We start from the raw sequence: 57671 nt of genomic DNA on the forward strand, positions 1-57671 counted from the left end.
ACCGACATGTGGCACAGCGTTGTCGCTGAAGAGCCGTCCTGAGGTCGCCACGACCGTAGCTTCAGTAGGCCCATAGTTGTTGATTAGCTTCAGAGGCGACAGAGGCCCAGGCACACGCTGAAGACGATCCCCGCCAACAAGCAAGTACTCCAATCTGGAATTGATGAGCTTATCGTCCAGCGCGAGTGTAGCCAGTGGCGTGCTCAAGAAGGCAACGTCCAGCGATTGATCTCGCCACCATTGCAGCAGATGTAAGGAATCTGCAGCTGCCGCTCTGGGCGGCAGCTGCAATGTGCTGCGGTTACATAACGCAGACCATAGCTCCCAAGTGCTGGCATCGAATGCCACTCCAGCCGCGAGTGCGCAGCAGGCCTCTGGTTGCGGACAAAACGTTTGCACATGCCATGTGACAAGATTGACCAATCCCCGATGCTCGACCATGACGCCCTTTGGTGTGCCGGTTGAGCCGGAGGTGTAGATGACATAGGCGAGATGGCGTGAGGTGAGGCCGAGCGCGCGCGGGTCCGGATCGGTGGCCGGCAGCTCCGCCCAGGCCGGCGTCGCCGTCTCCAGATCCAGCACCGTCACGCCGGTGAGCCCGTCGCCGCCCAGCGCGGCGCGTCCGGCCGCATCGGCCAGCAGCAGCGGCGGCGCCGCATCCTCGAGCACCTGGCGCAGCCGCGCGCTGGGATAGGCCGGGTCCAGCGGCAGATAGGCCCCTCCCGCCTTGAGGATCGCCAAGACCCCCACCACCATCGCCGGGCTGCGCTCCAGGCAGATCGCCACCGGCAGGTCCGGCTTGACCCCGAAGGCGATCAGATGATGCGCCAGGCGGTTGGCCCGCGCATTGAGCTCGCCATAGCTCAACCGCTCGTCCGCGCAGACCACCGCCACCGCCTCCGGCGCCTTTTGCACCTGCTGCTCGAACAGTTCGTGGATGCACCGCTGCGACGGATAGGCCGCCGCCGTCCGGTTCAGCTCCTCCAGCAGATAGCTGCGTTCAGCCGCCGGCAGAATGTCGATGCGGCCGACCGGCCGCCCCGCATCGGCCATCACGCCATGCAACAAAGTTTGCAAATGCTGCGTCATGCGGTCGATCTGCTTCGGCGCTAATCGACTGGCATCAAAATGCCAGCGGAAGCTCCCATCCAAAGCGCAAACCTCAAAGGTCAGCAAATCGCCGCATAGGCCAGCTCCGTGGCTCGTCATCAGATCGCCAGCGCCGGAACAGCTCTGTGTCATGATTCTGATGCCAACCGGCCAGGGCTGGTGCGACCGTAGAGCCTCCACACCTCGCAATGTCGGGCAGCGCGCGACAATATCCCGGGCAAAGCTAGCGTGCGCCCTCAGCTGGGCGCATTCGGCCGCTACGGTTTTGCGCACGTCTTCAAAGTCATGTGCAAGATCAATGGTCACTTCCATCGGAACGACAGAGGCGATCAACACCTCGATCGCTTTCGAGCCGGTTCGCCATCCATCCGGTTCACGCATCCATCCCAGTTGAAGCTCTGTTTCCCCGGTGATGCGGGCGAAATAGATAAGCCAAGCCGTTACCAAGGATTCCGAGCGATCGAGTGGGGACAGTTTAGCCAAAGCACTTGGACTGAACCACGAACTCGACTGCCATTGGTGCGGCGCCGTAGCTAGGAACGACGACACGAAAGGAGGATGCAATACTCTAAACTGCCCGAGCCGCTGTCGCCAAAAATCCTCCCAAGGCGCCAGCAACTCATGGGTGGCAGTTATGCTCCGTGCCTCCTCATCGCTCAAGATCGGAAGGCGACCACCTTCTTCCAGATTGGAGTGCCTAGCGAGGGCGCGCGCGTCCAACACCTGACCATCGGAGTTGCCAAAGCAAACATCAACATCCTGCGTACCCGTGGCCACACGCCAATGGCTGGAGTGGACTTCAAGCAGAGAACCTGCCGGAACGCCCGATTGTTGAGGCAACACCTCCACGCGCCTGACTGTGACAGCCTCATCGCCTACGAGCGCCTTGGGCAGACACAATGGATTGGGATGATATGGCCCAAAGCCTAGGGCCCGCGTCATCGCCGACAACTCTTGCGCGGATTGATCCCATCGCAGACAGCCTGCCGCATCTGGGCGTCGACGTCTCGGAAAGTAGCTCCGGCCCACCAGCGCCTGCGGGTAGGCAGTAAGCTTCCCGTTTTCGAGGCCAGTTAAGAGCTCGCGGAAGCCCTCAATCGCGGCTTCATAGCATTTAAGGTTCAGGGTCAGTGCCGTATCGGTGGGCGCAATCAGCACTTGGCGCTGAACCACGACGTCGCCGGTATCAACACCATCATCGATCCGATGCCACGTGATGGCATATTCGGTCTCTTGCGCCAGCAGCGCCCAAGACGTCGCGTGCGTTCCCGCGTATCGTGGCAATGGTCCGTCGTGGTAATTGAAAGCACCTCGATGCACTCGCCCAAACACGTCCGGTGGCAGTATGAACGGATTGGCAACGGAGAAAATCCAATCCATCGGCTCAGCCTTCAAAAAAGAAGAGAGCTCTTCAACGCTTGCTACAGACGGGATGTTCGAGCGAACGGCCCAATCGCGGAATACGCCGCCGGCACACAACGCCGCACCAATGACGTGGCCCATCTCAATTGCCAGCTGCGCGCATCTGATAGCGAGCGTACCACTGCCGACAATGACGGTAGGGGAGATCGATCGCGCTTCAGGTGGCCTGTTCTGATCGCCTGGTTGGCAGGCGCTCCCGCGCGCCGGAGATGCCCGATATGTCATCTTCACCGCTCCTGCAGTCCATCCATCAGCTGGGCATTCCCACCAGTCGCGCCACGTAGTGACTCAAACCAGCCACATTGGTTCGAATTTGCTCGGGATAACCGCGCCCACAGTCGCTTGCGCAGTATGGGGGAGGTATTGGCGGTGCCGAAATTCTTGCCCGCCGCGCAGATCTTCCACGTCGCGGGCAGACCCCGCGCCTTCAGATATCGTCTCCGGCAGAATCGCAGCTCCCACCTTAACCTGGTCTGAGTTTCCGGTGAGCGAGATCATCGGACGACTTCTCCTCAGTCAATGCGCCTTTATAGAGGAGACTGGGCATGTATCGTGCCAAAGGAGAAATCGTTCTCTGTCAGTATGCTAGCCCTAGCTGTTTAGTCCCACGCTTTGATGGTGCATTTTTGTCGCACGATTCGAAGGATGCGCTATGGATAAGTTTTACACGGCTGCGCCAGTACGACGGAGGCAGTCCGTCGAGCAATACAAATAGTCAAGAGAACCTGAGAGGTCTCGCCAAGCGCTACGGGATCAATCAGAAGACTGTCGCGAAGTGGAAGCAGCGCGAGACCGTCGCCGATCGTTCGACAGGCCCCAAGGAAGTCAAGTCGACTGTCCTTTCCATCGAGGAAGAGGCGATCGCCGAAATCGTCAATCGCGGCGCGAAGCCAGTTATTCCAAACAAATCCAACAGGGTAACCCTCCACAGCTTCAGCAAACGCGTCTACAAAGGGCGCAACGTTATCGAGCGCTGTTTCTGTCGGGTCAAGGATTTCAGGCGTGTCGCAACTCGCTACGACAAACTTGCAAGAAATTTCTTGGCTGCCGTCCACCTTGCCGCCATGTCGCTTATTGGATCAATTGAGTCTGACCCCTAACACTGCTATGTCACTTATCCGACCTCGCCGGATATCGTACACAATCGGCACAAGGCTTCTGAAAGCTCGCCTGATGTGTTCCGGGCAAAGAAAAGCGGAGCCTGGAACGTCAAAGTGATTTTTCCGGCCCGGCCCCACCGCCTTGTCGGGTGCGACTCTCCTGAAAGAGCTATGCGGGTCGCCGTTGCGCCCGCTCTCGGCAACCGCAACTGCATGGCGACATGAGAGGCCCGACCGGCTCCATTGGATTGGTCTCCAGTGGGACAGCGACAAGGCACTGCCAGAGCCGCGGTCCGAGCTGAGGTTGAACCGCCCCGGGATTGCCGGAGGCCATTTGGTTTAAGTTATGCCGCCATGGCGGGTTGTTCCAGCATAGCGTAGTAGCGTTGTTCGGCTTCGGCCGGCGGGACGTTGCCGATGGGCTCCAGGAGCCTTCGGTTGTTGAACCAATCGACCCATTCCAGGGTTGCGAACTCGACGGCCTCGAAGCTTCGCCACGGTCCGCGCCGATGGATCACCTCGGCCTTGTAGAGACCGTTGATGGTTTCGGCGAGAGCATTGTCGTAGGAATCTCCGACACTGCCGACAGAAGGCTCAATGCCAGCTTCAGCCAGGCGCTCGGTGTACTTGATAGAGACGTACTGGCTACCCCTGTCAAGGGCGGCGGAAAAGCTGGCCACGTGGTCGGCGCAAAAGTAGGCCAGATGCACCGCGCGCATGGGAGCGCCTGGAGAAGCTATGGGGGGCGGCGAGGCTGAGGCACTATCGGCGCTGGACCACCAAAGATGGATGTAGATCATGCCCGCAGTCGATGATTTGAGTCGTTCCCTCACCGCGCTGAATCAACATAGCACGTTGATGACGGTTATCGAAATGAGCAAGTCAAGTTGGCTCGTCGCCGGGATGGTGCCTGGTATTGAGCGGCATCCCATGAAGAAGCTCGATCCCGATCCGGTGGCGTTACTCAACCTGGTCAGTCGCTGGCGCTGCGAAGCGGAGAGGAAACAGCGGCGGATCGACCGGGTCGCGGTCGCCTTCGAGGCAGGCCGCGACGGCTTCTGGCTAGCGCGATGGCTGCAAGAGCGCGGCATCGAGGCGTATGTGATCCATTCGACGAGCGTTGCGGTCACGCGCGAGCACCGGCGGGCGAAGACCGACCGGCTGGATACGGCGATGCTGATGCGAGTCTTTCTCGGTTTGTCATTCGGCCCTTTAATTGCGGTTTGTTGTCAAGCTTACATTTCTGAACTCGCCTCTCGGTGGTAGCGCTCGCGCCGTCGCAGCTGGTCAGGGTTGCGGAGACGGCGCGAGCGCGGCTGATAAGTACTTTGCCGGCCAGTATTTGATCGCCCGGACTGATGTCTTCGCTGGGGTCATGGTCCTTTCCGAGGTCGCGCAGCGCCTCATGATGATGTCCGGGTCGGACGCCTCAACGTTTGCAGCGGAGTACGGTCGAGCCGTCACCAGCCGAATGAACGAGGTCGCCTCAACACCGTCCCAGCGGGACATCGCCAGTCCGGCAGACCGGACCAGGAACTTGCGAGCAAATATCAGACTGGCTGCGGCTGCCCCCAGTCGAAGGAAGTGCCATCGACCCAGATGCAGTGAAGGATGACTGCGATCTTTCGGGCGATAGCGACCTTTGCTTTCCTCATGCCGATCCGCTTGGCGAGCTTCATGCCCCAGGCCTTGAGGGACGACCATTTCTTAGTCCGATAAAGAAGTACGGTAGCGGCCTCAAACAAGTAGGTTCGGAGGAGCCGGTCGCCCCATCGAGATATCTTGCCATTGATGTCAGTTTCGCCGGATTGGTTGCGCCGAGGTGTAAGGCCGAGGTAGGCACCGACTGTCAACGCCGATCGGAAGCGCGAGGGGTCATCGATCGTGTGGCGGAACGTTAGGGCCGTCACGACGCCGACACCTGGGACCGTCATCAGGCGACGCGTCGTCTCGTCCAGCTTTGCCAACCGGCGGACCTCGTTGTCGAACTTACCCTGTTGTTGACAGACATTCTCATGGATCGAGAGCAGCGGCGATATCACGCCGAAGAGTGGATGATTATTGCCCAATAGCTCGCTGACCTGGTTGCGGAACGGCTGGCCGATTGCGCGTGGGAACAGCAAGCCATATTCTTTGATCATACTCCGGACCTGGTTCTCGATGTCTCGGCGCATCGACACGAGCCGGGATCTCGCGACGAGTATCGCGCGGATCTTTTGACTTTCCTCGCTCTTGACCTTGACCTCCCGATACCAGCCAACCCGCACCAGTTCAGCAAGCCCCCGCGCATCATTCTGATCGCTCTTGTTCATGCGTACGGATAAAGCCGCGTGGGCATGCCGCGCGTCGATGCAAACCACCGGCAGATTGACCCTACGAAGTTCGTGCCATAGCCAGCTCGCCATCGCCCCAGTCTCAAATCCGATGCGCTCCGCTTGTGGCGCCCGCTTACGAAGCAATGCTGCGAGTGCCCCTGGATCGGACTTTGCCTTTCCTTCGAACAAGACCTGCCCCACTTCGTCGACCACACATACTGAAGTTTCCTTTTGCGAGACATCCAGCCCAACATATTGCTTCATGGCCCCTCCGATTCGTGAGATTGCGGGAAGGCCTGAAGATAGCGGACCTTCTTGAGCCGCGGGCGCCGACCGCAATTACGTCATCGTCTGCAATATTGACCCCCTAAGCCGGGGGATCGGCGTCCAAAATTGACGAGGCGTATTGCCGCATCTGCGAACGTTACCCTGATGGCGCCATTGCCGATGACGATCCGATGTCGATTGATCGGCCGCGCCAGGTGACTTTCCCGGCTTGCTCGACGAGCGGGGCTGTGGGCGGGTCGGGCCCTAAATAGCCCGAGCCGTCCACAACCCCGGGCAATGGGGCAGCGGTCGTGGCGTCGCCGAACGGACCCTGGGCGACCAACTGTTCGGCAGCCCTCCGTCTGAGCGCCCTCAGCAGACGCTGCACAATCGAATGCTGTCTCTTCCCGAACTCCTCGGGGTATTTCTCGCTCAGCCGGCCGACAATTGCGAGCGCCGTCAGCTGCGGCTGCTCTGCGAGCCAACCTTCGATCGCAGCAATATGCGGGTCGAGCTTGGACGGCATGCGAACTCTGGTCTTATAGGGCCGACGAGTTCGCCGGTGCGTGGCACGCGGCTTGCCGACCGTCACCGTCTTGCCGAGCGTCTTCGCGAACGTCGCCGCGGTCACTGGCAGGGTGCTAGTGTGAGCGGGTTGCAGGCCGCGCGCCTGTCCGGCACGACGATCGACGCGATTGCCGAGTTCCTCTTGGGTTACGCGAATCTCCGCCAACAGCGCGACCGGATCGAGCGAGCGATACTGATCGCGTAGCCGTTTCTTCACGGCCGCGGTCACCTTGGGATGCGCCAATGCACGCTCATAGGGCGTCGACGGGGGATGATAGCGCTTGATCACTTTAGCCCCTTCGCGACGCTTCTCCTTCAGCTTGAACGACGGCTGGAAGAAGTTGACGTAGAGCCGTGCCGCCGCATAGAGGCGGCCCATCACACGCACCGTCTCGACGCCATCGAAGCGGCCATAGCCCATGAGGCGGCGGACGACGGCACCATTCTTCTGTTCGACGAACGCCTGATCGTTCTTCTTGTAGGCGCGCGAGCGAGTGACTTCGAGCTTCTGTTCGCGACACCATGGCACGACGACATCGTTCATGAAGGCGCTGTCGTTGTCGAAGTCCACGCCGCGCAACAGCCAGGGGAACAGGCTCTGTGCGCTGTTGATCGCCTCGACGACCAGCGAACCTTCCCGCGTCAGCAACGGCAGGCACTCCGTCCAGCCGGTGGCGACATCGACCATCGTCAGGGTTTGGATGAACGAGCCAGCCACCGACGTGCCGCCATGGGCGACCATGTCGACCTCGCAGAAGCCGGGCACCGGGCTGTTCCAGTCATTGAACGTGCGGATCGGGACCTCGCGCCGGATTGCCGAATAGAATCCGGCACGGCGCCGCCTGCCGCCGCTCGCCACGAGCTTCAGATCGACGAGCAGGCGGTCAATGGTAGCGGCACTGATCGCCAGAACACGATCACGGTCCGCCTGCCCAAGCTGCAATCGGCCATGTTGCTCGAGAGCTGGCAGCAAGGTCGGGATCATCACCTTGAGCCGCTTGCCGCACACCCGATCCGACGCCTCCCACAGCGCCGTCATCGCGTCCTTGACCGTCGCGCCATATCTACGCTTGCGCTCTCGCGGCGCCTCGACCTTGCGCGGCCCAACCGTCGCGCGTGGCCGAAGTGCACGCACCGCATGCTTGCGATGCCAGCCTGTCGTCGCGCATAGCGCGTCGAGGATGCGTCCCTTCTCCGCCCGTCCGGCCGATCGGTAACGCTCCATCACCGCCGACACCACTTCGCGCCGCGCGCCCATGCTGATCTTTCCCGCCATAGAGGCCACCGAACCGATTCGGTGGCGCCGACCCAGTCATCGGCGAGAAGTTGTCCAGTAACATTCTGGATGAGGCAATGCGCGAGGGGTCAAATTTGCAGGCCGATTGACATGCTGGTGTCGCAAGACGCCAGAAGGCGCTGCACTTGGTCAGAGTTTGCCGCCGTTTTGCGCGCGTTGCGCCTATCTTGAACCACTCGTGATCTTTGTCCGGCTTTTCGATCGCAAGGACGATCAGGCGCTCCTCGCCGGGCAGCAGCGGTTTGCACTCTTCGACGGAGGGCAATGGCAAAGGATGCTCGTTGACGCCACCGGCGTGCAACATGTGATCGCCGCCGAAAGCCGGGTCGGGCCCTGGTGCGCGCGCGTCTCCCTTAACCGCACGCGCGGGCGGTGCGGCCGTGTTTGGCGACGCGGACGGAGTCCATGCGGACACCCGCAGCGGCTCCAAGGCCTTTGTCACCGAAGGAACGCCGGCCGTCACGTGATGGGGAACAACCCGTGGCCTCGCCGTCGGGATCGCAGCCGGAGCGGCTTCGAATGTCACGCTCGCAAGCTCGACCGCCGGCCAGGCGTCGCCACCCGTGTAATAGCCGTACGTCTTCAACACCGCTTCCAGCGGCTTGCCGCTGTCGAACAGGCCTTCGCTGGCGACGCGATCGATGGCCACCTCGATGCGAGAGCTTGGCATCATAAGCACACGTTCGACGAGAATGGCGGAATCTGCGCCTTCCTGGGCTGCAGCAATGCCGTCGCGCGCTAGGAGTTGCATGCGTAGCGGACGGCCGCTGTCTTTGGCCACAAGCGCGAGATCGTAGGTCATGTCGGCGCTGGTATTGGCGATCCGCCAAATCTCGCGCTCGCCCGACTTGACTGTGATGTGCGGGTAAACTTGGCCGTTTACGGTGAAGAGCCAGCCCTTGTCGTCGGCGAAGCAGGTGCCGCGCACCGTCGTTCCGGCGCCGCAAAGCCCGGCATCGTGGTCTCCGACCGGCAGGAAGCTGGCTTTGAGGGTCGCCGGATCGCCTCCCGAGACCGAACCGATCTGGTGATCCTTCAGCATCAGGAAGCGTTCGGTTGGCTGAGCGCCGCTTGTTACGCGCGCGCCACCGCTGGCGCTGCCGGTTGCGCCCTGGACGAAGATGAGCCCGGAGAGGCCAGCGCCGACCTGCGTGCGCGCATTCATGTGGACGTGCGGGTGATACCAAAACAGGCCTTCTGGATGATCCGACGGCAAAGCGATCCGGTAATTCATTTCTGAGGTTGTGTTGCCGTAGTAGGCGCCGTGAGCCGCGCAGTTCTTGGCGCTCGGCGAGGTCGTGCTCTCACCCTCCGGAATCGTGCAAACGTAAACGGTGTCGCCGACCGGCTCGAGGGCCTTTGCGCCCTTGGTGTCGAGGTCTGGCGTAACAAGAAGCCCGTGCGTGTGAAGGTTCGTGGAGCCTGTTTCGCCGGCGCTTAAGTGGTTGACCAGCTTGATCTCGAGCGTGCTGCCGGGGTTCACCCGCCAGACTTCGGGAGCGAGAGCATCATTGTAGAGCATCAAGCCATCGACCGAAATCCGGCGGGCTTCAGAGCCGGGAAAGGTGACGCCGTCGGGCAGATCGAAGCTGACAGAGCCGGCGTCACCAGGTGATTTGTTCAGATCGATCTGCTTTGCCGTCAGCGTGACTGCCAGTTTCTTGTGGTCGGCGGAAGCGCTGCAATTGCCGGAGGCGCCGACGCGATCACCCGCGATCGCCGAGCATGGCCGGGACGCGACCATGTCAATAAGTTCGGCGGCGCTTACGGGCCCCGGGTTGGCCATGAGACCAATCAAGATTGAAAGACTGCCGGTGCTAATAAGGAGTTTCGTGTTTGCCCGCATGTTTGACCTCCTTTCATTAGGTTGCGTTCTTTTTCGTGCTCCGCTTCCTGGGCTTTCGGCGCAACAGCCGAAAACGGGCTTGCTCATCGGCTTTCTCGGCTTCGGCTTTCGAGTTGACCTCGTCCAGGTACCGCTGGGCGTCTTCCCGCGTTTGGATGGACTGGACCTTCGCAAGGATCGCCTGCACCTCGGAGGGCGGCGAGAGCTCCTGATCGAGTCGCGCCGCCGCAAGGAGGACGCCTGGCAGATTGCCGCTGTTGACCGTATCGGTCGGCCGCGGCATGAGCTGCCGAACTCTGGGCGCCTCGAGGGGAACGGGTGTTGGCAATCGTTTCGGGCAGTCGCGCGGCTGTGTCAGCGACAGCAAAGGAAGCACCGTATTGGCTGCTGCGTCTCGTGCCGTCAGCGGCTTGATGCCGAATGCAGCCTCGACGGTCGCCGGGATCGTGGCGTGGTCATAAAGCCTTCCATCGACGACATTTGGCGGGATCAGCGGCGACACCACCACTGCTGGGACGCGAACGCCATACTGAGCGAAAGTGAAACCGAATTGATTGTATTTGGAGCCTGGCTGCGTATCGCCGGGCGGGACTGCCCGCGGCGGAATAACGTGGTCGTAGAATCCGCCGTGCTCGTCCCAGGTGATAATGAGGAGGGCGGTGGCCCAATGGGGCGAATTTCGAATTGCTTCGTAAGTTGACTTGATCAGCGCTTCGCCAGCAGTCACTCCGTCGAGAGGATGCTGGGAGTTGCCGCCTTTGTATGTGCCGCCAGGAACGTCGCCGTAATTTGGTTCGATCCAGGTATAGAGCCAAGGGTAATTTGCGTTGGCTACATCATTGGCGAACGAAGCGTAAGGCGTGACATTCGCATGGTGGATGTTCTTGAGCGCGGTCGCCATCGGCAGATTGTCGCCAGCATAGATGCGCCATCCCGAACCGAACTTCGCCCCGAGGGCATCGAAGATCGAGCCATGGGGCAGCTGAAACCCGGAGACGGTCTCCCACGTAAACAGTTCCCACGACGTCGGACTGTGGTCGAGTCCGCCGGACGAAGCGCCGCAGGCAAAGAATCGGTTTGGGAACGTAGGGCCTGGAATTGAGGCAAACCAGCTATCGCAAACAGCGAAGGTCGAGGCGAGTTTTGTCAAGACTGGCAGTTGATCCGGCGAGAAGCATTTCATGATGGCGCCCGCGTTGCTTCTAACATGCGCGGCGTAGTCGGCGACGAACCCGCTGTTGTTGATCGGCGGATAGCTGCCGCTTGGCGGGTAAGTTGCCGTCGGTCCACAGAGCTGCTCGACCGTATCCGTGAACTCGTGGCCGGGATCGGCAGCCATCGCCGAATCGGCTGGGTGGCTGACCGGGTAGGTTCGTCCTTGATATTGGTTGGCTTCCGACCCGGTAAGTCCGTTGACCGAACGTCGCCGGCCGGTGACAGCGTCCGTTCCGACAATGCCCGAGAAGCCGAGCATGTGATCGAACGAGCGATTTTCGAGCATGAGTACGAAAATGTGCAAAGAGGAGGACTCACTTCGGCTCTCCGTGGCGGCCTTAAAATCGTCTTTGCTCGCGTGCGCTCTGCAGCCTTCTCGCGATCAGCTTGCGTGCGTGCACAACTTTTGATGTTAATAATGGGTCTGCTCGCTCAACACGATCCGGCAAGTGGCGTTTGGTGTCAATGGGCGCGCCGAAACATTCGGGGCAAGGGACGCTCACGCGAAGCTGACACGAGTGACTGCTAGACGCTGTTCAGCAGCGTCTGGTCCGTGCGTCCAGAGCGACGACGGGTAGTGGACGTTGTCCCGGTGCAACGGGAAGGCAACGACGAGATTGTGCTAAAGGTGAGGATGATCGACACTTGAACTTTCGATTGTCGTTGCTCCGTCGCGACCCTCTGTCCGGCACGCAAGCTCTCGTCCCAGACGGACTCCGCTTTTGCTGCCCAAGTCCGAAAACACACTTTCGCAGCTCGAAACGGACCTGAATTGACGTCCCGGCCGCATGGATTGGGGTTAAACGCAGGTGGTCACAAAATTCGGCCGGGCTTATTAGGAATTCTTCCTTCTTCGGCGGTTTTTTAGCGCAATCGGGGCATCGGGGGAGGAGTCCTACTGTCTACGCCGTCACGACTGCTGGGCATCCGCGCACCGTGTCGTGCGCGCGGTCTTGCGCTCTTCCTTTGCAGCCTTCGCTTGCGCGACCGCCGCATTAGTCCGGCGATGCCTTTTGTGAGGTGCGGCCGGTTCGCATGGGCCTTACCGCAAATGAGATACGGAGTTGGCTATCGCCTATTGCCTGAGTAATTTGCTCTGGAGAGTGATTCTTCAGGCGCACAAGCTTATGGGGATACCATGAACAAGCACTTTTCTTCCCAGCGCATTGTTTCTGAGAGGCGCTCGCGGAGTGACGGCGATGATGTCGTTCTCACAACGCGGATTGGGCGCACCTATAGGTTCGAATCCGCTCATCGCCTTCCCAATCTACCCGATGGCCACAAGTGCAAGAATCTACACGGACACAACTACCGCATGGAAGTCGTGATGCAGGGAGGGTTGGACGGTAGGGGCTTCGTGAAGGACTTCGCTGAGATGGATGCCGAGGTGGGGCCGTTGATTAAACTGGTCGATCATCGACTTCTCAACGATGTCGAAGGACTGGAGAACCCGACCGCCGAGATCATTGCCAGTTGGTTCTTTGAGCGCATTCCTGATTGCGAGAGCGTGCGGATTTATGAGAACGACGATTGTTGGGCGGAGGTTAGCTGATTGAGTTTGGGCCGGTCCGAGACGACTGGATCGCCTTTAACGACCCAACGCCTTCTCCAGCGTGATGTTGATCTCCGGCAATACGTAGCCGCGATGGTCGACCCGCTCGACCGCGAGGATGGACTTTGGGACAATTGGTGCCCGTACCAGGAATGCCGAGGAGAACCGAGTCTGATAACGGCCGCCGATCACAAGCTCGTTGGCGGCATGTGCCGCGATGACCTCGTCGTCCTGCCGGGCTAGGTCAAAGCACCCGATCCGTCCCTGGGTATCAGTGGCCGGGAGTGACCAGGCGCGATCAGCATAACGAAGGATTGCCGGGCCAAATAGTCTCCCAAGTACGCCTCGGCTTGCATCAGGATTTCCGAGCTGAAAGACGGTCGCGAGGAAATCTCGCCCGTCGATGACACACATTCCGCGTGTTGTAACGAATGTCCAATGCGACCGCGAGGATGACGCCGGTGCAGCCGACCTACGTTCCGCCGCCACGTATCCCGGTGCCGGCGCCGACCTATGTGCCGCCGCGCATTCCGACGCCGCCGATCGTGACTCCTGCGCCGCGCGCTCCGATTGATCTTCGCCCGATCAATCGCCCGTCGGCACCGGATGTCGTGCACCTGCCGCCCCAGCCCGTGCCTGCGCCGGCGCCTCGCTCCAGCCGGCTCACCGGCCCCACCGGTGAGCCGCCCAAATGGACGTCCTTTTTGCTGTCCAATCCCATCCAAACCTCCGTTCCAAGCCGGAGGCTTCTTCGCACATTCATTCTAACTCTGAAGCCAGGGTATCGGCTTCGCGCTTACGTTTGTTCTGTCGCGGGTGCCATTGTTGGGATGATTTGTTTGAGAGTTTGAAGCGCTTTGGTGGTCTGGACGCCAAGTTGGCTACGCTGCAACCAGTTTGGGGATGCGGATCAGGTTGTAGGCGATCAGATTGACCTTGGCTTCCTTCAGGCGTTGCCGAAGGGGCTCGTCGTCGACGAAGCGCCAAGCATTTTGCATCGCATCGATGAGGGTGCCTTCGTTGTAACGCGGCGGCGGCCGAGTTTCCTTGTCGTCAATTTTGGAATTCTGCAGTTGTGCGGTCTCACCTTGGCGCAGCTCCGGAAGCAATTGTGCTTCATCGCCATTTTCGTCGACGGGCTGCCAGTCCGGGAATGCTGCGTGCCAACCGAGATCGATGCTCTGGCGGCCGGAGGCGCGGAGCTCGAAGCCATGGACGTCGAGAGTTGCGTTTGTCTGCCGATAGCGGAAGTCGAGCATCAGCGCTGCCAGATAGGCCCGCGCGACGAGGTCGAACAGTTTCTTCTTATCGGATGACAGACGAAGCCAGACCTCGCGCAGCTTATCGATCGTGTTGACATTGGGAATGACGGCGTGATGGCTCGCGCCCTCCAGTCCCTTATCGTAGAAACTGCCGCTTGCACCTTTGCGGATCATCGGAGGCTCTGGCATGGGGATTGCGCTGAACGCTTGGCCTACCTGCAGTCCGGTCACGATCTTCGGAACGTCCGCTATCAAGCTCTGCGGCAGGTAGCGTACCTCCGCGCGCGGATAGGTGATGATCTTCTTGCTCTGACCGTCATAGAGTTCCTGCGCCACCTCGAGCGTCTTGCTGGCCGGCCAGCCGAAGCGAGAGCCGCACAGTTTCTGTAGTGACGGCAAATCGTGCAGCTTGGGTGGCCCATGCCGCTTTTCTTCGACGCGCACCGCAAGCGCGCCCTCGAAGCCCTGAGCTGCATTAACGATATCCTGGGCGACCTCGCGCCGGACAATCCGCTCCTGCGGAGCGTGGCGCATCTGGAATTGCCCTCCGGCAACCTTCGCGGTCGCGACAACCTCAAAATAGGAGAGCGGCACGAAGTTTCGGATTTCCAGTTCGCGCGTGCAGACAATCGCCAAGGTCGGCGTCTTCACGCGACCAACCCCGATCACGCGCCGAGCACCTTGCCCCAGGATGACGGTCGCGGTGCGCGTGAGCGACAGGTTGTAGATCTGGTCCGCCTGCCGTCGGGCGACGGCCGCGGCGTAAAGCCTGGCATATTCGGCATTGGATTTTGCCCGCACGAACGCGTCGCGGATGGTCTGCGCGTCCTGCGCAGTGAATAGCACCCGGAGCACCCGGCCGCGGTAATTGTAATGCTCGAGAATTTCCTGACCGATGAGCTGGCCTTCGCGGTCGCAGTCGGTGGCGAGCCAAACCTGCTGGGCGGTGCGTAGGGCCTCTCGGATGGCTTTGAGCTTGGCGGCCTTGTTGCCGCCCTTTGCCGGGCGAGTCCCATAAAGACCCTCCGGCCGCAGGAGAATCGGCGACCAGCGTTTCCATTCCGGCGCCACATCTTCCGGTTCGAGCAGGTCGAACAAATGACCCTCGGCCGGCAGAACATCACCGTAGCGCGACCCAACGGCTTCTCCAAGGAGGAGTGCGCCAACTATCTCAAAAATTCAGGGTACGTTTCCGTATAAACACATCATGCTCTAGCTGTACCGCCATTTCCGCTAGCCCGTCCTATTCGTGAGAGTGCGTTTTTTTAGTCCGATTGATGTGGCCGCACATCTGCTCTGACGAGGCGCGCGGGATTGCCTTCGGCTTTCACCGCCTGACGACCGGTACTTTGCAACGCGCTTGAGGGATGGGTTGGGCGAACGGGGGGCGGACGCCCCGCCGGTCAAGGACCGAGCGGCAGCAGCGCGCCTGGCAAGCCGCGGATCAGGTCGGCTTCGGGACATGCCGCGGCAAACGCAAGGCGAATGCGGCTCGTGGTCTCGACGACACGGGCAGCGAGTTTCAAGAGACGAAGACGCAGCGTCGCGAACTCGGCTGTGGCCAATTCCCGGGCTTTGGGAATCGCGTCGCGCACGGTCAGCATCAGCCAATAAGCGGCGGTGTCGAGAACGAGGCGGACTTGATTGGCGAGCGCCGAACGGCAGCTGGTGCGATCGGAGGCGAGCTGTGTCTTATGCAGCTTGATCAGATTCTCGGCTTGGCCGCGCGCGCAATACAGGCTGTCGTAGATCCACTCGGCCGAGCCGACATCGAGGCTGGTGACGACGAAACGGATGTCGAGGCCGAGCATCGTCGCCTCAATACGGGCGACGGTACGTCGTTCGCGATCCCAGGACTTTGCCTTGTGGCGCGTCTCGGTATAGCCACGCAGAACCGGCAGGTTCTCGATGGCGCGTCGCGTGCGGATGCCGTCGGCGGCCTCGTCGACTTTTCTGGCGAGCGGCTTGGTGCCGGACAGACCGAAGATGTAGTCGATGCCGTTGGTCTCGCACCACGCCATTGCCTCCGGTGCCTCCGGCCGGGCATAGTGCCCGTCGCCACGGAACGTAATTCGCGTGTTGTGCCACCGCGTCCGGATATGCCGTATCAGGCGGCGCAGATGGGCACGCACCTCGACGCCGCCCGGCGTCTTGCCGGGCCGCAGCACGACCGCCACGGGCCGGCTCTTCTCCGTGTCGTAGACGTGGATCGGCAGGAAGCAGCGTTCGTCATAATGAGCGTTGAACAGCGAGAGCTGCTGATGGCCGTGGACGACATCGAAGGTATCATCGATGTCAAGCGTGACGGATGCCGGCTCGCGCGGGTAGCTATCCATCCATGCGTCGACCAAAGTGTAGGTCAGTCGGATCACGTCGCGCAGGCGCGGAGCATTCTCCAGCCGCGACAGCGTCGGTTGGGAACACAGATCGCGACCCGTGTCCGGCAGCCGTCCGCAGGCCAGCTTGAATGCGGGATCGGACCGCAGATGATCGAGGTCGTCGGCGTCCTCGTAGCCGCAGCAGATCGCGAACATGCGCGCGCGGAACATATCGACAAGGCTGTGCACGACCCGCGTCGGATCGCGCCGATCCGGGAACACGCGGGCCAAATTGTCGGCCAAGCCGAGACGCCGCTCGGCCATCGCCAGAAGCATCACGTCCCCGTTCGAGGTCAGCCGACCGCCATCGAAGGCAGCTGTGACTTTCTTGGCGTGAACGGCTGGAAACGAGAAGGGCAGAATCATATCGTCGGTCATGGCGGGCGTGGCGTTCGCGGTTGAGGTGATGGGGTTGGCTTCGCAACCGAATCCTACGCCGCATCAGCGCTTTACACCACGCTCGCCAGCCTCTCAGGCGCCCTCTGACGAATAAGACGGGCTAGCTCCTTTAGGTCGACGACTGTCATTTCTTTGCCTCAACCGATTCTCAACCGGCCGGCGGAACGTCGCCTAATCACTGCTTCTCTGCAGGGGCGCTGAGGCCACTAGGCGGTGCAGGCGGGGGTGATGGCGGTGGTGGAGTTTCCGCGGCGGGTGCCGCAGCAATGCAGTCGCCCGCCCAGATCTTGGTGCCCCTGACCGTGCCGACCAGTTTGCAACCCATTGGCGCTTGCGGCCTGATCTGAACGGGCGGCCTTTTAGCCGCCTTCGGGGGAGCGGCTTGTGCAAATGCGCCGGTCGTAAAGAGCAGCGCGATAAGTCCGATTAGCGGTTTCATGGGTAGGCCCGTTCTAGGGCGTCTTCCATGATATTTTCCCCACTGCTTCAAACATCGGCTTTCAAGCTTAATGCAACCCAAGGGCGCGCGAAAGCCGCCCCGGGAGGGGCTTTTGGCTGGGCTGGCGGGGAGATCCAGTGCCATGCCGACAAAAGTCGCTAACCCCAATGGCTAATGGCGCGAAGCTGCGTTTTGATACAACCTGACGATGCTGCCTATTCCGCGTGGGCGGCGCCGAGTGGAAGCATCCCTGGCTTCTTTACCTGAAGAAGCCAGGGAATCGCTGAGGCACCCTTGTGGCTTGAGCGCGATCAAGAAAGCGACGCGATTAAGTTGCTGCGGCGCATCCGCCATTTTCCGGCATCGATCGGCGGGGCACAGGTCGTAGCTCCGCCTCATTCTTTCGCTGACATGGTCAGTAAGTCAGCGCGGGACACAGGCGCGCGGGCGACTGCGCCCGGAGTGAAGCGCTTGCACCGCCAGCCGCGATCGCGCTCCTCCGGGCTGCGCTTCGCGTTGCAACCGCCGCTTTTCGCTACGGTTCTCCGTTGAATAGCTCAATACGCGGCGTAGCGTAGGGAAGCGCCACACTGGCCCGCCGCCCAGCGAGGCGTTGCCCCGGCTCGGCCGCCCACGGCCCCCAGCCAGCCGGGCTGGGGCAGCCGGCTCCATCGACTACGAAGATTAGGACGGTGCCAAAGCAGCTCAAAAACCTGCGCGTAGCCCGCCAGCAATATGATGGTGGATACCGATCTCAGCGCAGCGCAAACGGCTGAAATACTCCTCGGGCTGATTAGTGCAGCTCAGCGCTCAGGAGAGCGAGATCCGGATGCTGCAGCGGGCCGGCGTCCCGACGGCATCCGCTGAACTGCTGCTCGTCCGGATGCGAGCCAAGGTCGATAATCTCTGTCGGGAGCGGGATGCCCTCAAAAAGGCTGCCACTGGGCAAGCTACCCACCCGATCGAGATCCAGCGGACCTGAGAGCTGGTTCACACTCGCCGAAGCTGCCCTCGGCTATCCTCGTCACGCCGCTTACTCTCGAGGAGACCGACGATGATCGCATTCGCCAAAGTGCTGTTGCGTTCCGCGAGCGTGGACGTCGGCGGCTCCGATGGGCTCAAGACCATCATGATCTTTTGCGGCGCAGGCCTTTTGCTCTCCCTTCTTGCGGCGATGACCTATGGCCTGAACCTCGCTGCAGACTTTTTCTGAAGGTCTGGCCGCCGCGCTGCACATCCCTATCCTTCCTTCAGCACCGCCTTGACCTCACCTGCCGACCAGCTTTCGCCCTCGGCGATCGCCCGCACCTTTGCGTCTCCGCCGACCAGCAGGTGAGAACTGAGATCATCGTCAGCCGGCATGACGACGATTTCCGTCTCGGGCTTCCAGTTCAGCGTCAGATCGAGGTCGCCGGGAAATATCTTCCAGCGCGAGCCATCGTCGAGCTCGACGATGTGGCTCTCGGAATGAGATCTGATCTTCACGGCGCAGCCCAGGTGCTCGCGCGCTACTTCTGGCCCGAGGGAGCCTGAGCGTTCGAGTTGTTCGGGTTCTGCTTGTTGGCTTCGTGATATCCGACGACGCATCCCGCCGCCGCGCCGAGCTTGCCATGGCCGGCCATGTGGCCAGCGACACCGCCGACGATGGCGCCCTTAATGCATCCCTTGGCTTCCGCCGGCGACGCGAAGGCGAGTGCGGTCAGGCAGGCTATTGCCAATATCGTCTTCATGGTTCCTCTCCGAATTTATGCCTCTTCGGGAGATCAAGTCGCCTGACGGAGGGCCGTTCCGCTCTGGACGGCGGATGGTCGCCGAAAATCGTGAACATGCCGGCGAGGGCGCGACGAATTGCGCGGCTTTGCGCCACCCCGTGCACTGCGGACACGGTATTGTACGACCTTACCGAGCCTATCGGATCGCATTCCCTGAAAGATATGCTTCAGGACGCATCGGATCTGGCCGCGATGGCCGAGGCTTTGAGCCAGTCGGCCGACTACCGAGTGTTGCGGCGCCTGATACCGCGGGCCGCGTCCCAGCCGACCATCGGGCAGGTTGCAAGACCAGCGTCCTAGTGGACACCGAGACGACCGGCCTCGATCACGCCAGAGACGAGATGATCGAGTTCGGGATGCTCAAGTTCGACTATACGCCGGACGGGCGGATCGTCGGCGTCCGCGACACCTTCTCCGCCTTCCACGAGCCGAGTGGTTCTATTTTCGGCGGACGTTACGGCACTCACGGGCATCACCGCCGAGATGGTGGCCGGTCACAGATTCGACGATGCGGCCACCGCGACCTTCGTAGACGATGCAGTCATCGTCATAGCGCACAATAGCGGGTTCGACAGGAAGTTCGCCGAGCGCTACTGGCCGGTGTTCGAGCACAAGGCCTGGGGCTGCAGCATGAGTGAGATTGGCTGGCGCAAACACGGCTGCGCGGGTGCTCAACTCACTCCGCGGCAGGCAACGTAGGCAGAGCTACCTGGGTTAAACTTTGGCGGTCCTTGCATTTGTATTTATGGCCAGACTTTGATCGGGAACCGACAGTATATTGCGCCTCGATAAAAGCTTCTCGTCGACATCCAGTAGGCGAGGCAGGTCCGAACCCGGTCGAGCTCGTTGCAGCCGACGAGTCTGCGCCGGAAAGAGCGCGCCAAAAACATACGCTTCAGCAGGACATCGACGGACGAATTGGCGTGACCGTACAAAGTCAGCTCGCAGCACTTGAACGTTGCCGTGCTCGCACGATCAGGCGTCGAGCTGCACAAGCGCTTCCCGATCCAGCAAAACGAGTTGACGCTGGGTTTGTCCATCGAACCTTAGCATCTTATCATCACGCAAGATCGAAAACGCGCGCGACACGGTTTCGAGGGTCAATCCAAGATAGTCGGCGATGTCGCGGCGATTCATCGGCAAGCTCATGACGTTCGGATGAGCAAGCCGCTCGTCCATTTCCAGAAGGAATGCGGCTAACTTCTCGAGCGCCGTCTTTCGTCCTAGCAGAAGCATGTGGTTCTCGGCGTGCTGAAGATTGCGCGTGACGAGGTTGAGAAGGCTTGCCTGGCCCGGCTCCCGCTGCGCAATCGTATCGAGCAGGCTGCTTCGGCTCGTGATGCGAACCTTGGCCTGAGTCACTGCTTCGGCGGTGAAGCGGTGAATTATCCCATTCTCAAGCCCGAACATATCATCCGCGAGATGGAACGAGTTGATTTGCCGGCGGCCATCGCAGAGCATCTTGTAGGTCCGGATTGTACCAGAGACGATCTGGTAGACGTACTCGGCCTCCTCTCCCTCCCCAAATACTTCCATCCCTCTGCGATAGGTAAATTCGCTACAGATGATCTGCTGGCCGGCAAGGGCCGCCAATTGCCCATCAACCGCAGGGCGGCTCACTGTGGTAGTCCTGATCAACATCGCAGAACTCCGTACAAAATGGACGTGGCGGTGAACTCGGGAACTTTAGGCAACGGGCGCATGAGCGCACTTGATCTGGCGCAATTCAAAGCAGCCTACCGTGCCCGCCATCATCAGCGAGATCGCGGAAGTCCGTCCGACGGCAAGGTGACGCGAGGGACCCGAGCAGCGCATAGCCGAGGCTGCCCAGCATAAGACCGAAGATGCCGACCTGCGGCGGCAAGCCTGATAGGGGGTATCAAGATTCGGCAATGGCAATTCTTAAGTCGGATTAATAGCTTGTCCTCGAACTTGGCCGGCGAGTGTGGCTTCGCCGGTACAGCCTACCGGCAGCATCTCCCCTACAATTAGAACTGGAATAGTGAAGTAGGCGCTCCTGCCTGCTCAACGCTTCGGGGACAACTGAAGCGGACTGGGAGAAACACATATGAAGAAGATTTTGGTTGGCGCGATGGCGCTGAGCCTGTCGGTACCGGCAAGCGCGGCGGATTTAGCGGCCCGTCCCTACACCAAGGCGCCTCCGCCGATGGTGGCTCCGATTTACGATTGGACCGGCTTCTACATCGGCGCCAACGGCGGCTGGGGCCAAAGCCACAACTGCGTAGATTTCGTCACTGCTGTGGGGACCGTCGCGAGCGGCTGCGGTGATCGTTCCGGCGGCGTGGCCGGTGGACAAATTGGATATCGCTGGCAAACCAATCAGTTCGTATTTGGATTGGAAGCTCAAGGCGATTGGGCCGACATCAAGAACACGCGCGTGAGCCTTTTCGATCCGACGCTCTCGACCACCGCGAAGACTGATGCAATCGGTCTCTTCACCGGCCAGCTCGGTTGGGCCTGGAATTCGGCGCTGCTCTACGTGAAGGGCGGCGCTGCTGTGACCAGCAATCGCCTGACCATATTCGACAACACCACCGGGATCGGTTTGGTCTCGGCGGATAGCACGCGCTGGGGCGGCACCTTGGGTGTCGGCTTTGAGTATGGCTTCGCCCCCAACTGGTCGATCGGTGCGGAGTACGACCATCTGTGGATGGGGCACGCAAATAACTCCTTCTCGGTGGCCGATCCCCGCCTCGCTGCCGTACTCAACGACCGGATCAGCCAGGACGTGGATATGGTCACCGTGCGCTTGAATTATCGCTTTGGCGGCTACGGCGCTCCGGTCGCGGCGAGATACTGACCTTGTCCTAATACTTTTCTCCAATCAATTAGGCCGGCATCTCTGCCGGCCTTTTGTTGGAGAGAATATGTCTGAAAGATCATCTCCCAGATCGCCAATCTGGCCGGCCTAAAGCCGTCACGAGGTGGCCGACTACATCAATCTGGCCTTTGAGACGTCGGGCATCGCCGAAATTGTCAGGGCACCGGCGCGCCATCAAATGCGTTGATTCCGGATTGCGTGTATCGACGATCGTCGCGGACCAAAACTTGTTGCTCCGCGACGCGTCACGCCAGGTAGTCTAGTCGTCGTCATCTTCGGTTTCGATCTGATGTTCAATCGCATCTCGCATCGCCGCGTATGTCGCGAATGCCATCCTCTTCTTCTGGTCCGGTGTTAGCGTCTTATAAAGCGGTTCCCACGTGTCGGCGAGCTTCTTGAGGTCAACCGCGCGTTGACTCAGTATTTCTGCTCGACGTTGCATAAGTTCGACCGGATTGCGTTCACCAATCGCTTCCATTGGGCTGCTATCGCGCAGTTCGGCCACCCGCTCGAAGCGGACTTGTCGGTTCTTCGCTCTCGCACGGATGGCCCCTTCCACGGGCGGCCAGTATTTTTCCTGATCGGGCGTAAGCTGCAAGGCGGCCTTGATCATGCCGACGCGCGCATCCGTCAAGGCGTTGAGGTCGGCGGCGCTAGGATGCCCCATTCCTACCGTGGAAGAGGTCTCCGCTGCGTAGGCAAGTGTTGATGCTGTTAAGAGAACTGCGGTTGCTGCAAAGGCTATCGTTCTGATCCTCATCGCAAACTCCTGGGTCTCGTGTCGTTCGCCCCCCAAGCAGAAGGCCATAGGAGTTCTGAAGCAGAGTACGCATACGACGGAGGCCGCCTGATTGACGCATGCGCGCGGGCACGGCGAGGTCTATGTGTCAATCGGCGTTCGACTGGGACCCCCTATCGGCATCCAAAAGGGACCCCTTTGATCGGCGTGCTCTGCTGGTAGCGCTCGGGTCGTCGGAGCTGGTCGGGGTTGCGGAGACGGCGCGAGCGCGGGTTGTTTGAACATCGTCGCGGCTTTTGAATCGCCAGCTGTCGTTGCCGGTCTCGACGATGTCGCAGTGATGGGTCAATCGGTCGAGTAGCGCGGTGGTCATTTTGGCATCACCGAACACACTGGGCCATTCGCCGAACGCAAGATTGGTGGTGACAATGATGGAGGTGCGCTCGTAGAGCCGGCTGATGAGATGGAACAGGAGCTGACCGCCGGATTGCGCGAACGGCAGATAGCCCAGCTCGTCGAGAACGATGAAGTCCATGCGGGTCAGATGCTCGGCGAGCCGTCCCTGCCGACCGTTGCGGGTCTCGGTCTCGAGCCGGTTGACGAGGTCGACGACGTTGTAGAAGCGTCCTCTGGCGCCATCGCGGATGCAACTTCTGGCGATGGCAATCGCCAGGTGGGTTTTGCCTGTACCGGTGCCGCCAACCAGCACGACGTTGCGTTGTTGGGCGATGAAGCCGCCGCCAGCGAGATCATTGACGAGAGTCTGATTGATCGGCGTGCCGTCGAACTGGAAGTCGGCGATGTCCTTGGCGAGCGGCAGCTTTGCAATGGTGAGCTGGTATTTGATCGACCTGGCTTGCTTCTCGTTGATCTCGGCGTTGAGCAGGTCGCCGACAATGCGTTGAGGCTCGTGCTGGCGCTTGACGGCAGTTGCCATGATCTCGTCGAAGGCAGCCTTCATGCCGTAGAGCTTAAGTTCGCCCATGAGGTCGAAGATTTGGGTTCGTTCCATCAGATGGTCCTCCGGAGGTTGTCGTAGCGGGCACAATCGGCGATCGGTGCATGACGGAGCGTCAGTGCGGCCGGCGTCATGATGTTGGCCGGTGGGGCGGGTTCACGTTGACGGGCCAGGATATTGAGAACGACATCGGCGGAATGGACGCTGTGACTGAGCGCTTCGGCACAAGCCGCTTCCACCGCGGACAGACCGTCAGTCAGCACCGCGGTGAGGATGTCGACCATCTGCCGATTGCCATCGTCGGTGCTGGCCAGCTTGCGCCGGATCCGCTCGATCGCGGCCGGCAGCACCCAGTCTTTGAAGGGAGCACCGTTGCGCAAGGCGCCGGGTTTGCGGGCGAGCACCGGCACATAATGCCAGGGGTCGTAGACGGTATCGCCGCGGCCAAAGGATCGCGGGTGCTCGGCAACGATACGTCCATCCTGACGGATCACGATGCGATCGGCATAGGCTTGAACCTCGACCGGTCGTCCGACTGCACTGGCTGCGACCGAGTACTTGTTGTTGTCGAAGCGCACCAGGCAGGTCTTCGAGACCGATGCTGTCACCGCATGGAAGCCGTCGAAGCGGCCGGCATAGGGAACGAGTTTGGGGCGTTCGGCTTCGAACACGTCCCAGATCGTCTGATCGACCAGCTCCGGATGGCGATGAGCCTTGGCGTAGGCGATGCACTTGTCGAGCAGCCAGGCGTTTAACTCGTCGAGGTTTTTGAACCGCAGCCGCGGCGTGAAGAAGCGCTCCCGGACCAGCCCGACCTGGTTCTCGACCTGCCCCTTCTCCCAGCCCGACGCTGGCGTACAGGCGACCGGATCGACCAGATAGTGGCTGCACATCTGCAGGAAGCGGCGATTGTAGAGACGGCCTTTACCGACAAAGATCGTCTCCACCGCGGTCTTCATGTTGTCGTAGATGCCGCGGGTGCAGGTGCCTTTGAACAGGGCGAATGCCCGGTCGTGGGCGTCGAACACCATCTCCTGCGTCTCCCGCGGATAGGCCCGCACGAACAGCATGCGACTGTGACAGAGCCGAACATGAGCAGCCTTCACCATCACCGTGGTGCCGCTCAGCAGGACCACCTCGTGGCTCCAGTCGAACTGGTAGGCTTCGCCTGGTGCAAAGCTCAGCGGCACATAAGCCGACGCTGTCGAGGTGCCGCGTTCCTTGGTCCACCGTCGGGCGTATCGACGAACCGCATCATAGCCGCCGGCATAACCCAGGCCGCGGAGTTCCTCGAATAGCCGGATCAGCGTCAGCCGTTCCCGCGCCGCCTTGCTCTCATTCCCTGCCAGCAACCGATCAAGCTCGGCACTCCAGGCACCCATCTTCGGGAGCGGCTGCGTCTCGCGCTCGTACCGGAACTCCGTCGCTTGAGAACGAATGACCTTGCGAACCACCTTCCGCGATACGCCAAGTTCTCGGCAGATCGCCTTGATCGGACGACCATCAACAAAGTAGGCGCGACGGATCTTACCAATCGTCTCCACCACCAGCATCCCAACCTCGGCTTCCATGACTCGATGGAAGCCACTGTGGACCCTTATCCCGGGGTCCCGATTGGATGCCGATCACCCCGAAACGGGGTCCTTATTCCATGCCGAAACACACTCGAGTCGGCGCAGGGCCGACTCGGCGGTGTTGGCGTGGACCGTGGCGACGCCACCGGGATGCCCCGTGTTCCAGGCCTTCAACAGAGTAAGCGCGGCGCCGTCGCGAACCTCGCCGACGATGATGCGGTCGGGCCGGAGCCGCATGGTGCTCTTGAGGAGCCGGGCCATGTCGACGGTGTCGCTGGTGTGCAGCGCGACGATGTTGTCGGCCGGACACTGGATCTCGGCGGTGTCCTCCAGGATCAGGATGCGATCCTCCGGTGCGGTTTTGGCGATCTCCGCGATGACGGCATTCGCCAGCGTCGTCTTGCCGGAGCCGGTGCCGCCAGAAATGACGATGTTGAGGCGCGAGGCGACGGCGTTACGAATGATGTCGGCCTGGCGCTCCGTCATCACCCGGCTCTTCACATAGTCGTCGAGCGGTATCAGCCGCGATGCGCGCCGGCGGATCGTGAAGGTCGGCGCCTTGACGATCGGGGGCAGCAACCCCTCGAACCTGTGGCCGCCAATCGGCAATTCGCCGGAGATGATCGGCTGCTCGTCATCGGCTTCGGAATTGAGTGCGTGCGCCACGCTCCCGATGACGATCTCGGCAGCAGCCGCTGTCATCTCTCCGGTCGCCGCTATGCCGTGGCCGAGCCGTTCGATGAACAATCGGCCGTCCGGGTTGAGCATGATCTCCACCACCGAAGCATCATCGAGGGCGACGCAGAGCTGGTCACCCAGGGCCTCCTGAAGCTTGCGGATCAGGCGCGGATGGGAACGCAATTGCGTCATCGCGACGGGCTCCCTTCAGGCCGCTTGCGGGAGCGATTGATCGAAGAGCAGTAGCTGGCTGGCCGCACACGCTCGAAGTTTGCCTGGTCTGTCGGCAGCAGGCCGACGACCGCTGTGGTATTGCCGATCGGCTTGGGTGCTCCGATTCGGGCCATCGGCCAGCCCACGCGGCGCAGGATCCGCTCGATGCGAACGTCGGTTTCGGTGTCCAGTTCGCGGTAGCCGTTCGCTAGCGACCATTCGATGATCGCGGCGAACATCGTCCAGGTGGCGTCATGGAGCGCCTTCCCTGCCCTCCCCGTCTCAATCGAAGTGTCGACGCAGAACCGCGAGCTTTCGATCATGGCGGCGTGAGGCAGGCCCGACCCGATCAGCTCGGGAAAGCGCACGGACAGCAGCGTCGGCCCTGCCGTGGAAAGCAATCGGGCGCAGCCCGCGACCTCGTTTCGGTCGGATAGCGCCAGGATGCAGGTCGGCCGGCGGTTGTCGAACTGATCGGCCTCCCGGCCGTCCTTGACGTCGACGTCCCAATCCATCCGCTCGCGGAAGGCGCGGGCGCGAAGTCTATGCATCGAATCGAGAAGGACAGCCGAGTTGCTGTATGTTTTGGGTGGGACGGCGATTGCCCGCATGCGTGTTGCTCCGAATCTGTCGGGTTCGGAGGCCTAAAGGCCATCATCGTCAGGGCGGCGCGACTAATGAAATTATGAGTGCGATTCGGGCTCCGCAGGGGTGAGTCGGGGCAAAATGGCCCCGTAAAGGTCGTGGAACACGGAAAAACCGGGCTCCGGACCCCTAATAAAAGTATGAGTGCAGCGTCGGCCGTTCATAAATGTCCAGCTTAGCCATGGTGTTGAAGTTATTGATGAATTGCCTTGAAAGAGCTCCGATTCGGGAGGCATTGTTAACGCCTCGTTAACCATTACTCTCTTGCAGGGGCATGTTTCGATGGTACCGTCACGGATAGATTGGGCATTCGCCTGATTTTCCGTGATGAGAGATTTCAACGTGAGCCCTGCTGCCGAGCACGCGCGAAAGCTGATTCCTTCGGTCGACGAGATTATCGGAGCCCAAGCCGATCTCCTTAGCTCGCAGCTTCAGGCTATGAGTGAGGCGCTCTTTCCCCCCACCTCAAAAAAGGTGCTTCGCAAGTTTACTTCTGGGGAAGCAGCGCGGCTAATCTCCATCTCCGACTCGACCTTGAGAAAGATGACTTTAGCCGGCGAGGGCCCGCAACCTTATCTCGCGAGTAATGGGCGGCGTCTTTATACGTTGGCGCAGATCAACGAGATACGCCAACTACTCGCCGAGTCGCTTCGCGGCCGCGATAGGATCGACGTGGTTCCCCATCGCCGCCCGGGTGAACACCTGCAGGTGGTCGCCGTGACCAACTTCAAAGGCGGTTCTGGCAAGACAACGACATCAGCGCACCTCGCTCAGTACCTGGCCCTCCAAGGGTATAGGGTTCTGGCGGTGGACCTCGATCCGCAGGCAAGCCTCTCTGCTCTTTTGGGCGTGCTTCCAGAGACGGAAGTTCTCGCCAACCAGACCCTGTATGCGGCGATCCGATACGACGACCACAAGAAGTCGTTGAAGGAGGTCATCCGGACGACCTATTTCGATGGGCTAGATCTTGTCCCCGGTAATCTGGAGCTGATGGAGTTCGAGCATACGACGCCAAAGGCCCTCACCTCTGGTGGTCAAATGCGCGACGGCCTGTTTTTTACGCGCGTCGCCAAGGCTCTCGATGATGTCGCGGATCAGTATGACATCGTCGTCATCGATTGCCCCCCTCAGCTTGGCTTCCTGACGCTGAGTGGGCTTTGCGCGGCGACGGCCATGGTCGTAACTGTGCATCCCCAGATGCTCGATATCGCCTCCATGAGCCAGTTTCTCCTGATGACGCGCGATCTGCTTGGCGTGGTTCGAGACGCCGGCGGTGAGCTCAAGTACGATTTTGTCCGCTATTTGCTGACTCGCTTTGAGCCGCAGGACGCCCCGCAGACCAAGGTGGCGGCGCTCTTGCGCAACATGTTTGATGACTTTGTTCTGACCAATACGATGGTCAAATCCGCCGCGGTTTCGGATGCGGGACTGACGAAGCAGACACTCTACGAGATCGGTCGAGAAAGCCTGACGCGGTCGACATATGATCGCGCCATGGAATCACTTCAGGCCGTGAATGGAGAGATTGAAGGGCTCATCAAGGCCGCGTGGGGGCGAGCATGACCGCCTCAAACTCTGTTGGTGCGCCGGGATCCGGTTCCACCATTGGGGTGTTGGGAGCTCCCAACACGATCACTGCCCTTCCCCCGAATCAGCATCATTCGGCCCGTTGGCTTCTTGCTGTTGGGAGCTCCCAACACCCGGGGCGTGGCCTTTTGCGCAAGGCAGGAGGTCGCGTATGAGCCGGAAGGATGCGATCAATTCCCTTTTTCTGAAAAAGCCCGAAGCTGCGTCGACGCCACAGGTGAAGCATACCGATCGGGTCCGCACAGGCGCCATCGCTGCAATGGGCTCTTCGCTCCAGGAAATGACCGAGGGGGCCAAAGCTGCCGAGCGGCTGCAACAGCAACTAGCCGCCGGCGAGACAGTTATCGCACTCGATCCAGGCCAAATTGACGGGTCCAGGATTGCCGATCGAATTGCCATCGACGTCGATCCGGGTTTTGAAGCACTGGTTTCCAGTATCTCCGAATACGGGCAGCAGGTGCCGATCCTTGTTCGCCCGCATCCCGAGAAAATTGAGCGCTTCCAGATTGCTTATGGCCGTCGACGGCTTCGCGCTGCTGTCCGGCTGGGTCAATCGGTCAAGGCGATCGTTCGAAGTCTGTCTGACGCCGATCTCGTCATCGCCCAAGGGCGCGAGAATCTTGATCGCGCCGATCTGTCGTTCATTGAGAAGGCGTTTTTCGCAAAGCGCCTCGAGGATGCCGGTTATGATCGCGCAACGATCATCGCGGCCCTTTCAACCGATAAGGCGGATCTTAGCCGGTATATTGCGATCGCGCGTCGTATCCCCGAGCAGTTCGTCTTGCGCATCGGGCCGGCTCCAAAAGCCGGCAGGGCCCGGTGGCTCGGGCTCGCCGAGAAGCTGGACGACGGGAAGGTCGTGACCGCAATCGAGAACCTCCTGAACGCTCCCGAAGTCGTCGGTCTCGACAGCGATAGTCGGTTTCAGGCTGTGTGGAAGGCCGTCGACAAGCAGCCGAAAAGTACAGCCAAGCGATCCGATGTATGGGTTACGCAGGCAGGCAAACGAGCAGGGCGCGTCGAACGCTCAGCGGGCAAGACCGCGTTGGTGTTCAACGAGAAAGTAGTGCCGGAGTTTGCGACGTGGGTTTCGTCTCGGTTGGACCAACTTTACGCGGAATTCTCGGCCGCAAAGGAAGAGGAGGCGCAAACTAAGAAGGAGTGAATTCGTCGTGGTGACGGCGAGGCGCATATGCATCGCCTGACACCACGCAAACAGCAAAGAAAAAAGGCCCCCGAAACGGATTCCGGAAGCCCTTTCTCACTAGTTTGGCGACTTTGAGAATCGCACTTCCCCGAATCGCAGTCAAGAGCTCGCGCTGAGCTTAGCGCCGTTTTGGTGAGCGGATTTTCTTTGCCTGACACATAGGTGAAGGAAAAATGCAGACGCACATTACAACGACGCCCTTCGGGCGGCGGCCGATGACGCTCGGCCAAATCTCAAATCAGATGGCTGCACGGACTGCGAAGCCCGAAGCGATCGTGCACAAGTGGCAGGTCTTCCAGAACATCCGGGAGGCGAGGGAACTTCTCGGCGCGACGGATCGATCGCTCACGATTCTCAACGCGCTCCTGACCTTTCATCCGGAGACGGCGCTCACGGGGGATGCCGAGATCGTGGTTTGGCCCTCAAACGTTCAGCTCATGGCGCGGGCCAACGGCATGCCGGCGACGACGCTGCGGCGTCACATCGCTGTGCTGGTCGACTGCGGTTTAGTCGTCCGGCGCGACAGCCCGAACGGCAAGCGCTTCGCCCGGAAGGGCCGGGGCGGGGAGATCGAGCAGGCCTATGGCTTCGACCTCTCGCCGATCGTGGCTCGGGCTGAGGAGTTCAAGGACCTAGCGGAGGCTGTTGGGGCCGAGAAGAAGGCGTTCCGTGTTGCAAAGGAACGCCTCACACTGCTGCGCCGGGACATCGTCAAGCTGATTGAGGCCGGCATTGAGGAGGGGGTGCCAGGCAACTGGGGTAGGGTTCAGCAAAACTACCAGACGATTATCGGTCGGCTACCACGATCGGCGCCCAGGCAGCTTCTAGAAGACGTCTGCATGGATTTGCATGCGCTCTATGCGGACATACGCGCGGAGCTGGAAACATTCACGAAATCACAGAATCCGGACGCCAATGAGTCCCATTCTGGTCGTCACATACAGAATTCAAATCCAGACCCTAATTTTGAATCTGAATATAGCCTTCCAAAACAGGTTGAAGCGAGCAGCACCGTCGAGGAAACCGACAACGTTCGGAGCTTGCCGAAACGTGAGCTGCCCTTGGGAATCGTGCTCGATGCCTGTCCGAATCTGCTGGAATTGGCACGAGGCGGCGAAATCCGCCACTGGCGTGACTTCCTGGCGGCGGCGGAGATTGCTCGGTCGCTACTGGGGATCAGTCCCAGCGCCTGGCGCGAAGCACGTGAGGCCATGGGTGAACAGCATGCGGCGATCACGCTGGCCGCGATCTACCAGCGGGCGGATCAGATCAACAGCGCCGGAGGGTATCTCCGCAGCCTGACCGACAGGGCGAGGGACGGTAAATTCTCGACCTGGCCGATGGTCATGGCGCTGCTGCGGGCGAAACTCGATGCGCAGAGGACCGCGGGGAATGCCGGCGGACCTCGATCTGAACGTTCGGTTGGCACCGCGCCAGGCCTCCGCGTGTCGGAAGCGCTGCTGAAAAACCTGCAAAGGCCAAAATCGCGATGAGGGCCGAATTCATCTTCCACGGAAGCCGCGGCGCTACGCCATATCCGTTTCGGCGAAATCATTGCCCTTGTAGAGCAGGGGCAGGTGATAGGCCTTGGCGCCGGCATAGGCGAAGCAGTCGCCGGAAATTCAGGTCCGCCTTGTGGCCGACCACCTTCCCGTAGCATTTGGCGGCATCCACAGCCTTTCGGCCGATATCGGCTGAAACCATGATCTCCTTGATGCCGAAATCCTCCAAGAACTTTGCGACAGCCGACTGTGAGGTTTCGATGAAGTGCACAGGCACTGGCTTACCCTTCATGCCATTCTCGTCCGCCTTCTTCCGGGCGAGGCTGATCACCGCCTCATAGACGGTCGGCGGCGACACGAGTAACTGGGACGAGGAGCTATCAAGCCGCGCCAGCAGATCCCCGGCGTCATTTTCTTCTCCCAGGATGGCCACGATCGCGGAGGCATCGATATACATCAGATGTCGCCCCACATGTCGTCGGTGAAGGTTTTCATGTCGAAGGAGCCGCCACCCGGCCCCATTGTCCTGGATATGGCAATGCTCGCTGCCGCGCGAGCGCTTGCCGGCTGTTTCTCACGGACGCGCTGCAGCTCATGCTCGAGCGCGAGACGCACAGCCTCGGTCTTGGTCCTAGACTTTGTGGCCGCCTGCAGCTTCGCCGCAAGGGCGTCGACATCATCATCACGAATGAACAGAGGCATCAGATATCCCTTCCGAGATATCTGAATATCGCAAATTAAATATCTACGCTAGGAGATTGAGATATCTTGGCCTCAGTCGAGCCAGTTCTCAACGATCAGGCCGTCGACACGGCTGAACTCGTCGATATCGGCGGTCACCAGCGTCAAACGGTTTGGTCGCGCGCAACCTTTATAGTAAAGTAGCGCGCAACTGATGGAGATCTCATATGGCGCGGCCCAAGCATACCGATGACGGCCTGACCAAGTTTCAGCGCTACCGCCAACAGCAGCAGCATCGCGGCATGAAGCAGCTGCGCATCTGGGTGCCTGATCCCCACAAGCCGGAATTTGCCGCCGAAGCGAGGCGGCAGGGATTGCTGCTGCGCGGCCGGCCCGAGGAAGCTGAGGCGCTGGATTTCATTGCCGCCGCGACTGAATGGCCTGAATCGTGAGGAGAGGGGATCTCGTCACGGTTTCGGCACAGGGCGACTACGGGAAGCCCCGTCCGGCGGTCGTCATCCAGTCCGATGTGCTCAATGCGGCGGACAGCGTGCTCGTGGTCTTGCTCACCGGCACGATCGCCGATGCCCCGCTATATCGTCTCACCATCGAGCCGACGGCCTCGAACGGTCTCAAACTCGTCTCACAGGTCATGGTCGACAAGGTTCTGGCCTATCCGCGGGCCAAATGCGGCCCGGTGATAGGCCATCTGTCAGGCGCCGATATGCTGGCGCTGAACAACATGCTGTCCGTGATGATCGGGCTCGCCGACTGATTGGACAGCAATAAAGAGGGGAAGGCCCGATGAAGATCATCTTCGACTGGAAGACACTGAGCCTTGGCAAGCCGCCAATCCACGCTCCAAAAGAATCGGCGACTAACCGTTCTCTCGAACTGTGTAGAGTCTGCACGTCGAGTTGATCCTGGCTTTTGAACGTCTGGCAGTTCCTTCGTGACAACTGGCTTTCGAACCGCGTGTTCAAATCCTACAACGACATCCTCGATCACTGTTGCTACGCGTGGAACAAACTTATCGACCAGCCGTGGCGCACCATGTTTATCGGAATGCGCGATTGGGCATATCGGTTCTAATCAGCGGAGAGCGGCCTCAGAGGCCTGCCGCCTTGGTCAGATTGACGCGGAACCGATCCCGGCGGCGCTGATAGCGCCGGGTCAGCTCGGCGGAGGCGTGGCCGAGCTGCTTCTGGACATAGCGCTCGTCGACCTCGGCCGAGGAGGCGAGGCCGGCGCGCAGCGAATGTCCAGCGAACTTCGTCTCTCGTTCGCCTTCGGGCAGGTCGGCGCGCACCCCGGCGGCGAGCGCCGCGCGTTTGACCAGTCGGGCGACCTGCTGGTCGGTCAGGCGATCGGGCCCGACGTCCTTGCCTTGCCCGCGCACCCGCCGAAACAGCGGGCCGTGGCCGATCCGGGCCAGTTTCAGCCAGATCTGTAGCGCGACGACTGGGCAGGTCGAGTCCGACGAGCCGCGGCCGATCTCGATCTCGCGCCAGCCGGTCTTGCCGCGCAGGGTGACAATCAGGCCTTGGTCGAGGATTTCGACCCAGCCACGGCCGTCCTCGGTGTCGTCGCGGTGGAGGTCGAGGCCGACGATTTCCGAGCGCCGCAGGCCGCCGGCGAAGCCCAGCAGCAGCATGGCGCGGTCCCGCAGGCCGCGGAGCGTGCCCCGATTGAGCGTCTCCAGCATGGCGATGACGTCCTCCGGCAAAACGGCTTCCTTCTGTCGGGGCGGGGCGGCGTGGATGTTGCGAATGCCGGCCAGGACGGTGGCGATGTGACGGTCCTTGCGGTCGAGCGGCGTGCCGCGCTGCGCGTAGGTCCAGGTCAGGGCCGAGAGGCGGCGCTCGATCGTGGACACCGAATTCGGCTTGCGGTCGGCGGTCGCGGCGCCGGAGGCGCAGGCGGTGATGTAGAGCCCGACCGTCTGCGGGGCGGGCGGAAAGACCTCGAGGCCCTGGCGCCGGCACCAGCCGGAAAAGTGCGTCCAGTCGGCGGCATAGGCCCGGCGGGTGTTGGCCGAGCTCGCCGCCTCGACATAGTCGCGGGCCCGGTCGGCGAGCCGTTCGAGATGCGCCGGCACGCCGGATTCCGCAGCCGGGAGCGGGGAGGGGAGGCCGCCGCGCGGCTCGGCCGACACCTCCGCGGTCGACAGATCGGCTTCCGCCCGCGGGCTCTCAGGCGGTGCGGCGCTCTGCGGAGCGCGATGTTCCGGGTTCTGGGCGCTGAAAACGGGCATGCCCTCTATAAAGAGCAAAACGATCGATAAGGCAACATTATCGGTCGTTGTTATCCACTGACAGGCCCGGCGGTTTCATGTAAAATGGATAGCAAAAAGCGCCGCGCAGGCTTACCCTTTCGCATGCTCGCGCGTCGCCGAATCGTCCCCGACCCGCCGCCGACCTTCGCCCCCGCGCCGGCCTGGTTGCGTCGTCGCGCACCGCCCGACTTCGTCACGGAAGCGGTGTTTTATGCCGGCGCGGCGCTGGCGGCGCTGCATCCGATCGCCCGTGACGAGCACCCGCTCGGCAGTCTTTGGCGCCAACGTCTCGCGCTCACTTGCGCGGCCGCGCTCGCGCGTCAGGGCGGGCGGACGGAGGACGAGGCGGCGCTGCGCGACCACTGGTACTTGCGCCGCGAAGCCGACGACCCCGGACCGGGCGGGCGTATTCTCGCCGCCTGGCGCAAGCTCGGCGAACGCGCCTCCTCCAGCGACGTGGAGGGATGGATCTTTGCCCTTGCGACCGCGCTTGGCCATCCGCTCGGCTCGCTGCCGAGCGAGATCGTCGAACTTGCAAGCCGGCACACGCAGCGGCAGCACGCCATGCCGGTGCTGGCCGCCGCGGAGATCATCGCCGCGAGTGGCCGCGTCCTGCCGAACGAAGAATTGGTGCCGCTGTGGCTGGCCGACGCCGTCCTCGCCCACCAGCTGCGCTGGCCGGCACCGGTGCCGCTGCTCGCGGTGCATCTATCGCGCGGTGCGCTGCGCAAGGCGCAGCAGCACCTCGAAGGGGAGACTGTCTTCATGAACGCACTCTGTGCGGCCTACGCGACGGCGGCCGTGGCAGCGATCGACCTCTACAGTGATCTCGCACGGCGGGCGACACGCCTGCTCGCGGTCGCGCCGAAGTTGCGTGGCAAGGATGCCGACATCATGGTCGGGATCCTGATGGTGGAAGACGCCCAGTCCGCCGGCCCCGGCAAGACGGCGAGCGACCGCAGCACACGGCGGCTGTTCGAGCGACTGGTCTCGCTCGGCGCGGTGCGCGAGCTCACCGGACGGCCGACCTTCCGATTGTACGGGCTCTGACATGGGCCGGCGCGCGCGGCCAAAAGCGGATCTCGACACCGAGCTGGCCGACCTGCCGCCGGAGCTGCGCTGGCGCGAATGGATGGGCCGGGTCGAAGCGGTGATCTTCGCCTCGCCCGGACCGGTGACGCGCGAGGCCCTCGCGCGCGTTGTCGGTCGCGACTGCAGCATCGACCTGCTGATCGATGACATTCGCGACGAATTGCGCGGCCGGCCTTACGAGCTCGTATCCGTCGCCGGCGGCTGGCAGCACCGGACCCGGAAAAACTTCGCCGAGGCGATCCGGGCTGCGATCGGCGCTGCCGGTGACCACAAGGCGTTGTCGCAGACCGAAGCACTGATCCTTGCCTGCATCGCCTATTATCAGCCGATCAATCGCAGCGAATTGTCATCCTTCTTCGGCAAAGAGGTCAGCCGCGATACCATCGCCCGTCTGCGCGGACTGGAGTTCGTCGCAGCCGGGCCGCGCAGCCCGCAGCTCGGCGCACCCTACACCTACGTGACGACCAAGGCGTTCCTGTCGCACTTCAGCCTGGAGACGCTGCGCGATCTTCCGGACATGGAAATGCTCGAGGAGGCCGGCCTGCTCAGCAAGGACAAAATGCTGGCGGGGGAGTTTCCTGTGCTGGCGTCGGACGAGGCCGACCAACTCGAGGCGGACCGAGACGAAGACGACCATGTGACTTGAATTGCTGCCGAGGAGTCTCCGACAATGCACTGACCGACGAGCAGTCGCCTCGTTTTCTGTGATCTCCTTGCGCTTCATGCGCAGCAACTACGCGAGCCGGCGCTCCTTACATGCCTTGACGAGATATTTCCCGGGAGCTATGCGGGAAAGTGGGTGATGACGGAATGAGATAGGCGGCGTATCGAGGCGGGTGTCGAGCCTGCCAGAACCTCTCAAGGAGAGCGATACGCCATGAACGAGACTAGCAATATTGTTGCCCTTCGTCAGCCCGACGATATCGACGATCCACTGACCAATATTCTGCGAGCTGGTGCTCGGGAGCTTCTGGCGCAGGCCGTGGAGATCGAAGTCGAGACGTTTCTTGCCACGGTGAAGGATTTGAAGCTGGCGCGACGGGCGCGCCCGTGTCGTGCGACATGGTTACGGCCCGGCGCGAACGATTGCGACCGGCATCGGACCGGTCGAGGTCGCGCGGGCAAAGATTCGGGACCGCGGGGCGGCCGGCGATAGCGAGCGGATCCGGTTCAGCTCGGCGATCCTGCCGCTGTGGGCGCGGCGCACCCGGAGCCTGGATGCGCTGTTGCTGGTGCTGTATCTGCGCGGCATCTCGACCGGCGATTTCCAGGAGGCGTTGACGGCCCTGCTGGGCAAGGACGCGCCGAACTTGTCGCCGGCGGTCATCTCCCGGCTGACGGCCGAGTGACAGGGCGAGTACGAGCGTTGGCAGAAGCGCGATCTGTCGGCGCGACGCTACGTGTATGTGTGGGCCGATGGCGTCTTCCTGCAGGCGCGCATGGAAGACCACGGCGAATGCATGCTGGTGCTGATCGGCGCGACGCCGGAAGGGAAGAAGGAACTGATTGGCTTTCAGGTCGGCGTCCGGGAGAGCGCGCAGAGCTGGCGTGAACTCTTGATCGACGTGAAGCAGCGCGGGTTGCAAATCGCCCCGGAAATTGCCGTTGGTGACGGCGCGCTCGGCTTCTGGAAGGCTCTTGACGAGGTCTTTCCCGGCACGCGGCACCAGCGCTGCTGGGTGCACAAGACCGTCAACGTCCTGGACAAGGTCCCGCTCTCGGTCCAGGCCAACATGAAGAAGGACCTGCGCGAGGTCTATTGGGCGCCGAACCGGGTGCGGCCGCCGAAGCGGCGATCGACGTCTTCGCCGAGAAATACCGCGCCAAGTACGGCCGGGCGGTCGAATGCCTCGCCAAGGACCGCGACGCGCTGCTGGCCTTCTACGACTTCCCTGCCGAGCATTGGGATCACTTGCGCACGACCACCCCCATCGAAAGCGTGTTCGCGACCGTGCGGCACAGAACCGTGCGCACGAAAGGATCGCTGTCGTCAACGACCGCCAGGCTAATGGTGTTCAAGCTGGTCATCGCCGCATCAAAAACCTGGCGGCGGCTCAAAGGCACAAATCAGTTGCCCAAGGTGATTGCAGGTGTCAGATTCAACGACGGCATCGAGGTCATCCGCATGCCGGCAAACCACGCCGCCTGATCGCCTCGTCACCCAAAATCCCGCATAGCTCATTTCCCGGTGGGTTTTCCCTTGGGGGCGCGCTCGGGGGGCGCCTGACTGGCTCACTCGCTTTCTCGTCAGCAGCGAAAGAGGCGGGTCCTTGAGCAGCTAAAGCGGCCGTAAGCAGTCGTAGCAGCGCCGGTCAGCGCATCGCGCTACTGGCCGGACTCTGCCCGTCGGAGGGGGCGTTGTCGTAATTGATCCTCACTGCAACAGCTTATTGTTCGGGCAAGCTTTCGGAAAGCTGACGAAACCCACGGGAGTTCGGTTATACGCAGGGCGTCGTCTGACGCCCCGCGCCTTAGTCGCCCAAAGCAGAACTCAGCGCTCAAAAAGATTGCAGTTGGCGTTGCCGACGATCACTGTCCGCTCGATTTGCTCCGGACAATCCTGCAACCACGCAAAGACATCTTCGAGCCTATAAGGCGTTACGACTTCACGAGCACTCGGCTTGATGTCTGGACCTTCTATCAAATAGAAGCGTCCTTCAGCCGTCCTGACCATGCGGTCCCGTATTTCACCCTCGACCCCCGTGGTCGGGTCGAAATCTGAAAATACGCGCGTTGCAAAGTTGAACGCTCCGTCAAGTTGACGACGCGCTGTCCGCTTCGGCTTCGCTCGACGTCGCTTGGTTGCGCACTTAAGCTTGCGGCCCGACACCTGTCTCTTGAACATCTGCACTCTTCCTTTGCGATGCGCCGCCGCGGATTCGGCGAGCGCGCTCTTCGCTCGCCGCCATCGCAATATGGCCAATTGAAAGAGCCCGTGCTAATCAGTAGATACGTTTCTAACCAGCGGCTGTGACATTTGTAAGATCACAAACGCTCGCGAGTTTAGCGCGGCCGTTGGAATGATGCTTCAGCTAGCCTGCACACTCCGGCCGCCACCACTTCGCACCCATTGACCGAATGCGCGCGTGAGAGCCTTGGCGACGACGTTGCCGGACGACACCGCCAAGGCTCAACCACACAACGGATAGCCCCTTAGATGGCTCGTACCAGCATGGGGGCCATTTCGGCCAAACTTGGGCAGGGTAGCCCCCGTCAGCCGCGCGTACCCATCCTTGGCGGCTCATCGACCGAACGAATGAATGAGCTGCGCGCTTGCCTCAGGCTGTGCAAGTGAACCGCGGCTGGAGATCGGATAGCGGCATCTCGTCCGGCCATCTCGCCGCGTCCATCTGGACGTTGTGCGAGCACCAGTCCTTGCAAACGTCGGTCAAGCCGTCTCCAGCCGCTGCTTAATCTGCTCAGCTTGTTCCTTCGTCAGCTTCTCAGCCAAGCTGTAATCCTTCAGTTGGGCCGCCCCCTTGCGATCCCGATCATAAACCATCCAGTCGACGCTACCTCTTCGTACGAGGAACCTAGCCTGTATCGGTGCCATGTAATTCTCCGTAAATTCCGTCACCCACTATGAACGACCGCAATAATATTCGCGAAGAATATGTAGCACCCGGTCTGCGATGCTTCTGTGAACTTACGCACACACACCCACCGGAGCCCAGATATAGATACTTCGACCAACGCCAATCAGCCGAAAGCCCCTCGAAGATCCCGCCTGAGGTCGTGACTCACTCTAACTCAAATCTTGGCCGCAACTCACTGCAAATACGTTCGAGCCGAGAATGTAACTCATAGAGATCCGCCGGCGCCGCTACCACAGTTGTGCGGAACCCGAGCTGCCTGTCCTCGCTGACCTGAAAGAAGTTGATCAGTCCAAACCGTTCTAGGATCAATTCATGAAGCTGGTCTTTGGTGATCTTTTGCTTTTGTAACCCAATTAAAAAAGCCGATGCTAAGATTGCCCTCCTTTTGCGTCTTCCGCAGCGCAACTGCAAGGCGCGCGTTGCGGCACCCGTAATTGCCCGGGGGGGCGATTGTGAATCGACGCTGAACATTGACCCCGCACGCGCGAAGTCAGTCAAGCACTTGCGACGCCGATCGGCGTCCGGAGCCCACGCAGATTCACACTGGTGGCGCTATGGGAGGCCTCGGATCGGATCTGCGGCAAGCGGCTCAGGGTAATGATTCCGACGTTGCTGCCTTCGCTGGAGCGGCATGGCCGGCTCAAGCTCGGACCAGGCCGATTGAGCACTGGTGCTCGGCGTCAGCGCAGCCAAGATTGATCGGCTGCTGGTCGAGACCAAGATTGCCGCGGCCGGCGGTAACCGCAAAGCGAAATCACGACTGGCTGGTCTCCTTTACAGTTCGATTCTTACACCGCACGGCGGCTACCGACACATATCGCCGGACGCCCATTGATCGGCCATGCAGTCGCGCTATGCATGCCAACTCGGTGGGCTCCGAAGGGGGTGACCACCGTGGTGGCTTGCCAACGACGATCCAACTGAGCAAATTGGGTTCGGGGAAGAGAGCTGTCCACAAATGGTGCTCTCGGCGACGGAGCAGATGATGCGACGATCCGCATGAAACCGCAGCCGGAACCATCAAGCCGGGAAGTTCTTGCTGGCCTTGTTGAGCGCGTCACATACCACAACGACGGGAATGGCTACTGCGTTTTGCGGATCAAGGCGCGCGGCCACCGCGAACTGGTCACTGTAGTCGGGCACGCCGCGGTGATCTCCGCTGGCGAGTGGATTACCGCATCGGGCGAATGGGTCAATGACCGCACCCATGGCCAACAGTACAGGGCGAAGTTCTTAAAGACCTCGGAACCGACATCGCTCGACGGCATCGAGAAATACCTCGGCTCCGGGATGATCCGCGGCATCGGGCCAGTCTATGCCAAGAAGCTGGTGCGCGCCTTCGGTGAGAAGGTGTTCGATACCATCGAGGCGGAGCCCGAACGGCTGCGCGAGGTAACGGGCATCGGCCCGGTTCGGGCCAACCGGATCACGGCCGCCTGGGCTGAACAGAAGATCGTTCGCGAAATCATGGTCTTCCTGCACAGCAATGGCGTCGGCACAGCGCGGGCGGTGCGCATCTATAAGACCTATGGCGCGGACGCCGTACAGGTCATGACCGAGAACCCCTACCGCCTCGCGCGCGACATTCGCGGCATCGGCTTCAAGACTGCCGACGCGATCGCGATGAAACTCGGCATCGAAAAGACCGCAATGATCCGGGTTCGGGCCGGGATCTCCTATGGGCTGACCGAGGCGATGGACGAAGGGCACTGCGGTTTGCCGACGGATGAACTGGTGCCGCTTGCCGAGAAGCTGCTTGAGGTCCCGGTGGAACTGGTGCGCATTGCGCTTGATCTCGAACGGACAGCAGGCACGGTCATCGCAGACAGCGTAGGCGAAACGTCCTGCGTATTTCTGGTGGGCCTGCATCGGGCGGAGCGCTCGATTGCCGAGCGGCTGATCCGGCTTGCGAATGGCACACTGCCCTGGCCCTGGATCAATCCAGACAAGGCACTGCCTTGGGTCGAGCAACGGATCGGGCTTACCCTTGCCGAAAGCCAGGTCGCTGCGATCCGGCTCGCATTGATGTCCAAAGCGTTGGTCATGACCGGCGGTCCTGGTGTCGGCAAGACCACCATCGTCAAAGGTATTCTCCGCATTCTCGCAGCAAAGGGCGTGAGGCTCCTGCTATGCGCGCCGACCGGCCGCGCCGCCAAGCGCATGACCGAGGCGACCGGTTTTGAGGCTAGGACGATCCACCGGTTGCTGGAGGTTGACCCCAAGGGCGGCGGCTTCAAGCGCGGCGAAGACAATCCGCTCGACTGCGACCTGCTTGTTGTCGACGAAGCCTCAATGGTAGACGTCATGCTGATGCAGTCACTCATCAAGGCAGTGCCAGACAAGTCTGCCCTTTTGATCGTCGGCGACATCGACCAGCTTCCTTCGGTTGGGCCAGGCCAAGTGCTGGCCGACGTCATCTCATCCGGTGCTGTGCCGGTGGTGCGTCTCACCGAGGTGTTCCGGCAGGCCGCGCAAAGCCGCATCATCATCAGCGCACATCGCATCAATCAGGGGGCTATCCCCGATCTCAGCCTGCCCGGCACGGATAGCGATTTCTACTTCGTGCAAGCAGGCGATCCAGAAACCGCCGTACAGCGTATCATCGAGTTGGTGAAGACACGGATCCCCAATCGCTTCGGCCTCGACCCAATTCGCGACATTCAGGTTCTGTGTCCAATGAACCGGGGCGGCGTCGGTGCGCGCTCGCTAAACATCGAACTGCAGACGGCTCTGAACCCCGCCGGCGAGCGCAAGGTCGAACGCTTCGGTTCGACGTTCGCGTCCGGCGACAAAGTGATGCAGATCGAAAACGATTACGACAAGGAGGTCTATAACGGTGACATCGGTTATATCGACGATGTCAGTTCCGAAGACAGCGAACTCACCGCAAGCTTCGACGGCCGCTCGGTCATTTATGAGTTTGGCGAGCTCGACACGCTGGTGCCGGCCTACGCAGCAACTATCCATAAGAGCCAGGGTTCAGAATACCCTGCCGTAGTGATCCCGGTGATGACGCAGCACTACACCATGCTGCAACGAAACCTGCTCTATACCGGCGTCACCCGGGGCAAACAACTGGTAGTTCTGGTCGGTCAGAAGAAGGCCGTTGCCATCGCGGTTCGCAACGTTTCGGGGCGGCGAAGGTGGTCGAAATTGAACGAGTGGCTGGCGTCAAGAATAGCGTCGATGCCGACAAGATGAGGGCCGACGATGAATGTGCGCAAAGCGCATAAGATTTGGATTGAACAGTGCGAAGCGGCTCAAACGATCAAGGCGCGATTCGGGCTCACGGCGGCCTTCGACTACCTTGTCGGTGAGAAGTTGATGAGTTTTACCAGTACTGCCTCCAGACATCCCCGACTTCGCGCGGGAACTGCCGCGGTTCTTTTCCGAGGTGAGGCGCATGTTCACGCCGGATGAGATTGGCGCAAAGTTGGTGCAAATCGAGCTTTCGCAAAGCGAAAGGAACGTTGATGTTTTGAAAGATGATGGTTTTCTTCTTGAGATTCCGGCCGCAGTCGCGGAGTGCGTTCTCCAGTTCATTCTGGTCAAGGAATTGCTGACCGCGCCATCCTCGGTACTTCGTGACAGAATGGCAAATTACTTCTCGATGTGGCGCGCCGCTCACCACCAAAATCGCCAACATTTCCGGTGGGGTCGTAAGGTCCCACCGTCATGATGACGCTGGAACCCGTTCTCACCCCGCATGGTTTGCTGACGCTGCGACAAACGGCGCAAGCTCCTGCGTTGGAGCCCGATCAGGGCTTGCGGCTGGAGAAAGCATTTTTACGGGGCTCAGGGCACGGATTGTTGTGGCTCGGCGCCGACGAAGTCGCGACGGTTCTCCCGCCGGTGTTGTCGTATTGGCGAGAGCTTGGAATGCGCTACATGACTGCACTGTGCGCTCTTCCTAGTGTTGGAGACGGCCGGACCAAGCCGCCTGTGCCAATCCCCGCCGATGGCGAGCTGGACACGATGGCAGCGGCCGTTCCGCCGATGACCGGCGCGGAATACCTGACGACGTCTGTCCTGGCCAATCTTTGGCGAGGTATGGATGCGGCCTTTGATGCCGAGTTGGTGCAGGCCAAGCTCTCCGTGCAGGAGTTCCTCAAGAGCCGTCATCCGGCATGGAATTTGGTTGGGCGCGTTCATTTCAACCTCGCGGAGAACCGGAAGGACGAAGAAGCCCCGTTCGCGTTTCTTGCGACCTACACGACCCGACTTTCGGCTGAGGCCAAGGCCCAGCATCTGCCGCTCGGCAAGGCCTTGCAGGAGTATTCCGGTGCGAGGAACCGCCAACGCCTGCTCTCGCTGCTGATGCCCGTCCAGCGTGCCGCCGAAAGTTGCCCTTGGTTGAAGACCATGGTCGATGCCGGCGATATCTTTCACCCGCTGCGCTGGAGCCCACAACAGGCTCTGCAATTCCTGAAGGATGTTCCCGCGCTCGAAAGCGCCGGGGTGGTCGTGCGAATGCCAGCGAGTTGGCGCATGAACCACCCCGCACGCCCGCAAGTGAAAGCAACGGTCGGGGGCAATGCGCCATCACAGCTGGGGATGGACGCGCTGCTCGACTTCCGAATGGAGGTGACGCTCGAGGGCGAAAGCCTCTCGAAGGCCGAGATCAAGCGACTCCTGGCGCATTCCGATGGATTGACCTTAATCCGTGGCAAGTGGGTCGAGGTCGATCATGAACGACTGCATCGCACACTCGAGCAATTTGAGGCCATCGAGCGCCGCGCCGCCGCCGATGGTCTTTCGTTCGGTGAGGCGATGCGTCTGCTGGCTGGGGCTGGCATTGCCGGAGATAAAACTGCCGCACCAGCCGACATCGATTGGAGCCAGACCGTTGCCGGCCCCTGGCTGGCGGAGACGCTGGCGACCCTGCGCCATCCCGATTGGCTCATGCGGGTCGACCCCGGTCAACATTTTCAGGGTACGCTGCGACCCTATCAGCAGTCGGGTGTGCAATGGCTCTATCTGCTAACGCAGCTCAAGCTTGGGGCTTGCCTTGCCGACGATATGGGGCTCGGCAAAACCATCCAGGTGTTGTCGCTGCTGCTGGTGATCAAGAATGAGGACATGGCAATTCGGAAACCTTGCCTGCTCGTAGCCCCCGCCTCGTTGTTAGCCAATTGGGCCGCCGAGATTTCTCGATTTGCGCCAACTTTGAAAACAGTCGTGGTCCATCCATCGGCTGCGCCGTCCGAGAAACTGAACACTTACAGTGCGGACAGATGCGCAGATGTCGATCTCGTAATCACGAGCTACGGCTTTCTGACGCGTACGCCTTGGCTAGAAACTACATCATGGCGGTTTGTGGTGCTCGATGAAGCACAGGCCATCAAGAACCCGGGCGCTAAGCAGACAAAATCGGTCAAGAGGCTCAAGGCAGAAATGCGCATTGCGCTGACCGGCACGCCCATCGAGAATCGGCTCGGCGACCTATGGTCGATCTTCGACTTTATCAATCCTGGCCTGTTGGGATCGTCGAAGGAGTTTTCGGCATTCGTCAAACGCCTCGCCGACCGGCCACATAACCCTTACGGTCCGCTCCGCCAACTGGTGCGCCCCTATATCCTGCGACGGCTGAAGACCGACAAGAGCATCATTGCCGACCTGCCCGACAAGACCGAGGTGAAAACCTTCTGCCCCTTGAGCCGCAAGCAGGCGGCGCTTTATCAGCAAGCAGTGGCGGAACTGGCCGGCCATCTCGAAGAGGTCGATGGAATAAAGCGGAGAGGTATCGTCCTAGCTTTTCTCATGCGTTTGAAGCAGATCTGCAACCATCCATCACAGTGGCTCGGCGACGGTGCGTGGAATGAGGAGGATAGCGGTAAGCTTGTGCGTCTGCGCGACATCGCGGAAGTGGTTGCCGCCCGGCAGGAGAAGGCACTTATCTTCACCCAGTTCAAGGAGTCAACGGCGCCACTAGTGGCGTTCCTGGGCTCCATATTCGGAAGGCCCGGCCTCGTCCTGCATGGTGAGACAGAGGTTAAGAAGCGCAAGGACCTGGTGCGCCAATTTCAGGAAGACGAAGACGTCCCGTTCTTCGTGCTCTCGGTCAAAGCAGGCGGCACCGGGCTCAATCTCACAGCGGCCTCGCATGTCATTCATTTCGACAGGTGGTGGAATCCGGCTGTCGAAAGCCAAGCTACCGACCGTGCCTTCCGGATTGGACAGACCAAGAACGTGCTTGTGCACAAGTTCGTTTGTCGCGGCACCGTGGAGGAAAAGATCGACCATATGATTGAGTCGAAGAAACAATTGGCTGGGGATTTTCTTAGCGGCGGAGCTGACATCCTGTTGACTGAGATGAAAGATGAGGAGTTGCTTAGACTCGTGACTCTCGATTTGGGTGCGGCGATGAAGGAAGGGGATGAATGAGCTACTACGGGTGGCATGCTTACGTGCCGGTAGCTGAGAAGCGGCGACAGGCAGAACGCAAGTTGGCCAAGCTCAAGAAGCAGGGACGATCCGTTGCGCCCGTGAGGATCGAGGGCCGCACAATTACCAAGAGCTTCTGGGGCAGATCTTGGTGCGTCAACCTTGAACGATACAGCGACTATGAGAACCGCTTGCCGCGCGGCCGGACCTATGTCCGAAACGGCTCCGTTATCGACCTGCAAATTGCCAAGGGCGAGATATCGGCAATGGTCGCCGGGTCTGAGCTCTACCAAATCAAAATTGTCATTGCACCGGTTACGCGGGCACGCTGGAAATCCATCTGTCGGGACTGCGCCGGGACCGTCGATTCGCTAGTTGAGCTCCTGCAGGGCCGCTTGGCGAAAGGCGTGATGGACCGGGTCTGTCGAGAGGGTGACGGCCTGTTTCCGTCGCCGACGGAAATCAAGCTGTCCTGCAGCTGTCCAGATTGGGCGGACATGTGCAAGCACGTTGCGGCAGCACTGTATGGTGTCGGCGCCCGGCTAGATGAAAAGCCTCAGCTTCTTTTTGTGCTGCGTGATGTGGATGAAACTGAAATGCTCGCCAGCGCTGGACAGGATTCTCCGCTAACAACGGCGCCAGGCGCGGCGAAGGTGCTTGATGAAGGCGATGTCGCCGCTCTATTCGGGCTGGAGATGGCCGAAACTCCTCATACCCCAAATCCTGCCTTAACAGTCGCAAAGAGACCCCAACAGTCCAAGGCGCAAAAAGGCAAGATATCTGCCAGAAAGACCAAACGAGCAGCGAAGACAGATGTCGCCTTACATCGTGCGACTCGGGTCAGTTCGGGAACGAAAAAGACAGCCCGAGCAAGTGCCAGGAAACGGCGCACATCGGGGATGTCCCGATCGTTGTTGAACTATGTCGGGCCGAGGTTGCCAGAATGAATGTTGCACTAAACCGCTACCGCGGTAGGGAGCAGCATGGCTGCGGCCTGAAGGGGGCCGCGCCACAGAGTGCGCGGCAGCGGCATTAACGATCCTTCGCTGCGCGTCGCGCAGTCCGACCCGTGGGTGTGAATCGACGCTGAACATTGACCCCGCACGCGCGAAGTCAATCAAGCACTTGGGGCGCCGATCGGCGTCCGGACCCCACGCCGATTCACAATTGGATTTCACCTTTGGTCAGCACAAACTCCGGTGAGGCATTTGGCGCTGAACGATTAAGCATCGTCATCCAAAAAATGCGCCAGCTCACAATGCAGAATACCGAGATCAGATTCGTCAGTCGCTGAGCGGTCCGCAGTTGCGAGACCTTCATCCCGGGTAACATTACTTCCTGAGGCAATACGTCTGGCCGACATTCCGCGCCTATGGCCATGGTCGCCGACAAGATCGTCGTGATCAGCCGCCGCGCCGGCGAGAGCGATGTCTGGACCTGGACCTCGTCCGGCGGCTCCGGATTCGAGATCGCCCGGGCCAGCGACGAGGACGCGGCACGTGTGGTGCGCGGCACCGAGATCGTCCTGCACCTGAAGGACGACGCGAAGAAATATCTCGAGACCTACGAGATCGAGCGCATCGTCGGTGCCTATTCCGACAACATCCTGTTTCCCATTGAGCTCGTGCCCGGTGAGGGCGAACCGCGCCAGATCAATTCGGCGAGCGCGCTGTGGCAGCGCTCGAAATCCGAGCTGACGGCGGAGGACTACAAGAAGGCCTATCAGCAGATCAACTCCGCCTTCGACGATCCCGCGATGACGCTGCACTACCGCGCCGAGGGCCGCTATTCCTACGCCGTGCTGCTGTTCGCGCCGTCGACGAAACCGTTCGACCTGTTCGAGCCGAACCGGAAGGGCCGGGTGAAGCTTTACGTCCGCCGCGTCTTCATCACCGATGATGCCGATCTGCTGCCGGGTTACCTCCGCTTCATCCGCGGCGTGGTCGACAGCGAGGATCTCCCGCTCAACATCTCCCGCGAGATGCTCCAGAACAATCCGCAGCTCGCACAGATCCGCAAAGCCGTGGCGACGCGTGTCGTGTCCGAGCTCGAAAGCCTCGCCGAGAAGGATCCGGAGAACTTTGCCAAGATCTGGGACGCCTTCGGCGCGGTGCTGAAGGAAGGCATCTATGAGGATTTCGAGCGTCGCGAAAAGCTGCTCGCGTTGTCGCGCTTCACCACCACGTCGGGCGAGAAGCGGTCGCTGAAGCAGGTCATCGCCGATTTCAAGCCGAACCAGACCGAGATCTATTATCTCGTCGGCGACAGCATCGAGCGGCTGAAGTCCAATCCGCGGCTGGAAGCTGCGACCGCGCGCGGCATCGAGGTGCTGCTGCTGTCCGATCCCGTCGACGCCTTCTGGACCTCGATGCCCTCGGAGTTCGAGGGCAAGCCGCTGAAGTCGCTGAGCCAGGGCGATCTCAATCTCGACCTGATCCCGCGTGTCGACGAGGCGGACGAGGCGAAAAAGGACGAGCCGGCCGCCGACGAAGCCGCCACCATCGCCGTGATCAAGGCCGCGCTCGGCGAGCGCGTTAGCGACGTCAAGGCCTCGACGCGCCTCACCAGCTCGGCCTCCTGCCTCGTTGCCGACAGCCAGGGGCCGAGCCGCGAGCTCGATCGCATCCTGTCGCAGCAGAACCGCGGCATGCGGACCAAGCCGATCCTCGAGATCAACCTGCGCCATCCGCTGGTGACGGCGATCACCAGGGCCCAGGCTAGCTCAGAGGTCGTCGACGACCTCAGCCTGCTACTGCTCGAGCAGGCGCAGATCCTCGACAGCGAGTTGCCGGAAGACCCGGCTGCGTTCGCGGCGAGGTTGAACCAGCTGGTGCTGCAAGGACTCGGGTAACTCGCAATTCTCAGTGTGCCCAACGGCGCGGATCACCAATGGAGGAAGGTGCCACCCAGACAGTAGGTTTGATCTGGTAGCTGGCAAGCGGCTTGTCTGAGCAAAGGCCGCCGAGGGCGGTTGAGCATCCATTGGGCCGTAACGTGAGGAAAGCCTGAGCAGATATCGAAAGTGAAATTGCAGATGCCAACCCGCCTGAGATTCGGGGAAGGCAGCGTGGGACAGGTAGCAACCGACACGAGCACCTGTCTCGATCTGCCGGGGTGGGCACGGCACGCCGGAATGGTGATTCGGGGAATTGGGAAGGCCCGCAGGGGGCGGAGGTCGCGTCTTCAACGTCGCAATTGGCGGCTCGCCTACAACCTGATCCTCATCCCCAAACTGGTTGCAGCGTAGCCAACTTGGCGTCCAGACCACCAAAGCGCTTCAAACTCTCAAACAAATCATCCCAACAATGGCACCCGCGACAGAACAAACGCCCAATTCCTTGGATTTTTCAGTAAACTGCTAGGTCGCGCTTCCTGGCAGACGACGGGGTAGCGGCCGGCGAAGCGGTGGAGACCTGAGCGCCAATGCGGCCGTCATGCGGGCGGAGGCGCTCTCGCGCAAGCCCGGCTGCGTCGGCGCGATCGCGTTCAGCCGCAGCGGGGATCCGGCGACCGGCGAGTTCGGCGACGTGCCGGACGACCTGAGCGCTTTGTGAAGCCCGACTAACCCGGGAGCGAATGCTCAAGGAAGAAGCGCAGCATCTCCCTCGTCGCGTCCGGCCCGCGGGGATCGGTGTAGGAGCCGGCGGGACTGCCTCCCGACCAGGCGTGGCCGGCGCCGTGAACGTTCCAATGCTCGGAGATGGCCCGCCCTCTCGGATCGGTCAGGTTCGTGCGGGTGTAGGCGTGCCCATGGGGCACTCGTCCGTCGCTCACCTTCGCTTTCAAACCTGCCGCCTTGATGGACTGCTCGACAATCCGGTCGCCGTTGTTCGGATGCACCGTGGTGTCGCGATCGCCATGGAAAACGATGGTCGGCACTGGCGGTCCACCATCGGCAATTTCAGACCCGCCTCCCTGCCGCATGGCGACGAACGCGGAGGGAAGATCGCTTGCCGCCCCGCAGGCGAGGCCGGAATGGATCCCGACGGCCGCGTACAGATCGGCGTGGGTCGCTGCCATGATGGCGGCGAGCGCCCCGCCGGCCGACAGACCTGCGACGTAGACCCGCTTCGGATCGATCGGATAGTCCCGCATGACCTGGCGAGTGATGCCCGCGATCAGCGAAGGCTCCCCGCCGTCCCGGTGCTGGTCGCCCGCGCGAAACCAATTCCAGCATTTCGCCTGGTTGGCTCCGCTGGGCTGCTCCGGATAGACCACGAAGCAATTTCGCTCTTCCGCCAGGAAATTCATCCGGGTCCCGGCCGCGAAGTCGTCCGGCGACTGGGTGCAGCCGTGAAGCATGACGACCAGAGGAAGCGGCTTTTCTTGGGAGCGGCTTGGGACGAACAGCTTGTAATTCCGGCTTCCATTCGCGCTGCGGAAGGCGCCTGCGATGAATCTCGTGCCTTGGGGCGCGATATCCGTCGTGGCAGGCGGAGCGCGGGTCATCGGACCACGCAGGTTGAGTCCGGGGAAGTCTTTCAAGCGATCGAAGCTTTGCAAAGGAGCGGGAGAAACCCGGGTGGTTCGTCGGCTTTCCTTCTCCTCGACGATGCTGGCCTTCACGTCGATGGTCGGCGGCTCGAGCCGAGCTGGCGAGACACGAGCATGGGACGGTTCTGGCGACTCGCCGCGGAGCATGCGCTGCAGGAGCGCGGTGGCCTCGACCAGTTGGCCCGTAAGCGTGAGGCGCGTGGCCTCGGAAATCAAGTTCTGGCTCAGCATCGCATTCACCTTGTTCTGTCGGAGAGGGCGGCCTTGACCGCGGGAGTGGCGTGAAGGGCACCGAGCACCGAGACCGAAGCAATGGTGGCGCCGGCCAGCTCGGGGGTGACGTCCTGGGCGATGGTCGCGAGACCCAGCACGTTGATGTGCAGCATCTCACCGGCGCGCCGCGCCGCTTCGAGATCCTCGCGGCTGTAGTTCCGCACGCCCAAGTCCAAGCCCTTTCGGACCGTCGACTGCTTCACGACGTCCGCGTGGCGTTCGAGCTGGTTGCGGATGGCCGTCCGGATGAAATCCGTGCGGTTCGAATAGAACCCTTCCTGCACCATCAGATCGACCTGACCCAGATCGACATAGCCAAGGTTGATCGTGATCTTCTCTGTATCGGGGATCCGAGGTCGCAGCTCGCGCACATTGTCGACCATGAAAGCATCCATTTTCACCATCCATCGGGATGGCGTAGGGATTTTATGTGGATGTTCAGGAGCTATTTTCAAGGGGGCAGCGAAAAATCGGTTAGACGCTGGCAGTTCGTCGGCCGGCCTCGTCTCGCGCCGACGTTCAGCGTTTGGCGCCGCGAACGCCGCAGCCGAGTTCCCGGCGGCGGCAGAAATCAATCCGCGGTACGCGCTTTCATACTCGCGCGCCATTCGGTCCGCGGAGAAGCGCTCCTCGAAGCGGGTGCGATGGCGTCCTGGTCCACCCCCGGATCTTCCACGATCAACCCGCGCGGGGTCGGCTACGCGAAGCGTGCCGCCGCTTGGCTTATGCCGGCGCGGTGATCGCGACCGGGGCCGGTCCTTCGAGGAGCCATCGAGCGGGAATTCCCCCGCTCCGGATGGAGCCTCAAGACAATGTCCTATCTCAGCCTCGCACAAAAACCACGCCTTCAACCTTGCCCGCACCCTGATGGTCCCGGTCACGCTCTTCCAGGTCGACGGCGAATACGGCGTCATGCCCAGCGACGAGATCGACGAAGGTAACGGCCTCGACATCATCCACGAATATAATCCGCACGATGAACGGCCGGCTCACTGAGCCGGCTTCGCTTTCGCGGAGGCTCTGTTCCGTGGGTGCCGCCACCCAACCGGTGGGAGCCTACCGCGTCTGCGCAGACAGCGATCTGGTTACGTCGCCGCCTTCTTTCCTTTCGGATGATATCCGCGATTGCGCTTCTGGCGCAGCAGGTCGAGGAACAGCCTGACCGCTTCGTCCTCGCGCGCGAAGCTGTGCTTCATCATCTGACCTTGTGCGCCGATCCGTCCCCAGCGGCGTGTCAGGCAGATGTCGCCGAAGAGCGTCGGTTCGATGGCCATGGCGTAGAACCGGGCCATGTTCTTCGAGGCGTCGGTGCGTTCGATATAGAGCTGGTAGGGCTGCGCGATCATGACGACAGAATCCCGCATCGGAGAATCCGCGTCCAATGAGTTTTTTGAATCGATCAGGGGCATATTGATTCATTTTTGCGAAGGGTGGCTTTTGGGGGCGGGCAGCTCTGGCGAGCGGACGGCTCTATGCGCCAAGCGCACCGAACCCGCGATGCGGTTTCGTCCTCCGGTGACGATCCTCCCGCGGTAGGTGGCACGGTCGAGAAAACCGATGATCGTAGCGTGTGCGGCGGGCTGCCGCGATCAATCGAGGGCGCACCAATCGCGTCGCGGCTCGTTCCAGCGCCGGGCGAGACCTTCCTCGACGAGCGTCGCGCCAAGCGAACGATCCGCGCGCGTGACCGTGCGCAGCTTGCGCCCGTACCGGTCAGTGTCGCGCCAGCCCGAGACTAGCGTGAAGCTGCCGGCGTTTAGTAGGACCAGCAACCGATCGCGGGCGATTTCGCCAGCCTGCCTCTCGTCGCGGCAATGCGGCGTGAAGATTTCCGGGGCGCCGATATCGGCGATCCTGATCTTATCACCCCTGAACCAGAATGTGTCACCGTCGACGACGCAGTTCACGCGGATCGGCCCATCGCAAAGCGTGAAACGGGCCCTCAGCGTATCGCTCCGCAGAGGCGGCGGGATGACCAAAGTGGTGGTCTCGTATCGCTCCGGCATATCCGGCGAATGCCGCGAGGGGACACCGATGGCGATCGCCAGGATCGCAATGATCGCCATTGGCTCCCACAACAAGAAAGCGCAGCGCCGTCATGCGTTTTCTTCCGGTTGGAATCGGTTGTGACCGACGCAAGCCTTCATATCGTCGCGCCGGAACCAGATGGCGCGGCCGCACCGCAATGGTGCGTTGCCGGCGGTGAACACGATCTGCTCGTCGGCGCGCATGCGCAGCACTTCGTGCGGCTGGATCAGCGGCCGCGAGGCCAGCTGCTTCGAGCGCGTCCGCGACGAACCGGACGCCTGCGAGGAGCGGCTGACCTGGTCGATCTCGACCGTGGTCATGCCGCAGCGCTTTGAGATGTAGTCGGCGGTTTCCGGGTCGTTCACAGCCGCGAAGGCGATCCAGCTCGCGCTCTCGAACCATTTGCTTGCCGCGTCGCGGCCGCCATAGGTTTCGCGCATCTGACCGATCGACTGGAACAACAGGAGGAGCGTGATGCCGTATTTGCGGCCGGCGTCGCGGGCGGTCTCCAGGATGCGCATGAAGCCGAGGCGTGCCACCTCGTCGAGCAGGAACAAAGCCCGTCCCGTCACCGCGCCGTTGCGGTTGTAGATCGCGTTCATGAAGGAGCCGATGATGACGCGGGCGAGTCCGGCATGGGTCTCCAGCGTCTTCAGGTCGAGATTGATGAACACGTCGGTCTGGCCGCCGGCGAGATCGTCGCTGACGAAGGTCGAGCCGGACACGAGCGCGGCATAGTTCGGATAGGAAAGCCAGTGGGTTTCCTTGACGGCGTTGGCGTAGACGCCGCTGAACGTCTCCGGCGTCATGTTGACAAAGACGGCAACGTTCTCCTTCACGAAGCCCGATTCCGAATTGTCGTAGATCGCCTGCAGACGAGCGCGCAGCTTGGGCTCCGGTTCGGACAGATTGGCGCGGACCTGGCGAAGCGTCTGGTTCTTGTCTTCCGTATGCCCTGACAGGCAGACATCGGCGATCAGCGCGGTCAGAAGCTGCAGCGCCGAGGCGCGGAAGAAATCGTCGCGCACACCGCGGGCGCCGCCGCTGTCGCTCATGATCCATGAGGCGACGGCGGCGATGTCTTCCTCCTTCGTGCCGCCGAAACGACCGATCCAGTCGAGAGCATTGAAGCCGGTTCGCGGCAGGTTCGTTGCTTCCTGGGCTGCTTCTGGCGGACGACCTTGCGCGGTTCGCTGTCCCGCATGTGGATCGAGCACATGCACGGTGCGCCCCGCCGCGCGCCGATGGGCGATCACCATTGGCGCGACTTCGTTGGACGGGTCGAGGACCACGAGCGCGCCGCCCCATTTGAGTGCGGTCGGAACCGTCACCGACGTCGTCTTGAAGCCGCCGGAACCGGCGAAGACAATGCCGTGCGACGAGCCGAAAGAGGCGTCAAAACAGAGCAGCGGCGGGCGGCCGCCGAACCCCCAGCTCTGGCGATCCGTGGTGCGAAACGGCTGAGCTGCCGCGCTGTCCCTATCGACGCGGTAACGCTCGCCGACGACGATGCCGCCAGCGTTGCCGAAGAGCCGTGCGGCTTCTGGCATCGACATCCAGTCCGCGTCGCCGTGCAGCGCGCGACGGCCGCGAACGCGCCTCGGGTCTGGCGCCGCAAAGGCGGCATTGCCCTTCACGGCGACGCGGAGCGCGAAGATGCCGCCCATCAGCACAACGCTGGCTGCGACCATGGTCGCCGGGTCGATCTGGGCCACCGCTGATCGGCCAGGGACGATGGTCTCGGGAGCCCCGGACAGGCGCATCGCTTCGCGCGCGAGGGCGATGGAAATCGCCGATACGCATCCTGCGACGACGCTCCACGCCGCCGCGCGGATACTCGCGGAGCCGGCGGTGGCGAACAGGAAGATGACGCCGATCCCTGCTGCCGCGATATAGGGCATCGCCAGCCCGGCGCGGGCGAACAGGAGACGCTGCGCCTCCGTCTTGCCGAGGCCGGCAAGCCCATGCCCGATTCCGGTCAACCCGAAGATCGCGCCGAGCATCAGGGCCATCGGCACGATCAGCAGAAGGAGCCTATTCGCCGTCACGGCCGAACGCCTCCGCCCCGATCGCGGCAAGCCGTGCTCGCTCGGCTTCGTCGGTTCTCAGCCGGCGACCGAGTTCGATCAGCGCGCCGAGCAGGACCGCGCGCTTCTCGTAGCGCAGCCCCGCCTTTGCGATCAGGCCACCGAGCTCGATCTTCTCGCGCGTGTCCTTCTTGCGGGCCTCGGAGGATGACGCCTGGCGCATGCGCTCATACCTCGCCAGCGCTATTCGCATGCGCGCCAGACGCGACCTTCGCGGCAGGAGCGCTCGGATCGCCTCCGGCCTCGGCTCCCTTCCTTCCGGTCGCCTTCCCTGCCTTCCCGCGAAACCGGCCGGCGAGATCCTCGAACGTGGCCAGAAGCTCGCCTTCCTCGATCTCGATCTCACCGAGTCCGGCCCTGAGCGCGATGCGCCCGATCCGCTCGGCCTCGCGTGTCTCTGCGGCCTTCAACTGTTCCTGGAGGCGAGTGATTTCTTCGCGGATCTTCGACGACGGTTTCTTCATTTTCGGTTGAGCCTCCGTGCTGGGCAGTGTTGCGGGACTGCGCGGAGGATTTCGGAAGTCGCTGGCCCGAGCGACTAATAAAAAAGCTAGTCGGCAAAGCCGACGCCGCTTGAGATCATCCCGGCCGCTCGATGAGAGCGGTCCAAGGGCGCAGTAATACGTCGCATCCGCGACGTCCTGTTTTCCCGCCTGCCGGGGTGTCCCACCCTGGCGTGGCCCTGCCGCCGCCCCCGACGAGCATCTGTGTTCCGCCCTCGTCCGGGAGATCGCGCCGCCTTGGCCATCACGCATTTCACGCCCCAGCTCATTTCGCGCGGTTCCGGCCGCAGCGCCGTGCTGTCGGCAGCGTACCGGCACTGCGCGCGCATGGAGCATCAGGCGGAGGGGCGGACCGTCGACTATTCCACCAAGCGGGGCCTGCGGCATGAGGAATTCCTGTTGCCGCCGGATGGCCCACAATGGGCGCGTGAGCTGATCGCCGACCGCTCGGTCGCCGGCGCCGCCGAGGCGTTCTGGAACGCAATCGAGGCTTTCGAGAAACGCTCCGATGCGCAGCTCGCGAAGGAATTCATCATCGCCCTGCCGGTCGAACTCACCGTCGACCAGAACATCGCCCTGGTGCGGGAGTTCGTCGCAACCCAGGTCCTCGCGCGCGGACAGGTCGCCGACTGGGTTTTCCATGACGAGCCCGGCAATCCGCACATCCATCTGATGACCACTCTTCGCCCTCTCGGCGACAACGGATTTGGGCCGAAGAAGGTGCCGGTCATCGGTGATGATGGCGCACCCCTGCGCAACGATTTCGGCAAGATCGTTTACCGGCTTTGGTCGGGAGAGAAGGCCGAGTTCCTCGAGCAACGCGAAGGCTGGCTCGACCTTCAGAACAAGCATCTGGCGCTCGCCGGCCTCGAGATCCGCGTCGATGGCCGCTCCTATGCCGAGCGCGGCATCGATCTTGCCCCGACGACGCATATCGGCGTGTCGACCAAGGCGATCGACCGGAAAGGAAAGAAGGCGGGCTGGTCCCCGAAGCTCGAGCGTATCGCGCTCCACGAAGAACGAAAGGCCGACAACCGTGAGCGGATGCTGCGGCGTCCTGAGATCGTGCTCGATCTCGTCACGCGCGAGCTGAGCGTCTTCACCGAGCGTGACATCGCCAGGGTGGTGCACCGCTATGTCGACGATGCCGGAACTTTCCAGCATCTGATGGCGCGTATCCTCCAGAACCCGGATGTGCTGCGGCTGGAGGGCGAGCGCATCGCGCTTGAGACCGGAATCCGCGAGCCCGCCAAATACACGACGCGCGAGCTCATCAGGCTCGAAGCCGAGATGGCGCATCGCGCCGTCTGGCTTGCCGGCCGATCCTCGCATGGCGTCCGGGAGAAAGTGCTGGCGGCGGCCTTCGAGCGTCATGACCGTCTGTCGGAAGAGCAGCGCGTCGCGATCGCGCATGTCGCCGGTGAGGGGCGGATCGCGGCTGTGGTCGGGCGCGCCGGCGCCGGCAAGACCACCATGATGAAGGCGGCGCGCGAAGTGTGGGAAGCGGCCGGCTATCGTGTGGTCGGCGGCGCGCTTGCCGGCAAGGCGTCCGAGGGATTGGAGAAGGAAGCAGGCATCGCCTCGCGCACGCTGGCCTCGTGGGAGCTTGCCTGGTCGAACGGGCGCGAGCAACTCGACGACAAGACCATCTTTGTCCTCGACGAGGCCGGCATGGTGTCGTCGCGGCAGATGGCGCTGTTCGTCGAAGCGGTTGTGAAGACCGGCGCTAAACTGGTGCTCGTCGGCGACCCCGATCAGCTTCAACCGATCGAGGCCGGTGCTGCGTTCCGCGCCATCGTGGCGCGCACCGGCTATGCCGAACTCAAAACCATCTATCGCCAGCGCGCGCAATGGATGCGCGATGCCTCGCTCGATCTCGCGCGGGGCCGCGTTGCCGAGGCGCTGCAGGCCTATGGCGCGAACGGCAAGCTGGAAGCGCGCAAGTTCAAGGCGCAAGCCGTCACGGCGCTGATCGAGGACTGGAACCGCGACTACGATCCGGCGAAATCCATCCTGATCCTCGCCCATCTCCGGCGCGATGTCCGCGCCCTCAACAACATGGCGCGGGCGAAGCTGATCGAGCGCGGCCTCGTCGAGGATGGTCAGGCGTTCTGCACTGAGGACGGCCAGCGCAAGTTCTCGGCCGGCGACCAGATCGTCTTCCTGAAGAACGAGGGGTCGCTCGGCGTCAAGAACGGCATGATCGCGCGTGTCATCGAGGCGCGGTCGGGCTGGTTCGCGGCGATAATCGGCGAGGGCGAACGCCAGCGCCGCGTCGAGGTCGACCAGCGCTTCTATGCGAACGTCGACCATGGTTATGCCACCACGATCCACAAGAGCCAGGGCGCGACCGTCGACCGGGTGAAGGTGCTCGCCACGCTCTCGCTCGACCGGCATCTTGCCTATGTCGCGCTGACCCGCCATCGCGAGAATGTCGCTCTCTATTACGGGGCGATTTCCTTCGGAAAGGCCGGCGGGCTCACCAAGATCCTGTCGCAGAGCCGGGCGAAAGAAACCACCCTCGACTATGAGCGCGGCCCTTCCTATCGCGCCGCGCTGCGCTTTGCCGAAGCGCGCGGTCTCCATCTCATGCGTGTCGCCCGCACCCTCGTCGCCGACAAGGTTCGTTGGACCGTCCGGCAGAGCTCGAGGCTCGCCGATCTCGGAGCGCGGCTCCTCGCGCTCGGCGCCCGGCTTGGCCTCGGCGCAGCTCGGAAACAGACGATTCCCAACGGCACAAAGGAGGCAAAGCCGATGGTCGCCGGCATCACCACATTCGCCAAATCGATCGACCAGGTTGTCGAGGACAAGCTCGCCGCCGATCCCGCCTTGAAGAAGCAATGGGAGGAGATCTCGACCCGCTTCCGCTTCGTCTTCGCCGATCCCGAAGCCTCGTTCCGCAAGGTCGATATCGACAGCATGCTGAAGGACAAGGCGACTGCGCAATCCACCCTGTCGAAACTCGCGGAGAAGCCCGACAGCTTCGGTGCGCTGAAGGGCAAAACCGGCCTTCTGGCCAGCCGTGCCGACAAGCAGGACAGGCAGCGGGCGGACCTCAACGTGCCGGCGCTCGCCCGTGATCTTGAGCGGTTCTTGCGGCTGCGCTCGGAGGCGGAACATCGCTACGAGGCGGAGGAGCGCGCCGCCCGGCTGAAGGTCGCTGTCGACATTCCGGCGCTGTCGCCGTCGGCGAAGCAGACACTCGAGCGCATCCGCGACGCCATCGATCGGAACGACCTGCCCTCTGCCCTGGAGTTCGCGCTCGAGGACAAGATGATCGAGGCGGAGCTGGAAGGTTTTGCGCGTGCCGTGTCCGAGCGGTTCGGCGAGCGCGCCTTCGTCGGCCTCTCGGCCAAGGATGCCGACGGCAAG

General features: G+C 61.6%; 47 protein-coding genes and 10 pseudogenes (1 of these 57 running past the window's edge). 24 read left to right on the forward strand and 33 right to left on the reverse strand.

Annotation, left to right across the window (positions count from 1 at the left end; genetic code table 11):
* Positions 1-2613: AMP-binding protein (locus tag ACVIGA_RS43760; protein WP_456671100.1), on the reverse strand; the 2613-nt coding region annotated here is incomplete at its 3' end.
* Between the two features lie 207 nt (positions 2614-2820).
* Positions 2821-3030, reverse strand: coding sequence for a hypothetical protein (locus tag ACVIGA_RS43765; RefSeq protein ID WP_166106928.1), 210 nt, complete (start codon positions 3028-3030; stop codon positions 2821-2823).
* Between the two features lie 207 nt (positions 3031-3237).
* On the opposite strand from ACVIGA_RS43765, the pseudogene ACVIGA_RS43770 reads away from it, so the two are divergent.
* A pseudogene (locus ACVIGA_RS43770) lies at positions 3238-3395 on the forward strand (IS481 family transposase); the annotation flags it as partial.
* Positions 3396-3401: 6 nt separating this feature from the next.
* Positions 3402-3619: pseudogene (locus ACVIGA_RS43775) on the forward strand (transposase); the annotation flags it as partial.
* A 357-nt stretch (positions 3620-3976) separates the two neighbouring features.
* On the opposite strand, the pseudogene ACVIGA_RS43780 reads toward ACVIGA_RS43775, so the two are convergent.
* A pseudogene (locus ACVIGA_RS43780) lies at positions 3977-4288 on the reverse strand (integrase core domain-containing protein); the annotation flags it as partial.
* Positions 4289-4430: 142 nt separating this feature from the next.
* Here ACVIGA_RS43780 and ACVIGA_RS43785 point away from each other — a divergent pair.
* Positions 4431-4829, forward strand: a pseudogene (locus ACVIGA_RS43785) (IS110 family transposase); the annotation flags it as partial.
* 353 nt (positions 4830-5182) lie between these two features.
* On the opposite strand, the gene ACVIGA_RS43790 reads toward ACVIGA_RS43785, so the two are convergent.
* The 4 genes from ACVIGA_RS43790 to ACVIGA_RS43805 form a co-directional block, all read right to left on the reverse strand.
* The gene (locus ACVIGA_RS43790) at positions 5183-6211 is read right to left on the reverse strand and encodes an IS110 family RNA-guided transposase (RefSeq protein WP_456667040.1); all 1029 of its coding nucleotides are present in this window, start codon (positions 6209-6211) and stop codon (positions 5183-5185) included.
* A gap of 160 nt (positions 6212-6371) precedes the next feature.
* Entirely contained in the window at positions 6372-7916 is a 1545-nt protein-coding gene (locus ACVIGA_RS43795) for a transposase (protein ID WP_456671101.1), read from the reverse strand.
* Positions 7846-9924 carry a hypothetical protein gene (locus ACVIGA_RS43800; RefSeq protein WP_456671102.1) on the reverse strand — a complete coding sequence of 693 codons (2079 nt, stop codon included), beginning with the start codon at positions 9922-9924 and terminating at the stop codon, positions 7846-7848. The genes ACVIGA_RS43795 and ACVIGA_RS43800 overlap by 71 nt, the downstream gene beginning before the upstream one ends.
* Positions 9925-9940: 16 nt before the next feature.
* Positions 9941-11443, reverse strand: a complete 1503-nt coding sequence (locus tag ACVIGA_RS43805; RefSeq protein ID WP_456671103.1) for an alkaline phosphatase family protein — start codon at positions 11441-11443, stop codon at positions 9941-9943.
* 834 nt (positions 11444-12277) lie between these two features.
* Between ACVIGA_RS43805 and ACVIGA_RS43810 the strand changes: the two genes are divergently transcribed.
* Complete coding sequence (locus tag ACVIGA_RS43810; RefSeq protein ID WP_166218067.1) at positions 12278-12691, forward strand: 6-pyruvoyl trahydropterin synthase family protein; 414 nt, start codon at positions 12278-12280, stop codon at positions 12689-12691.
* A 36-nt stretch (positions 12692-12727) separates the two neighbouring features.
* On the opposite strand, the gene ACVIGA_RS43815 is transcribed toward ACVIGA_RS43810, so the two are convergent.
* From ACVIGA_RS43815 to ACVIGA_RS43825, 3 genes are all read right to left on the reverse strand, one after another.
* Entirely contained in the window at positions 12728-13105 is a 378-nt protein-coding gene (locus ACVIGA_RS43815; protein ID WP_166218064.1) for a hypothetical protein, read from the reverse strand.
* 467 nt (positions 13106-13572) lie between these two features.
* Complete coding sequence (locus tag ACVIGA_RS43820; protein WP_456671136.1) at positions 13573-15132, reverse strand: DNA topoisomerase; 1560 nt, start codon at positions 15130-15132, stop codon at positions 13573-13575.
* Between the two features lie 224 nt (positions 15133-15356).
* Positions 15357-16709, reverse strand: a complete 1353-nt coding sequence (locus tag ACVIGA_RS43825) for an IS1380 family transposase (RefSeq protein ID WP_456671104.1) — start codon at positions 16707-16709, stop codon at positions 15357-15359.
* 1514 nt (positions 16710-18223) lie between these two features.
* Between ACVIGA_RS43825 and ACVIGA_RS43830 the strand changes: the two genes are divergently transcribed.
* Complete coding sequence (locus tag ACVIGA_RS43830) at positions 18224-18382, forward strand: hypothetical protein (protein ID WP_166107226.1); 159 nt, start codon at positions 18224-18226, stop codon at positions 18380-18382.
* A 26-nt stretch (positions 18383-18408) separates the two neighbouring features.
* On the opposite strand, the gene ACVIGA_RS43835 is transcribed toward ACVIGA_RS43830, so the two are convergent.
* Together ACVIGA_RS43835 and ACVIGA_RS43840 are read right to left on the reverse strand one after the other, a co-directional pair.
* A complete protein-coding gene (locus tag ACVIGA_RS43835; protein ID WP_166107227.1) occupies positions 18409-18654 on the reverse strand; it encodes a hypothetical protein in 246 nt (81 codons plus the stop codon).
* A gap of 23 nt (positions 18655-18677) precedes the next feature.
* Positions 18678-18899, reverse strand: coding sequence for a hypothetical protein (locus ACVIGA_RS43840; RefSeq protein WP_166107228.1), 222 nt, complete (start codon positions 18897-18899; stop codon positions 18678-18680).
* A gap of 474 nt (positions 18900-19373) precedes the next feature.
* Between ACVIGA_RS43840 and ACVIGA_RS43845 the strand changes: the two genes are divergently transcribed.
* Positions 19374-19640 carry a hypothetical protein gene (locus tag ACVIGA_RS43845; protein ID WP_224497273.1) on the forward strand — a complete coding sequence of 89 codons (267 nt, stop codon included), beginning with the start codon at positions 19374-19376 and terminating at the stop codon, positions 19638-19640.
* Positions 19641-19916: 276 nt separating this feature from the next.
* On the opposite strand, the gene ACVIGA_RS43850 is transcribed toward ACVIGA_RS43845, so the two are convergent.
* On the reverse strand, positions 19917-20582 hold the full coding sequence (locus ACVIGA_RS43850; protein ID WP_176535494.1) for a helix-turn-helix domain-containing protein: 666 nt from the start codon (positions 20580-20582) through the stop codon (positions 19917-19919).
* Positions 20583-20675: 93 nt separating this feature from the next.
* Positions 20676-20814 (reverse strand): annotated as a pseudogene (locus tag ACVIGA_RS43855) (SulP family inorganic anion transporter); the annotation flags it as partial.
* Positions 20815-21009: 195 nt separating this feature from the next.
* On the opposite strand from ACVIGA_RS43855, the gene ACVIGA_RS43860 reads away from it, so the two are divergent.
* The gene (locus ACVIGA_RS43860) at positions 21010-21762 is read left to right on the forward strand and encodes an outer membrane protein (RefSeq protein WP_166218055.1); all 753 of its coding nucleotides are present in this window, start codon (positions 21010-21012) and stop codon (positions 21760-21762) included.
* 280 nt (positions 21763-22042) lie between these two features.
* Here the strand turns inward: ACVIGA_RS43860 and ACVIGA_RS43865 are convergent, their stop codons facing one another.
* The 5 genes and pseudogenes from ACVIGA_RS43865 to traI form a co-directional block, all read right to left on the reverse strand.
* The gene (locus ACVIGA_RS43865) at positions 22043-22543 is read right to left on the reverse strand and encodes a Spy/CpxP family protein refolding chaperone (protein WP_456671105.1); all 501 of its coding nucleotides are present in this window, start codon (positions 22541-22543) and stop codon (positions 22043-22045) included.
* Positions 22544-22670: 127 nt separating this feature from the next.
* Complete coding sequence (gene istB, locus ACVIGA_RS43870; protein WP_166107168.1) at positions 22671-23534, reverse strand: IS21-like element helper ATPase IstB; 864 nt, start codon at positions 23532-23534, stop codon at positions 22671-22673.
* Positions 23534-25033: an IS21 family transposase gene (gene istA / locus ACVIGA_RS43875; RefSeq protein ID WP_166309211.1), complete on the reverse strand. Its 1500-nt coding sequence runs from the start codon at positions 25031-25033 to the stop codon at positions 23534-23536. Before istA ends, istB begins: the two co-directional genes overlap by 1 nt.
* A 99-nt stretch (positions 25034-25132) precedes the next feature.
* Positions 25133-25924, reverse strand: a pseudogene (trbB, locus tag ACVIGA_RS43880) (P-type conjugative transfer ATPase TrbB); the annotation flags it as partial.
* Complete coding sequence (gene traI, locus ACVIGA_RS43885) at positions 25921-26556, reverse strand: acyl-homoserine-lactone synthase (RefSeq protein WP_456671106.1); 636 nt, start codon at positions 26554-26556, stop codon at positions 25921-25923. The gene traI and the pseudogene trbB, both read right to left, overlap by 4 nt.
* A 361-nt stretch (positions 26557-26917) precedes the next feature.
* Between traI and repA the strand changes: the two genes are divergently transcribed.
* The 3 genes from repA (at position 26918) to repC (ending at position 30877) form a co-directional block, all read left to right on the forward strand.
* Positions 26918-28153: a plasmid partitioning protein RepA gene (gene repA, locus ACVIGA_RS43890; RefSeq protein WP_175618600.1), complete on the forward strand. Its 1236-nt coding sequence runs from the start codon at positions 26918-26920 to the stop codon at positions 28151-28153.
* A gap of 175 nt (positions 28154-28328) precedes the next feature.
* Positions 28329-29342 (forward strand): plasmid partitioning protein RepB, encoded by a 1014-nt coding sequence (repB, locus tag ACVIGA_RS43895; protein ID WP_225049239.1) that lies wholly within the window; start codon positions 28329-28331, stop codon positions 29340-29342.
* A 215-nt stretch (positions 29343-29557) separates the two neighbouring features.
* On the forward strand, positions 29558-30877 hold the full coding sequence (gene repC, locus ACVIGA_RS43900) for a plasmid replication protein RepC (RefSeq protein WP_456671107.1): 1320 nt from the start codon (positions 29558-29560) through the stop codon (positions 30875-30877).
* Positions 30878-30935: 58 nt separating this feature from the next.
* Here repC and ACVIGA_RS43905 read toward each other — a convergent pair whose 3' ends face one another.
* Positions 30936-31343 (reverse strand): PIN domain-containing protein, encoded by a 408-nt coding sequence (locus ACVIGA_RS43905; protein ID WP_456671108.1) that lies wholly within the window; start codon positions 31341-31343, stop codon positions 30936-30938.
* Complete coding sequence (locus ACVIGA_RS43910; protein ID WP_456671109.1) at positions 31343-31588, reverse strand: type II toxin-antitoxin system VapB family antitoxin; 246 nt, start codon at positions 31586-31588, stop codon at positions 31343-31345. Before ACVIGA_RS43910 ends, ACVIGA_RS43905 begins: the two co-directional genes overlap by 1 nt.
* Before the next feature lie 206 nt (positions 31589-31794).
* Here ACVIGA_RS43910 and ACVIGA_RS43915 point away from each other — a divergent pair, with 206 nt between their 5' ends.
* The 3 genes and pseudogenes from ACVIGA_RS43915 to ACVIGA_RS43925 form a co-directional block, all read left to right on the forward strand.
* Complete coding sequence (locus ACVIGA_RS43915) at positions 31795-32019, forward strand: antitoxin MazE-like protein (RefSeq protein WP_028152591.1); 225 nt, start codon at positions 31795-31797, stop codon at positions 32017-32019.
* Positions 32016-32342 (forward strand): type II toxin-antitoxin system PemK/MazF family toxin, encoded by a 327-nt coding sequence (locus ACVIGA_RS43920; protein ID WP_130230294.1) that lies wholly within the window; start codon positions 32016-32018, stop codon positions 32340-32342. The genes ACVIGA_RS43915 and ACVIGA_RS43920 overlap by 4 nt, the downstream gene beginning before the upstream one ends.
* Positions 32343-32500: 158 nt before the next feature.
* A pseudogene (locus ACVIGA_RS43925) lies at positions 32501-32659 on the forward strand (IS630 family transposase); the annotation flags it as partial.
* Positions 32660-32675: 16 nt separating this feature from the next.
* Here the strand turns inward: ACVIGA_RS43925 and ACVIGA_RS43930 are convergent.
* Entirely contained in the window at positions 32676-33821 is a 1146-nt protein-coding gene (locus tag ACVIGA_RS43930) for a tyrosine-type recombinase/integrase (protein WP_176422065.1), read from the reverse strand.
* 84 nt (positions 33822-33905) lie between these two features.
* Between ACVIGA_RS43930 and ACVIGA_RS43935 the strand changes: the two genes are divergently transcribed.
* The 3 genes and pseudogenes from ACVIGA_RS43935 to ACVIGA_RS43945 all read left to right on the forward strand — a co-directional run bounded on the left by ACVIGA_RS43935 (position 33906) and on the right by ACVIGA_RS43945 (position 37083).
* Entirely contained in the window at positions 33906-34892 is a 987-nt protein-coding gene (locus ACVIGA_RS43935; RefSeq protein ID WP_225049243.1) for a DUF1403 family protein, read from the forward strand.
* Position 34893: 1 nt separating this feature from the next.
* Positions 34894-35580, forward strand: coding sequence for an SMC-Scp complex subunit ScpB (gene scpB / locus ACVIGA_RS43940; RefSeq protein WP_166107266.1), 687 nt, complete (start codon positions 34894-34896; stop codon positions 35578-35580).
* A gap of 231 nt (positions 35581-35811) precedes the next feature.
* Positions 35812-37083: pseudogene (locus ACVIGA_RS43945) on the forward strand (IS256 family transposase).
* 342 nt (positions 37084-37425) lie between these two features.
* Here the strand turns inward: ACVIGA_RS43945 and ACVIGA_RS43950 are convergent.
* The 3 genes from ACVIGA_RS43950 to ACVIGA_RS43960 form a co-directional block, all read right to left on the reverse strand.
* Positions 37426-37779: a hypothetical protein gene (locus tag ACVIGA_RS43950; protein WP_166309244.1), complete on the reverse strand. Its 354-nt coding sequence runs from the start codon at positions 37777-37779 to the stop codon at positions 37426-37428.
* Between the two features lie 543 nt (positions 37780-38322).
* Positions 38323-38487 carry a hypothetical protein gene (locus ACVIGA_RS43955; protein WP_166218292.1) on the reverse strand — a complete coding sequence of 55 codons (165 nt, stop codon included), beginning with the start codon at positions 38485-38487 and terminating at the stop codon, positions 38323-38325.
* A 187-nt stretch (positions 38488-38674) separates the two neighbouring features.
* A complete protein-coding gene (locus ACVIGA_RS43960; RefSeq protein ID WP_456671110.1) occupies positions 38675-39001 on the reverse strand; it encodes a hypothetical protein in 327 nt (108 codons plus the stop codon).
* A 199-nt stretch (positions 39002-39200) separates the two neighbouring features.
* Between ACVIGA_RS43960 and ACVIGA_RS43965 the strand changes: the two genes are divergently transcribed.
* The 7 genes and pseudogenes from ACVIGA_RS43965 to ACVIGA_RS43995 all read left to right on the forward strand — a co-directional run bounded on the left by ACVIGA_RS43965 (position 39201) and on the right by ACVIGA_RS43995 (position 48468).
* The gene (locus ACVIGA_RS43965; RefSeq protein ID WP_166218004.1) at positions 39201-39365 is read left to right on the forward strand and encodes a hypothetical protein; all 165 of its coding nucleotides are present in this window, start codon (positions 39201-39203) and stop codon (positions 39363-39365) included.
* 164 nt (positions 39366-39529) lie between these two features.
* Complete coding sequence (recD2, locus tag ACVIGA_RS43970) at positions 39530-41731, forward strand: SF1B family DNA helicase RecD2 (RefSeq protein WP_166107273.1); 2202 nt, start codon at positions 39530-39532, stop codon at positions 41729-41731.
* A 202-nt stretch (positions 41732-41933) separates the two neighbouring features.
* Positions 41934-42209, forward strand: a complete 276-nt coding sequence (locus ACVIGA_RS43975) for a chalcone isomerase family protein (protein ID WP_224925079.1) — start codon at positions 41934-41936, stop codon at positions 42207-42209.
* Positions 42206-44914: a DEAD/DEAH box helicase gene (locus ACVIGA_RS43980; protein ID WP_456671111.1), complete on the forward strand. Its 2709-nt coding sequence runs from the start codon at positions 42206-42208 to the stop codon at positions 44912-44914. The genes ACVIGA_RS43975 and ACVIGA_RS43980 overlap by 4 nt, the downstream gene beginning before the upstream one ends.
* Entirely contained in the window at positions 44911-45861 is a 951-nt protein-coding gene (locus ACVIGA_RS43985; RefSeq protein ID WP_176535483.1) for an SWIM zinc finger family protein, read from the forward strand. Before ACVIGA_RS43980 ends, ACVIGA_RS43985 begins: the two co-directional genes overlap by 4 nt.
* A gap of 431 nt (positions 45862-46292) precedes the next feature.
* Positions 46293-47765, forward strand: a pseudogene (htpG, locus tag ACVIGA_RS43990) (molecular chaperone HtpG); the annotation flags it as partial.
* Between the two features lie 521 nt (positions 47766-48286).
* Positions 48287-48468 (forward strand): annotated as a pseudogene (locus ACVIGA_RS43995) (hypothetical protein).
* Between the two features lie 7 nt (positions 48469-48475).
* On the opposite strand, the gene ACVIGA_RS44000 reads toward ACVIGA_RS43995, so the two are convergent.
* From ACVIGA_RS44000 to traC, 8 genes are all read right to left on the reverse strand, one after another.
* Entirely contained in the window at positions 48476-49639 is a 1164-nt protein-coding gene (locus tag ACVIGA_RS44000) for an extracellular catalytic domain type 1 short-chain-length polyhydroxyalkanoate depolymerase (protein ID WP_248594508.1), read from the reverse strand.
* A gap of 5 nt (positions 49640-49644) precedes the next feature.
* The gene (locus ACVIGA_RS44005; RefSeq protein WP_029084654.1) at positions 49645-50064 is read right to left on the reverse strand and encodes a CopG family transcriptional regulator; all 420 of its coding nucleotides are present in this window, start codon (positions 50062-50064) and stop codon (positions 49645-49647) included.
* Between the two features lie 439 nt (positions 50065-50503).
* Complete coding sequence (locus tag ACVIGA_RS44010; RefSeq protein ID WP_166107071.1) at positions 50504-50641, reverse strand: hypothetical protein; 138 nt, start codon at positions 50639-50641, stop codon at positions 50504-50506.
* A 125-nt stretch (positions 50642-50766) separates the two neighbouring features.
* The gene (locus ACVIGA_RS44015) at positions 50767-51027 is read right to left on the reverse strand and encodes a WGR domain-containing protein (protein WP_029084652.1); all 261 of its coding nucleotides are present in this window, start codon (positions 51025-51027) and stop codon (positions 50767-50769) included.
* A 243-nt stretch (positions 51028-51270) separates the two neighbouring features.
* Positions 51271-51747 carry a thermonuclease family protein gene (locus ACVIGA_RS44020; protein ID WP_166107073.1) on the reverse strand — a complete coding sequence of 159 codons (477 nt, stop codon included), beginning with the start codon at positions 51745-51747 and terminating at the stop codon, positions 51271-51273.
* A gap of 30 nt (positions 51748-51777) precedes the next feature.
* Positions 51778-53757: a Ti-type conjugative transfer system protein TraG gene (gene traG / locus ACVIGA_RS44025; RefSeq protein ID WP_456671112.1), complete on the reverse strand. Its 1980-nt coding sequence runs from the start codon at positions 53755-53757 to the stop codon at positions 51778-51780.
* Positions 53744-53959: a type IV conjugative transfer system coupling protein TraD gene (gene traD / locus ACVIGA_RS44030; RefSeq protein WP_035681106.1), complete on the reverse strand. Its 216-nt coding sequence runs from the start codon at positions 53957-53959 to the stop codon at positions 53744-53746. The genes traG and traD overlap by 14 nt, the downstream gene beginning before the upstream one ends.
* Positions 53960-53963: 4 nt before the next feature.
* Positions 53964-54260, reverse strand: coding sequence for a conjugal transfer protein TraC (gene traC / locus ACVIGA_RS44035; protein ID WP_456671113.1), 297 nt, complete (start codon positions 54258-54260; stop codon positions 53964-53966).
* 276 nt (positions 54261-54536) lie between these two features.
* Here traC and traA point away from each other — a divergent pair, with 276 nt between their 5' ends.
* A protein-coding gene (gene traA / locus ACVIGA_RS44040; protein WP_248594487.1) for a Ti-type conjugative transfer relaxase TraA crosses the window boundary here: on the forward strand, positions 54537-57671 show its 5' portion. 171 nt of this gene lie beyond the right edge of the window; 3135 of the gene's 3306 nt are visible here — the first part of the coding sequence; its start codon is at positions 54537-54539; its stop codon lies off the right edge, out of view.

The sequence above is a fragment of the Bradyrhizobium sp. USDA 3240 genome, from assembly GCF_054063295.1.

Bases quoted from the DNA above. Each gene is read 5' to 3' on its own strand.
- ACVIGA_RS43765 (WP_166106928.1), bottom strand. From the start codon at position 3,030: ATGATCTCGCTCACCGGAAACTCAGACCAGGTTAAGGTGGGAGCTGCG.
- ACVIGA_RS43790 (WP_456667040.1), bottom strand. From the start codon at position 6,211: ATGAAGCAATATGTTGGGCTGGATGTCTCGCAAAAGGAAACTTCAGTA.
- ACVIGA_RS43800 (WP_456671102.1), bottom strand. From the start codon at position 9,924: ATGCGGGCAAACACGAAACTCCTTATTAGCACCGGCAGTCTTTCAATC.
- ACVIGA_RS43810 (WP_166218067.1), top strand. From the start codon at position 12,278: ATGAACAAGCACTTTTCTTCCCAGCGCATTGTTTCTGAGAGGCGCTCG.
- ACVIGA_RS43815 (WP_166218064.1), bottom strand. From the start codon at position 13,105: ATGTGTGTCATCGACGGGCGAGATTTCCTCGCGACCGTCTTTCAGCTC.
- ACVIGA_RS43825 (WP_456671104.1), bottom strand. From the start codon at position 16,709: ATGACCGACGATATGATTCTGCCCTTCTCGTTTCCAGCCGTTCACGCC.
- ACVIGA_RS43830 (WP_166107226.1), top strand. From the start codon at position 18,224: ATGATCGCATTCGCCAAAGTGCTGTTGCGTTCCGCGAGCGTGGACGTC.
- ACVIGA_RS43840 (WP_166107228.1), bottom strand. From the start codon at position 18,899: ATGAAGACGATATTGGCAATAGCCTGCCTGACCGCACTCGCCTTCGCG.
- ACVIGA_RS43850 (WP_176535494.1), bottom strand. From the start codon at position 20,582: ATGTTGATCAGGACTACCACAGTGAGCCGCCCTGCGGTTGATGGGCAA.
- ACVIGA_RS43860 (WP_166218055.1), top strand. From the start codon at position 21,010: ATGAAGAAGATTTTGGTTGGCGCGATGGCGCTGAGCCTGTCGGTACCG.
- ACVIGA_RS43865 (WP_456671105.1), bottom strand. From the start codon at position 22,543: ATGAGGATCAGAACGATAGCCTTTGCAGCAACCGCAGTTCTCTTAACA.
- istB (WP_166107168.1), bottom strand. From the start codon at position 23,534: ATGGAACGAACCCAAATCTTCGACCTCATGGGCGAACTTAAGCTCTAC.
- istA (WP_166309211.1), bottom strand. From the start codon at position 25,033: ATGCTGGTGGTGGAGACGATTGGTAAGATCCGTCGCGCCTACTTTGTT.
- traI (WP_456671106.1), bottom strand. From the start codon at position 26,556: ATGCGGGCAATCGCCGTCCCACCCAAAACATACAGCAACTCGGCTGTC.
- repA (WP_175618600.1), top strand. From the start codon at position 26,918: ATGAGAGATTTCAACGTGAGCCCTGCTGCCGAGCACGCGCGAAAGCTG.
- repB (WP_225049239.1), top strand. From the start codon at position 28,329: ATGAGCCGGAAGGATGCGATCAATTCCCTTTTTCTGAAAAAGCCCGAA.
- repC (WP_456671107.1), top strand. From the start codon at position 29,558: ATGCAGACGCACATTACAACGACGCCCTTCGGGCGGCGGCCGATGACG.
- ACVIGA_RS43905 (WP_456671108.1), bottom strand. From the start codon at position 31,343: ATGTATATCGATGCCTCCGCGATCGTGGCCATCCTGGGAGAAGAAAAT.
- ACVIGA_RS43910 (WP_456671109.1), bottom strand. From the start codon at position 31,588: ATGCCTCTGTTCATTCGTGATGATGATGTCGACGCCCTTGCGGCGAAG.
- ACVIGA_RS43915 (WP_028152591.1), top strand. From the start codon at position 31,795: ATGGCGCGGCCCAAGCATACCGATGACGGCCTGACCAAGTTTCAGCGC.
- ACVIGA_RS43930 (WP_176422065.1), bottom strand. From the start codon at position 33,821: ATGCCCGTTTTCAGCGCCCAGAACCCGGAACATCGCGCTCCGCAGAGC.
- ACVIGA_RS43935 (WP_225049243.1), top strand. From the start codon at position 33,906: ATGGATAGCAAAAAGCGCCGCGCAGGCTTACCCTTTCGCATGCTCGCG.
- scpB (WP_166107266.1), top strand. From the start codon at position 34,894: ATGGGCCGGCGCGCGCGGCCAAAAGCGGATCTCGACACCGAGCTGGCC.
- ACVIGA_RS43950 (WP_166309244.1), bottom strand. From the start codon at position 37,779: ATGTTCAAGAGACAGGTGTCGGGCCGCAAGCTTAAGTGCGCAACCAAG.
- ACVIGA_RS43955 (WP_166218292.1), bottom strand. From the start codon at position 38,487: ATGGCACCGATACAGGCTAGGTTCCTCGTACGAAGAGGTAGCGTCGAC.
- ACVIGA_RS43960 (WP_456671110.1), bottom strand. From the start codon at position 39,001: ATGTTCAGCGTCGATTCACAATCGCCCCCCCGGGCAATTACGGGTGCC.
- recD2 (WP_166107273.1), top strand. From the start codon at position 39,530: ATGAAACCGCAGCCGGAACCATCAAGCCGGGAAGTTCTTGCTGGCCTT.
- ACVIGA_RS43975 (WP_224925079.1), top strand. From the start codon at position 41,934: ATGTTCACGCCGGATGAGATTGGCGCAAAGTTGGTGCAAATCGAGCTT.
- ACVIGA_RS43980 (WP_456671111.1), top strand. From the start codon at position 42,206: ATGATGACGCTGGAACCCGTTCTCACCCCGCATGGTTTGCTGACGCTG.
- ACVIGA_RS43985 (WP_176535483.1), top strand. From the start codon at position 44,911: ATGAGCTACTACGGGTGGCATGCTTACGTGCCGGTAGCTGAGAAGCGG.
- ACVIGA_RS44000 (WP_248594508.1), bottom strand. From the start codon at position 49,639: ATGCTGAGCCAGAACTTGATTTCCGAGGCCACGCGCCTCACGCTTACG.
- ACVIGA_RS44005 (WP_029084654.1), bottom strand. From the start codon at position 50,064: ATGGTCGACAATGTGCGCGAGCTGCGACCTCGGATCCCCGATACAGAG.
- ACVIGA_RS44015 (WP_029084652.1), bottom strand. From the start codon at position 51,027: ATGATCGCGCAGCCCTACCAGCTCTATATCGAACGCACCGACGCCTCG.
- ACVIGA_RS44020 (WP_166107073.1), bottom strand. From the start codon at position 51,747: ATGGCGATCATTGCGATCCTGGCGATCGCCATCGGTGTCCCCTCGCGG.
- traD (WP_035681106.1), bottom strand. From the start codon at position 53,959: ATGCGCCAGGCGTCATCCTCCGAGGCCCGCAAGAAGGACACGCGCGAG.
- traC (WP_456671113.1), bottom strand. From the start codon at position 54,260: ATGAAGAAACCGTCGTCGAAGATCCGCGAAGAAATCACTCGCCTCCAG.